Raw genomic sequence first — 48,072 nt, 5'->3', positions numbered from 1 at the left:
CGCTCGCCGTCGTGATCCTGGCGGCAGGCCAGGGCACCCGCATGAAGTCCCGCACCCCGAAGGTCCTGCACCGCCTCGCCGGGAGGCCGCCGCTCGGGCGGGCGACGGCGGCCCGGGAGGCCCCCGCCTCCCGGCCCGTCCGCCTCCCGGCGTCCCCCGAGCCGCCCAGCCGCCACAATGGACGGGTGAGTGCGAATGACGAGGTCGACGGGATCGTCGACGCCTGGGTCCGGGAGCGGCCCGATCTCGATTTCACGCCGCTCCAGGTCTTCTCGCGGATGCGCCGGCTGGCCAAGCAGCTCGAGCGCGCGCGCGGCAGCGCCTTCGGCCGGTCGGAGCTCGAGACGTGGGAGTTCGACGTGCTCTCGGCCCTGCGGCGCGCGGGCGCGCCCTACCGGATGAGCCCCAAGCAGCTCCTCCAGGCGACCATGGTCACCAGCGGCACCATGACCAACCGCATCGACCGGCTGGTCGAGCGCGACCTGGTCGAGCGCCTCGACGACCCGAACGACGGGCGCGGCGTGCTGGTGCAGATGACGCCGTCGGGGCTCGCCCGGGTCGACGCGGCGATCACCCGCCTGGTCGACGCGGAGCAGGAGCTGCTCGGCGCGCTCACCCACGCCCAGCAGGAGCGGCTGGCGCAGCTCCTCCGCAAGCTCTCCCTCGACTTCGGCTGAGCCGGTCGGCCCGGGCCCGGGACCGCGGCTCGCCTCCGCGGTACGGGACAGCTGCCGGTGCCGCGGAGGAGAGCGGCGTCAGCCCTCGAGCTGCTCCGAGAGCTCCAGCCAGCGCAGCTCGAGCTCTGCCGCCTCGTCCTCGTAGGCGCGGAGCGAGGCGTTGAGCGCCAGGATCCCGTCGTAGTCGTCCTGGTCGTGCGTCGCCATCTTCTCGTGCACGGTCTTCGTCAGCTGCGTGAGCTTGTGCAGGCGCCGGTCGATCGCCGACACCTCCTTCTCGGCGGTGCGGCGCTCGGCCCCCGCGAGCCCGCTCGACGCCGGCGCGGCGGAGGAGGAGCCCGACGAGGCCCCCGCGGGCGCGCCCTTCTCGAGCGCGCGGCGCAGGTCGAGGTACTGCTCGACTCCGCCGGGCAGGTGGCGGAACGCGCCGTCCATCACGGCGTACTGCTGGTCGGTGACGCGCTCGAGCAGGTACCGGTCGTGCGAGACGACGAGGAGGGTGCCCGGCCAGGAGTCGAGCAGGTCCTCGATCGCGGCGAGCATGTCGGTGTCGAGGTCGTTGGTCGGCTCGTCGAGGATCAGCACGTTGGGCTCGCTGAGCAGGATGAGCAGGAGCTGGAGCCTCCGGCGCTGACCGCCCGAGAGGTCCTTCACCGGCGTCGACAGCTGCGCGCTCGAGAAGCCGAGCCGCTCGAGCAGCTGGCCCGGGGTCATCTCCTTGCCGCCGATGGAGTAGCTGGTGCGCTGCTCCGCGATGATCTCGCGGACGGGCCGGTGCTGGACCCCGGTCAGCTCGCGCAGCTGCTGGTCGAGGATCGCGACGCGCACGGTGGTGCCGCGCTTCACCCGGCCGCTCGTCGGCTCCACGCTGCCCGCGACCAGGCCCAGGAGGGTCGACTTGCCGGCGCCGTTCACGCCGAGGATGCCGGTGCGCTCGCCGGGCGCGATCCGCCACTCGATGCGGTTGAGGACGGTCCGCTCGCCGTAGCGGACGGTGACGTCGAGCAGGTCGACGACGTCCTTGCCCAGGCGCGAGACGGCGAGCTGCGAGAGCGAGACCGAGTCGCGCACCGGGGGCTCGTCCTCGATCAGCTGGTTCGCGGCGTCGATCCGGAACTTGGGCTTCGCCGTGCGGGCGGGGGCGCCGCGCCGGAGCCAGGCGAGCTCCTTCTTCATCAGGTTCTGGCGCTTGGCCTCCATGGTCGACGCCATCCGGTCGCGCTCGACGCGCTGCAGGATGTACGCCGCGTACCCGCCCTCGAACGGCTCGACGAGGCGGTCGTGCACCTCCCAGGTGGCGGTGCAGATCTCGTCGAGGAACCACCGGTCGTGGGTGACGACCGCGAGCCCGCCCGACGACGCCGCCCAGCGGCGCTTGAGGTGCTCGGCGAGCCAGGCGATGCCCTCGACGTCGAGGTGGTTGGTGGGCTCGTCGAGGAAGACGACGTCCCAGTCGCCGACGAGCAGCTTCGCGAGGGCGACCCGGCGCCGCTGGCCGCCCGAGAGGGAGCCGACCACTCCGTCCCAGGGGACGTCGCGCAGCAGGCCCGCGATCACGTCTCGGGTGCGCGCGTCGCCCGCCCACTCGTGCTCCTTGAGCCCGCCGACGACGGCCTGGGCGACGGTGAGGTCCTCATCGACCGTGTCGGCCTGGTCGAGCATCCCGAGCGTGACGCCGCGGCGGTGCGTGACGCGGCCGCTGTCCGGCTCGATGCGCTGCGCGAGCAGGCGCAGGAGGGTCGACTTGCCGTCGCCGTTGCGTCCGACGATCCCGATGCGGTCGCCCTCCTCGATCCCCAGGGAGACGTCGTCGAAGATCACGCGTGTGGGGTACTCGAGTCGCAGCGCCTCGGCGCCCAGCAGATGTGCCATAGGGATCCAGCCTAGGCGGTGCCGCCTGAGCGGTCCGCCGCGGGTCGATCACAGTGCGGCCGGGTCGCGGCCCCCGGACCTCAGCCCGCGGGTGCCGGCTCCGAGACGGACACCGAGCGGCGGTGCAGTCCCGTGGCACCGTCGGGAGCGGGCGGGCGCTCGACCGTGGTCTGCACCGTGCCGTCCGCGTCGGTGGCGCGCACGGTCACGACGTGGTCGCCGACCGTCGCGTCCCACTCGAGGACCCACTGGATCCACGTGTCCGCGGTGACCTGCTCGGCGAGGCGCGCCTCCTGCCAGGCGCCGCCGTCGATCTGCACCTCCACCTTCGCGATGCCGGTGTGCGGCGCCCAGGCGACTCCCGCCACGGCGACCGTCCCCGCCTCGACGGGCTGGCCCTGGCGCGGCACATCGATCCGCGACTCGATCTTGATCGGACCGCGCTCGGTCCAGCCGCGCGTCGACCAGTACGCCAGGTCCTCCGCGAAGGTCGTGACCTTCAGCTCGACGACCCACTTCGTCGCCGAGACGTAGCCGTACAGGCCGGGGACGACCATCCGGACGGGGAAGCCGTGCTCGACCGGGAGCGGCTCGCCGTTCATCCCGACGGCGAGCAGGCTCGCGCGGTCCTCGTCCTGCAGCACGTCGAGCGGGCTGGAGGCGGTGAAGCCGTCGATGCTCCGCGAGAGCACCATGTCGGCGCCGGCGGTCGGCCGGGCCCGGGCCAGCAGCTCGCGGATCGGGTAGCCCAGCCAGAGGGCGGTGCCGATCAGGTCGCCCCCGACCTCGTTGGACACGCAGGACAGGGTGACCAGGTGCTCCTCGAGCGGCAGTGCGAGCAGCTCGTCCCAGGTGATCTCGATCTCCTCCTCCACCATTCCGGTGATCTTCAGCGACCAGTCGGCGGGCTCGACCGACGGCACCGAGAGCGCGGTGTCGATCCGGTAGAACGAGGCGTTGGGCGTGACGTAGGAGCTGATGCCGTCGATGTCGTCGAGCACGGCGCCGGCCGGGACGGGCGCGGCGGCCGAGGCGGGAGCCGGCAGGGACACGGCCTCGCGCACGGCGGTGACGGCGGCGGAGGCGGACGTGAGGAAGCGGGCGCCGATGCCGGCGGCGATCGCGGCGACTCCGGCGATCCCGACCAGGCGGAGGAACGACCGGCGGTCCGGGGAGTCGCTCTCGCGCTCCTCCTGCCAGCCGCGGAGGCGGACGGAGGCCGAGCGGAGCACCGCGGCACCGGCCACCATGCCCACGACGCTCGGCGCCGCGTCGATCCCGGACGCGCCCTCGCGGCTGACGGCGGCGAGCGCACCGGCGCCCGCGACGACGGCCAGCAGCAGCACGCCGAACGGCGGGCGGCGGTACTCGAGAACCCCGGCGCCGACGGCCAGCAGCGCGATCGCGAGGCCGATCGAGACCAGCAGCACGAGCTTGTCGCCGGTGCCGAAGAGCGCGATGACCGTGTCCTTCACGCCCGGGGGCACGATGTCGATGACGAAGCCGCCGACCGCGACCAGCGGACTGCCGCCCGCTCCGGTGAAGACCGCGACGACCTCGGCGGCCGCGAGGGCGACGACGGCGGCCACGATCCCGGAGAGGATCGCGAAGAGGGTGGCGCGGCGGGACATGAGCGGCACTCTAAGCCACGAGGTCGGAACTTCTCTGCGGACCGTCTGTGGAGGGCGCCGGGCGCGAGGCTCGCGCGCCCCGCTCCGGAGGCACCGCCCCCGCGACTAGGTCGACAGCAGGCGAGCCCCGTGTACCGGGCCGGACACCCGCACGGCACTCAGCCGCGCGGAGCTCAGCTCGCGCTGCAGGTCGGCCGCCGCATCGGCGTCCGGAGCGAGGAACGCCACGGTCGGGCCGGACCCCGAGACGAGGCCGCCGAGCGCTCCGCGGCCCTCGCCGAGCTCGAGGATGCGGGCGAGCCCGGGCTGCAGGTGCAGCGCCGGCGCCTGCAGGTCGTTGTGCATCGCGTCGGCGAGCATGGCGGCGTCGCCGGCGCGGAGGGCCTGCAGCACGTTGGGATCGATGGCGGGGGTCGCCGAGATCGGGCGGAAGTCGTGCAGGTGGCGCTCGCGGTGCCGGTCGAGCTCGCTGTAGACCTCGGGGGTCGACAGGCCCTCCTCCGAGAGGACCAGCACCCACTCGAAGCGGCCCTTGGCGAGCGCCGGGCTCAGCTCGTCGCCTCGGCCGACTCCGATCGCGGTGCCGCCGGTGAAGGAGAAGGGGACGTCGGCGCCGAGGCTCGCGGCGATGCCCAGCAGCTGCTCCCTCGTGCAGGCCGTGCCCCAGAGCGCGTCGCAGGCGAGGAGGGTCGCGGCAGCGTCGGCCGAGCCGCCGCCCATGCCGCCGGCGATGGGGACGTTCTTCTCGATCTCGAGGTGCACGCCGCCGCGGTAGCCGGTCGCCCGGGCGAGCGCCCGAGCCGCCTTGATCGCGAGGTTGGAGCCGTCGACGGCCAGGCGGGAGGTGTCGATCGATCCCGAGAAGGAGACCGAGAAGTCGGCCGCCTCCTCCGCGAACACGTCCTCGTAGAGGGAGAGCGACTGGAACGCGGTGGCCAGCTCGTGGTACCCGTCGTCGCGCACGGCGCCGACCTTGAGGAACACGTTGATCTTGCCGGGCGCCCGCGCGTGGACCCGGTTCGACGTCGCGCGGTGGGCCATGCATCCACGCTACAGGGTGGCGGAGGCGCCCTCGTCCGCACCCGGGGCGGGCTCCCCGTCGCCGTCCGCGTCGTCCCCGTCGGTCTCCGCCAGCGACCCGTCGGGCACCGCCGCCCCGCGCACGGGGACCCGCGCCGGATCGAGCTCGCGGCCCAGGCGGACGAAGGCGGCGACGTCCAGCTCCTCGCCGCGCGCGGTCTGCGGGACGCCGGCCCGCTCGAGCGCGACGATCGCCGCGGCGCTGTCGCCGAAGAGGGTCGCGAGCGACTGGCGGAGCATCTTCCTCCGCTGCGCGAACGCCGCATCGACGACCGCGAAGACGGCGCGGCGCAGGGTCTCGTCGCCCGGCTCCTCGCCGCGGTCGAACGCGACGAGCACGCTGTCGACGTTCGGCACCGGCCAGAAGATCTGACGCGAGACCGCGCCGCCCGTCGTCCAGGAGCCGAACCACGCCGCCTTGACGCTCGGGCCGCCGTAGACCTTGGAGCCGGGACCGGCGGCGAGCCGGTGCCCGACCTCGGACTGCACCATCACCACTCCGGACCGGATGCTGGCGAAGTGCTCGAGGAAGTGCAGGAGCACCGGCACCGAGATGTTGTACGGGAGGTTGGCGACGAGCCGGACCGGCTCCCCCGGCAGGTCGAGCACCTTCATCGCGTCGGCGTGCACGACCGCGAGATCGGCGCCCGGCGCCATCAGCTCGACGGTGCGCGGCAGCTGCTCGGCGAGGCGCCCGTCGATCTCGACGGCCACGACCTGCGCGCCCGCCTCGAGCAGGCCGAGGGTCAGCGATCCGAGGCCGGGGCCGATCTCGACGACGGTCTCCCCCGGGCGCACCCGAGCGAGCTTGACGATGCGGCGGACCGTGTTGGCGTCGTGCACGAAGTTCTGGCCGAGCTTCTTGGTCGGCGTGACGTCGAGGAGGCCGGCGAGGTCGCGGATCTCGGCCGGGCCCAGCAGGCGCGGGATCGCGGCGGCCGTCGGCTCGGCGGCGTGGCGGCCGCTCATGCGAGGGGTCCGACCGGCTCCGTCGGCTCGGAGCCGACCTCGCCGCCCCACTCGCCGTACACGGCCTCCGTGTTCGAGGCGATCGTCGCGGCCAGGTGGCCGACGTCGGTCTCGAGGGTCGCGGCCATCGAGCGCAGGGTGTGCGGGAGGAGGTAGGGCGCGTTCGGTCGGCCCCGGAAGGGCGACGGAGTGAGGTACGGCGCGTCGGTCTCGACCAGGATGAGGTGCCGCGGAGTCGCGACAAGCGCCTCCCGCAGCGGCTCGGCGTTCTTGAACGTCACGGTGCCGGCGAAGGAGAGGTACCAGCCCTCGTCCGTGCACATCCGCGCCATCTCCGCGTCCCCGGAGAAGCAGTGGAAGACGGTGCGCTCGGGGGCGCCGACGCGGCGCAGGGTCTCGATGACCTCGCGGTGCGCGTCGCGGTCGTGGATCTGCAGCGCGAGGTCGTGCTCCTTCGCGATGCGGATGTGCTCCTCGAAGGAGCGGAACTGCGCGGCGCGGCCGCTCTCGCCGGTGCGGAAGAAGTCGAGCCCGGTCTCGCCGATGGCGCGCACCCGCGGCTGCTCCGCCAGCTCGGCGATCACGGCGAGGGCGGCGTCGAGCTCGCCGCGCTGCTCCAGCTCGGGCGCCTCGTTGGGGTGGATCGCGACGGCGGCCAGCATGCGCGGCTCGCTCGCCGCCTGCTCGGCCGACCAGCGGCTCGTCTCGACGTCCGTGCCGACCTGGACGACGCCGCGGACCCCGACGGTGGAGGCCCGGTCGAGCTGCTCGCGGTGGTCGAGCGGCTCGAGGCCGTCGGCGATCTCGAGGTGCGTGTGGTTGTCGTAGACGGGGACGACGAGCGCCTCGGGCAGCGGCGGGTACGTCAGGTCGCGGCCGGACGAGGCCTCGCGGGAGCGGACGTGCTGGCTGTCGGTCATGCGCTCCAGGCTACCGGGAGGGCTCGCGTGGGCCGGAGTCCCGGGTGGACGAGGGCCGAGACGCGGCCGCTGAGGCGCGCTGAGCGGATCGGGTCAGCACCCGATCGGATCGGGACAGCCCGCCTCCCGCGCCGCCGGGAGGCTGGAGCCATGACAGACACCGAGCTCCTCGCCCCTTCCGCACCCGGCTCCCTCGCCGGGCGCCACGCCCTCGTCACCGGATCCTCGAGCGGGATCGGCGCAGCCATCGCCCGCCGGCTCGCCGGGGCCGGCGCTCACGTCCTCGTGCACGGACGCGACCCCGAGCGGGTCGGGTCCGTCGTCGGCGGCATCCGCGCCGACGGGGGCACCGCCTCCGCGCTCGTCGCCGACCTCGCGGGCACGCCGGAGGAGACCCGCGCCGTCGCCGCCCGGGCGCTGACCCTCCTCGACGGGCGGATCGACGTCCTCGTCAACAACGCCGGAGTGTTCCCGGTGGGGCCGACCGCCGACCTCAGCGACGCCGATGTCGAGTCCCTCCTCACCACGAACATCCGCGTGCCGCACCAGCTCGTCGCGGCGATCGCCCCGGCCATGGCCGAGCGCGGGAGCGGAGTGGTCGTCAACATCACCTCGTGGATGGGACGGGTGGGAACGCCCGGGACCGCGCTCTACCCCGCGACCAAGGCGGCGCTGGAGCACCTCACGCGGGCGTGGGCGGCCGAGTACGGCCCGAGCGGCGTGCGCGTGGTCGCCGTCGCGCCCGGCGCGACTCTCACGCCCGGCAACGAGCACGCCGCGGCGATCCTGGAGCAGATGACCGCGTCCGCCCCCGCCGGCCGGCCCGGACGTCCGGACGAGATCGCCCTGGCCGTGCGCTGGCTCGTCTCGGACGAGGCCTCGTACGTCCACGGCACGACGCTCGACGTCGACGGAGGCATCGTCGGCGCCCGCGTCTGACGCCGCGGCACGCGCCGCTCGGAGTCCCCGCGACAGCGCCCGCCGCTCAGTGGATCTGGACGAGCGGCCCGGGGTGGAGCGCGGCGTCGGCCGCGGGGGTCGTCTCGTAGGCGCGGCGGTAGTCGCGCCCGAAGTGCGACGCGCTCGCGTAGCCGACCGCGGCCGCGGCCTGCGCGGCGGTGTCGCCCCGGACCAGGAGCAGCCTCCTGGCCTCCCCGAGGCGGAGCCGCCGCAGGTAGCCCAGCGGCGACATCCCAGTCAGCTCGCGGAAGCGGCGGGTGAGTGTGGGCACGCTGGTGCCCGCCTCCGCGGCGAGCGCGCCGAGGGTCCATCCGCGCGACAGCGACGCGCTCATCGCCTCGACCGCGCGGGAGACGGCCTCCGAGCGGACGGTGCTGGACGCGGCCAGCAGCCGGGGCGCCTGGTCCGTCTGCAGCAGCCGCAGCACGAGCTCGCGCGTGATCGCGGGGGCCAGCACCGGGATGTCGGCGGGGGCGTCGAGCAGACGGAAGAGTCGGCGCAGCGAGTCGGCCATCTCCTCCGTGACCGTGCCGATCCGCGGGGCGGGAGCCCGCGGGGCCGTCCGGGGGGCGAGCGCCGCGATCTCGGCCACCACGAGCGGGTCGAGACGCCAGTTGGCCGACAGGAAGTCGCCGCGGTCGCCGGTCTCCACGACGGCCGCCACCACCGGCAGGTCGACGGGGGTGATCAGGAAGCGGCCGGCGCCCCACCGCTCGTCGGAGTCGCCGACCACCGAGCGCTTCCGGCCGGCCAGCACCAGGCTGAGGGTCGGCGGGAACCGGGTGTAGACGAGCTCGGTCGGAGCGGTCACCCGGTGCAGGCGCAGGGCGAGCGCGGCGGCGCGCTCGGGGTGCCCGACGTGGCGCCGGGTGAGCTCGGCCGCCTGCTCGAGAGCGTCGAGGACCTCGCGCGTCATCTGCGCCCCCACGGAGCGGCGGGCCGTTCGCACCCGGCCCCTCGCGTTCGGATCGCGGTCATCGTGGACCCCCTGCGGATCCTCCGCCGGCGACTCCGCACCGCTCGGCTGCTCGGTCCACAATTCGAGGCGCGGCCGTCAGGACGCGGGAGCCTCGATGCGCGGGAAGAGCGCGACGAGCGTGCCGACGGTGGTGCCGACGGGGAGGACCCCCCACCGGCCCGCCTCGCGGATCGGCTGCGCGGTGAGGGCGCCCAGCGACTCCGTCACGCCGAGCGCCTCCCAGAGGGACGCCGTCGCGCGCGGCACGACCGGCGAGAGCAGCACGGCCAGGGCGCGGAGTCCCTCCGACGCGGTGTAGAGCACCGTGCCGAGGCGCTCGCGCTCCTCGCGCTTGGCCAGTGCCCACGGCTCCTGCTCGGTGATGTAGCCGTTGAGCTCCTCGACGATGCTCCACACGGCGGTGATCGCGTCGTGGATCGCGAGCGCGTCGATGGACCGGTCGGCCGACGCGGCGGCCTCGGCGACGATGCGCTGCACGCGCTCCTCCGCCTCGGTCGGCTCGCCCGGCGCAGGCACGACGCCGTCGTAGTAGCGGTGCAGCATCGCGACGACCCGCGAGGCGAGGTTGCCGAAGCCGTTCGCGAGCTCGGACTGGTAGCGCGCCGACAGGTCCTCCCACGAGAACGAGCCGTCCTGGCCGAAGGTGATGGCCCGGAGGAAGTAGTAGCGGAAGGCGTCGGAGCCGAAGGTGTCGGTGATCTGCTCGGGCGCGATGCCGGTGAGCTTCGACTTCGACATCTTCTCGCCGCCGACCAGCAGCCAGCCGTGGCCGAACACCTGCCGGGGGACCTCGAGGCCCGCGGCCATGAGCATGGCGGGCCAGATCACCGCGTGGAAGCGCAGGATGTCCTTGCCGACGATGTGGGTCGCGGGCCAGCGGCGCTCGAACTCCGCCTCGTCCTGGCCGTAGCCGACCGCGGTGATGTAGTTGAGCAGCGCGTCGAACCAGACGTAGACCACGTGGGAGTCGTCCCACGGGACCTTCACGCCCCAGTCGAAGCTGGAGCGGGAGATCGACAGGTCGGCCAGGCCCTGGCGGACGAAGCTCACGACCTCGTTGCGCGCCGACTCGGGCTGGACGAAGTCGGGACGCTCCTCGTAGAGCGCGAGCAGCCGCTCGGTGTACTCGCTCATCTTGAAGAAGTAGTTCTTCTCCTTCAGCAGCTCGACCGGCTTCGAGTGGATCTTGCAGACGTACTGGCCGGCGTAGTCGCCGGTGCCCTCCTCGAGGTCGGACAGCTGCTTGTACTCCTCGCAGCCCACGCAGTAGTAGCCCTCGTACTCGCCGGTGTAGATCGCGTCCTCGTCGTACAGCTTCTGCAGGAACTTCTGGACGTTGACCTCGTGCCGCGCGTCCGTGGTGCGGATGAAGTCGTCGTTGGCGATGTCGATGGTCTCCAGCAGCGGCTGCCAGGCGGTCCTCACGAGGCGGTCGGCCCACTCCTGGGGGGTCGTGCCGTTGGCGGTGGCGGTGCGGAGGATCTTCTGGCCGTGCTCGTCCGTGCCGGTCAGCAGCCAGGTGTCGTCGCCCGCCTGGCGGTGCCAGCGGGTGAGCACGTCGGCGGCGACCTCGGTGTACGCGTGCCCGATGTGCGGGACGTCGTTCACGTAGAAGATCGGGGTCGTGAGGTAGAAGGAGGCGCCGTCGGACATGGCGACCATCCTATTCACCGCGCGGCACCGCTCCCGGCGTGTGACGGAGGCCGTGGACGACCGGCCGCGATCGCCGCCGGGGAGGGAGCCCTCAGCCGCGGCGGGAGGCGAGCGCCGCCTCGTAGAGAGCGCGGCGCGAGAGCCCCGTGATCTCGGCGACCTCGGCCGACGCCTCCTTGAGCCGCGATCCGGCCTCGACGCGGGCCAGCACGTCGGCCAGCGCGTCCTCCAGCGACGCCTCCCGCGCGGGGGCTCCCTCGACGACCAGGCAGATCTCGCCGCGCAGGCCGTCGGCCGCCCACTCGGCCAGCTCGGCCGCTGTGCCGCGCCGGACCTCCTCGAACATCTTGGTGAGCTCGCGGCAGACGACGACGCGCCGCTCCGGGCCCATCGCCTCGACCAGGTCGGCGAGCGCGTCGCCGATCCGGTGCGGGGACTCGAAGAAGACCATGGTGCGCCGCTCGTCGACGAGCGCCCGGAAGGTCGAGACCCGCTCGCCGTGCCGGCGGGGCAGGAACCCCTCGAAGCTGAAGCGGTCCGTCGGGAGCCCGGACACGGCGAGCGCCATGAGCACCGCCGAGGGACCGGGCAGCGCGGTGACCGCGACTCCCGCCGCCACCGCCGCCTCGACCAGGTGGTAGCCCGGGTCCGAGACCGTGGGCATGCCAGCATCGCTCAGCACGAGCAGGTCCTCCTCGCGGGCCAGCTCCACCAGCTCGGCGGCGCGCTCGCGCTCGTTGTGGTCGTGCAGGGCGTAGAGGGCGGGCCGATTCTCGACGCCCAGGGCGCGCATCAGCTGGATGGTCACGCGCGTGTCCTCGGCGGCGACGTGGCGGGCGGAGCCCAGCGCCTCCACGAGCCGGCGGGAGGCGTCGCCGAGGTTTCCGATGGGAGTGCCGGCGAGGATGATCATGCCGCCAGTCTCCCAGGCCGGGTCCGGGGCCTCCCGCCGCGGATCGCCGCCGTCCCGGGAGGAGGCGCCCCGTTAGCATGGCCGGGTGACGGACCGACCGCAGCGCGACTTCGACGACCTGCTCCTGGACGCGGCGGGATCGGCGCGCTCGGTCCCGGTGGAGCCCGCCGAGGCGTCCGCACCGCGCGAGCGCACCCCGCTCCCGGACGTGCCGCGCAGCTCCTGGTTCGACGACCTGCACACCCGGCTCGTCGCCTCCCCCGCGCGCCGCCGGCTGTACGAGCTCGGACTGCCGCTGCTGGTGGTCGCACTGGCCGCGGTGCTGCGGCTGTGGAACCTCGGCCACCCGCGCTCGCTCGTGTTCGACGAGACCTTCTACGTGAAGGACGCCTGGACCCTCTGGAACCTCGGGTTCGAGGGCGCCTGGCCCGAGAACCCGGACCCCGGCTTCGCGGCCGGCGACGTGGACACCTTCACGGGGGCGCCGTCCTTCGTGGTGCATCCGCCGCTGGGCAAGTGGATCATCGGGCTCGGGATGGGCGTGTTCGGCGCGGACGACAGCGTCGGCTGGCGCGTCGCGACCGCCGTCGTGGGGATCCTCGCCGTCGCGCTGGTGATCGTGATCGGCCGCCTCCTGTTCCGCTCCACCCTCCTCTCCTCCTTCGCGGGGCTGATGCTCGCGCTCGACGGCCACGCGATCGTGATGTCGCGGGTGTCGCTCCTGGACGGGATCCTGATGTTCGTCGCGCTCTGCGGGGTCGCGGCGGTGCTGCTGGACCGGCGCTGGGCCGAGCTGCAGCTGGCGCGGAAGGTGGCGGCGGGAGCGCTGCCGAGCTGGGGGCCGGTCCTGTGGTGGCGGCCCTGGCTGCTCGCGGCCGGCGTGCTCTTCGGCCTGGCCGCGGGCGTGAAGTGGACGGGCGTCTACTTCCTCGCGGCGTACGGCGTGTACGCGGTGGTCGTCGACGCGCTGATGCGGCGCCGCGCGGGCGTGCCGTTCTGGGGCAGCGGCGCGATCCTCAAGCAGGGTCCGGTCACCTTCCTCCTGGTCGTGCCGATCGCCCTGATCGCCTACCTCGTGACCTGGACGGGCTGGCTGCGCACCTCCGGCGGATGGGCCCGGCAGTGGGCGTCGGAGGCCCCCGGCAACGCCTGGACCGGGGCTCTGGCGTGGGTGCCGGACTGGGCGCAGAGCCTCTGGCACTACCACGTGCAGATGTACGACTACTCGATCAACCTGCGGGCCTCGCACCCCTACGAGGCGAACCCGCTCACTTGGCTGCTCATGCTCCGGCCGACCAGCATGTACTTCGTCGACCAGGCGACGGGCGTCGACGGCTGCACCGCCGCACGCTGCGACGAGGCGATCACCTCGGTCGCCAATCCGCTCATCTGGTACGCCGGAGTCCTGGCGCTGGTGTACCTCCTCTACCGGCTCGCGCGGTACCGGGAGTGGCGCGCCGGCTTCGTGCTGATGGGGATCGTGGCGGGCTACCTGCCGTGGCTGCTCTACCTCGACCGCACGGTGTTCCAGTTCTACTGCGTCGTCTTCGAGCCCTACATGATGCTGGCGCTGGCGCTGACGGCCGGGATCGTGATCGGGAGTCCGGGCGACGAGCGGAGGCGGCGCACCCGGGGCGTCCTCGTGGTGCTCGTCTTCGCGGTGGCGGCGGCGGCGCTGACGGCCTACTTCCTGCCGCTCTGGATCGGCGCGCAGACGTCCTTCGCCTTCTGGCAGGCCCACATGTGGCTGCCCTCGTGGGTCTGATCCGGCGGCTGGGCCCGGGAGTCGCGGCCTGCGCGGTCGCGGCGGTGATCGCGGCCCTGCTGCACGCGGCGGTGCCGGCAGTGCCGATGCTGACCGCGGCGGTCGCGCTCGGCATCCTCGTGGCGCAGCTGCCCGCGGCGCGCCCCCTGCTGAGCGGGGCGCTGGCGCCGGGCCTGAAGTTCTCGTCCCGCTCGCTGATGCGCGCCGGCATCGTCCTGCTCGGGCTGAAGCTCTCGCTGATCGACATCGCTGCGCTGGGCTGGGGCGCGATCCTGGTCGTCGTCGGGATCGTCCTGGCCACCTTCGGACTGACCTGGGCGCTGGGCCGGGCGCTCCGGCTGCCCGGGCAGGAGCCGCTGCTGCTCGCGGCCGGCTTCTCGATCTGCGGGGCCTCGGCGATCGGCGCGATGGCCGGAGCGACCCGGGCGAAGGAGCAGGAGCAGGCGACGCCGGTCGCGCTGGTGACGCTCTGCGGCACGCTCGCGATCGCGGTGCTCCCCGCCCTGCAGCAGCCGCTCGGGCTCTCCGACGTGCAGTTCGGGCACTGGGTCGGCGCCTCGGTGCACGACGTGGGCCAGGTCGTGGCGACGGCCCAGGTGGCGGGAGCGTCGGCGCTGGCCGTAGCGGTCGTGGTGAAGCTCACCCGAGTGGTCATGCTGGCGCCGATGGTCGCGGTGGCGGCGGCGGTCACGAGGCGCCGAGGCGGGACCGGCGGGACGCGCCCGGCGATCGTGCCGCTGTTCGTGGTCGGGTTCCTCGCCGCGGTGCTGCTGCGCACGCTCCTCCCCCTGCCGGAGGGACTGCTCGCCGCCGCCGACACCGCGCAGACCTGGCTCCTCGCCGCGGCCCTCTTCGCGCTCGGCAGCGCCGTCCGGGTGCGCGCGCTCGTGACGACGGGGTGGCGTGCTCTGCTCGTCGCCCTGGTGTCGTGGGCGGCGATCGCGGCGATGGGACTGGCCGCGGTGCAGCTGGCGCTCTGATCGGCGCTCCGATCCGCTCGACCGCTCTGTCGCGCACGGTCGCTCTGCACTGCGGGGCCGCTCTGTTACGCGATGCGTCGCTCCGGGGCGGCGGTGTCGGCGGCTCCCGCTAGCGTCGATCGCATGGCAGATCGTGAGTACGGCTTCAAGACGCGTGCGATCCACGCGGGCAACATCCCCGACGCGGTGACGGGCGCCCGCGCTCTGCCGATCTACCAGACCAGCGCCTTCGTCTTCGACGACACCTCCGACGCCGCGGCCCGCTTCGCGCTGCAGAAGTACGGCAACGTCTACTCGCGCCTGTCGAACCCCACGGTCGCCTCCTTCGAGGAGCGCGTCGCGAGCCTCGAGGGCGGCCTCGGCGCCGTCGCCACGGCCTCCGGGCTCTCGGCGCAGTTCATCACCTTCGCGGCGCTCGTCGGCGCGGGCGACCACGTGGTGTCCTCCGCCAACCTCTACGGCGGATCGATCACCCAGCTCGACGTCACGCTCCGCCGCTTCGGAGTGGACACCACCTTCGTCCGCTCGAGCGACCCGGCCGACTACGCGGCGGCGATCACCGAGAAGACCAAGGTGCTCTACGCCGAGACGATCGCGAACCCCTCCGGCGAGATCGCCGACATCGAGGGCCTCGCCGCGGTCGCGCACGCCGCCGGCATCCCGCTGATCATCGACTCCACGGTCGCCACGCCCTACCTCGTCCGCCCGATCGAGTGGGGCGCCGACATCGTCATCCACTCGGCCACCAAGTTCCTCGGCGGACACGGCACCACGCTCGGCGGCGTCGTCGTCGAGTCGGGGCGCTTCCACTACTCCCCCGAGAAGTTCCCGCTGCTGCACGACCCGGTCGCCTCCTACGGAGACCTGTCGTGGGACGGCAACTTCGGGGAGTACGGCTTCCTCACGCGCCTGCGCGCGGAGCAGCTGCGCGACATCGGGCCGGTCCTCGCTCCGCACTCCGCGTTCCTGCTCGCCCAGGGCGTCGAGACGCTGCCGTACCGGATCCAGGCGCACGTCGACAACGCGCGTCGCGTCGCCGAATGGCTCGACGCCGACCCCCGGATCGAGGCCGTCTACTGGGCCGGGCTCCCCGCGCACCCGCACCACGACCGCGCGCAGAAGTACCTGCCGAAGGGACCGGGCTCGGTCTTCAGCTTCGTGGTCAAGGGCGGCCGCGCCGTCGGCCAGACCTTCATCGAATCGGTCGACCTCGCCAGCCACCTCGCCAACATCGGCGACGCGAAGACGCTGGTGATCCACCCCGCCTCGACCACCCACGCCCAGCTCACCGAGGACCAGCTCCTCCACGCGGGCGTCCTCCCCGGACTCGTCCGCCTCTCCGTCGGCATCGAGGACGCGGACGACATCATCTACGATCTCGACCAGGCGCTCGCCCGCGCGGTCGAGGAGCACGGCACCCCCGACGCTCCGACCGAGCTCCCCGAGGACACGACCACCACCCTGCACACCCCGGCCGTGGAGGTCTGAGCATGAGCACCACCGACACCGCCGACACGGTCGTCCAGCTGTCCAACGGGCTGAGCTGCTCGGTCCCGGCGAACTCGCCGCTGGCGAAGATGCTGCGCTCGCAGCGCACCTGGGTGGGCCCCGACGCCCGCAGGCGACTCGACATCCTCCGCCGCGCGAAGACCGTGGCGATCGTCGGCGCCTCGCCGAACCCGGCCCGCTCCTCCTACTTCGTCGCCACCTACCTGCAGCAGTCGAGCGACTACGAGCTCTACTTCGTGAACCCGAACGCCACCGAGATCCTGGGGCAGCCGGTCTACCGCAGCCTCGCCGAGCTCCCGGTCGTGCCCGACATCGTCGACGTGTTCCGCAAGGCGAGCGACATCCCCGCCGTGATCGACGACGTCCTCGCCGTCGGCGCGCCCACGGTCTGGGTGCAGCTGGGGATCTGGAACCAGGAGGCGGCCGAGTACGGCGAGTCGAAGGGCCTGATCGTCGTGATGGACCGCTGCATCAAGGTCGAGCACGCCCGCTTCCACGGCGGCCTGCACCTGCTCGGCTTCGACACCGGCCAGATCTCGGCGCGCAAGACGCTGCGCTGATCCACCGCAGACCCTCGTCGACTCCGGATCTCCGTGGCTCCTCGACGCGGGCGCGGCTCGGGCGGCGCACACCACCGGCCCCGGCGTAGTCTCGGTGGATGAGCGCCTACGTCTCCGTCCTCGACCTGTTCAGCGTCGGGATCGGCCCGTCCAGCTCGCACACCGTCGGACCGATGCGCGCCGCCCTCGCCCTCGCCGAGCGGATCCGCGACGCCGGGCTCCTCGGCCGCGTGAGCCGGGTGGGCTGCACCCTCTACGGCTCGCTCGGCTCCACCGGGATCGGCCACGGCACCCCCGACGCGGTGGTCGCCGGTCTCGCCGGCCTGGACCCCGAGACGTGCGACCCGGCGCTGGTGCGCGGGGCCTGGCAGCGCCTCGACGCGGAGGGGACGATCCTCCTGGCCGGCGAGCAGCGCCTCGCGATGACGCGCGACGACGTCGTCTTCGAGCCGCGCACGAGGCTGCCGGAGCACCCGAACGCCCTCACCTTCAGCGTCTGGGTCGGAGACGACCCGCTGCCGGTGTGGGAGGAGACCTACTACTCGATCGGCGGCGGCTTCATCCGGCGCGCGGGCGAGCGCGCCGAGCTGGCTGCGCTGGCCCCGCACCCCTACCCCTTCGTCTCCGGGCTCGACCTGCTGGCGACCTGCGACCGGACCCGCTCCGGCATCGCCGAGATCGCCGCCGCGAACGAGCGCGCTCTGCACCCCGGGGTCGACATCGACGCCCGGCTCGACGCGATCTGGGACGCCATGGCCGCCTGCGTCGAGCACGGCCTGGCGACCGACGGCGTGCTGCCGGGCGGCCTGGGCGTCCGCCGCCGGGCCTCGGTGCTCCGCGAGCGGCTCGAGGCCTTCGAGGAGGATCCGCTCGACCGCGCCCGCGCGACCTCGGTGGAGTGGCTCCACGCCTTCGCCCTCGCGGTGAACGAGGAGAACGCCGCAGGCGGGCGCGTCGTGACGGCTCCGACGAACGGAGCGGCGGGCATCATCCCCGCCGTCGGGCACTACTACCTCCGCTTCGTCCCGGGCGCCGACCGCGCGGGGCTGCGCCGCTTCCTCCTCACCGCCACCGCGATCGGCTCGCTCTGCAAGACGAACGCCTCGATCTCCGGTGCGGAGGCGGGCTGCCAGGGCGAGGTCGGCTCGGCCTGCGCGATGGCCGCCGGAGCGCTCTGCGCGGTGCTCGGCGGCAGTCCGCGCCAGGTCGAGAACGCGGCCGAGATCGCGATGGAGCACCACCTCGGACTGACCTGCGACCCGGTCGGCGGCCTCGTGCAGATCCCGTGCATCGAGCGGAACGCGATCGCCTCCTCCACCGCGGTGAGCGCAGCCCGCCTCGCGCTGCACGGCGACGGCGACCACCGTGTCTCGCTCGACGCGGTCATCGAGACGATGCGCCAGACCGGCATCGACATGTCGTCGAAGTACAAGGAGACGAGCGAGGGCGGCCTCGCGGTCAACGTCATCGAGTGCTGAGCGCCCGGCGGCGTCCGTGACCGTGCGTGACGCACGGGGGCGCGCCTGTCGGCGGTCGCGCCTACCGTGGGGCGGGTGAGCACCTCCTCCGCCCCGTACCTCGCCCGGCCGATCGTCTCGACCCAGTGGCTCGCCGACCAGCTCGGCCGCGAGCACCTCGTCGTCGTCGACGCCAGCGTGCTGCTCGTGCCCGGCTTCGACGGGCGGCCCGGCTACCTCAGCGGCGACGAGCAGTACCTCCTCGAGGGGCATGTCCCCGGCGCCGTGTTCGGCGACCTGCTCGAGCAGCTGTCGGATCCGGCGGCTCCCCTGCCCTTCACCCGGCTCGACCCGGAGCGCTTCGCCGCCGCGACCGCCGCGCTCGGCATCGACGACGACTCGGTGGTCGTCGTGTACGACTCCGCGGTCGGCCAGTGGGCCTCGCGCGTGTGGTGGCTGCTGCGCTCGGCCGGGCACGACGCCGTCGCGGTGCTCGACGGCGGGCTCCCGGCCTGGCGGCGGGAGGAGCGCCCGATCGAGACGGGGCACGTCCAGCCCGCGGTGAGCGGAGGCATCAGCGTGCGCGAGGAGCGGCCGCTCTGGATCGACAAGGCCGGCGTCGAGAGCGTCGTGCGCGGCGAGGCTCCCGGGGCGCTGGTCTGCGCGGTCCCGCCGAAGGAGTTCACCGGGGAGGAGGGGCGCCGCCCCCGCCTCGGACACCTGCCGGGCTCGCGGAGCGTCCCCGCCGGGCGGCTCGTCGACCGCGCCGACAACACGCTCCTGCCGCCGGAGCGGCTGCGGTCGCTGTTCGGAGACGCTCTCCAGGCCGAGCGGATCGTCCTCTACTGCGGGGGCGGGATCGCCGCGACGGCCGATGCACTCGCACTGGCGGTGCTCGGAGTCCACACGGCGGTCGTCTACGACGGCTCGCTCAACGAGTGGGCCGCCGACCCCGCGGCGCCGCTGGTGGTCACGGCCGCGTGAGCAGCTCCTCCGGGAGGCGGGTCGTCGGCAGGGCGCAGACGAAGGCCTCGCAGGAGTAGGCGGTCGGCAGCCCCTCCCGCGAGATCCGCCCCTCGAACAGCTCGAAGCCCGCGTCCGCCCAGTCCCGGGCGCCCTCGTCGGACACGCCGACCAGCACGCCGATCCCGGCGGACCGCGCGCCCTGCACCGCCTCCGCCGCGCCGGGGCCCACGACGACCAGCTGCCGCACCGGGCGAGCCAGCCGCGAAGCGAGCCCGAGCACGGCGCCGAAGCCCATCGGCTGCCGGACCGCGCCCGGAGCGATCGAGGCGACGACCGCCTCGGCCGCCTCCCGGTAGCGCTGCGATCCGGTGAGCAGGTACAGCTCGTGCGCCGCGTCCGCCGTCGCCGACAGGCCGGAGGGGTAGGCGCCCTCGGAGGGGTCGGCCGCGAGCAGGAGTCCCCGCGCGGTCAGCGCCGGGTCTCCTCCCCCGGGCAGCGCGAACGGCAGCGGGCCGTCGGCCGCGTCGAGCGCGCCGTCGATCAGGGTGCGCGCCGCGACCGCGTAGCGCGGGCGGCCCTCCGCCAGGGCGAGCTCGAGGAGCCCGCCGGCCAGCATCCCGAGGTCCTCCAGCGCCGGGCGGGCCGCGGAGACGGCACCGTCGAGGGAGGCGCGCACCGCGACGCGGCCGTCGACGAGGTGCCGCTGCAGCACCGCGTCCGCCGCGCGCCGGGCGGCGTCGATCCACTCCTCCCGTCCGAGCACGCGTCCGGCGCGGGCGAGCGCGCGGATCGCCAGGCCGTTCCAGCCGGTGACGACCTTCTCGTCGAGAGCGGGAGGCGCGAGGCGGGACCGGTCCTCGGCGAGGTAGTAGCCGCCCTCCGAGCGCTGACCGTCGACGATGCTCTCCGAGTCCTGCGCCGACGCGAAGCCGCCGCCCGGCCGCTCGAGAGTGGTCAGGAGGAACGCGGCGACGCCCTCCGCGATCCCGGTCAGCTCCGCCATCCGGGCCCCGTCGTGCCCGAGCAGGACGGCAGCGACGTCGAGCAGCTGCGCGTTGTCGTACAGCATCCGCTCGTAGTGCGGATCGCTCCAGTCGGCCTGCGTCGCGTAGCGGAAGAAGCCTCCGTCGCGGTCGCGGAGAGGGGACGCGGCCAGCGCGAGCAGCGTGCGCTCGGCGAGCGCCGCTCCCGAGGGCCGCGAGGCCAGGAACCCGAGCACGGGGGCCACCGGGAACTTCGGGGCGCCGCCGAAGCCGCCGTGCACCCGGTCCTCCTCGTCCGCGAGTGCGCGGACGGCGCCGTCGAGCTCGGCGTCGCCGGGCAGCGCGGCATCGGCGGGCAGCGCCGCGGTCGCCTCGCGCAGGGCCGCGGCCAGGCCGCCCGCCGTCGCCTGCACCTCGTCGCGCCGCAGCCGCCACGCCTCCGAGACCGCGTCGAGGACGTCGGAGAAGGCGGGCACGCCGCCGATGGCGCGCGGCGGGAAGTAGGTGCCGGCGAAGAAGGTCTCGCCGGCGGGGGTGGCGAAGGCCGTCAGCGGCCAGCCGAGCTGTCGGGTGAACGCGCTCGCGGCCGTCAGGTAGGCCGTGTCGACGTCCGGATGCTCCTCGCGGTCGACCTTCACCGCGACGAAGTCCGCGTTCAGCCGAGCGGCGAGCACCGGATCCGAGAACGACTCCCGCGCCATCACGTGGCACCAGTGGCAGGTGGAGTAGCCGATCGACACCATCACCGGGACGTCGCGGCGCACCGCCTCGGCGAACGCCTCCTCGCCCCAGGGGAACCAGTCGACCGGATTGTCCGCGTGCGAGCGGAGGTAGGGGCTGACACTGGAGCGCAGACGATCGGCCATGCGCTCCACGCTAGACGCGGGCGGAGCCGCCGGTCAGGGGGTTGCCGCGGGACGGAGGGTCAGGAGGTCCGCGGGGCGCCGAGGTCCGCGGGTCTCCCCCGCCGCCGGCCCGCCCGGCCGCTCAGCGCTCGAAGAACCAGCCCGACGGCCGCTCCGTGCCGCGCACGACCGTGCCGCCTCCGCCGCTCCCGCCGCGACGGCCCACCGCCAGGTAGGCGAGGCTGCCGATGAACGGCGCGATCACGATGAACGCCACCCAGGAGACCTTCGCGACCTTCGAGAGCCTCGGGTTCGACAGCACGCCCCGGATCGCGAAGAGCAGCAGCACGATGTTCAGCACGACCAGCAGGGACTGCGGATTCATCGGGGTGCTCCACGGGATCGTGCGCCGCGGTCGACCGGCGCCGGAGCGCCCGACCGGGCAGGGTGGCCCGCGATGATTCACGAGACAGGGCATTGTCGCACGCGGCGTAGGATGGAGGGCTCATGTCAGACGTGCTCAGCATCCGCTACCCGCCCGAACTCCCCGTGTCGGCGCGGCGCGAGGACATCGCCGCCGCGATCCGCGACCACCAGGTGGTCATCGTCGCCGGCGCGACCGGATCGGGCAAGACGACCCAGCTGCCGAAGATCTGCCTGGAGCTCGGCCGCGAGAGCATCGCGCACACGCAGCCCCGGCGCATCGCCGCGCGCACCATCGCCGAGCGCATCGCGGAGGAGCTCGACGACGAGGTCGGCGGGCTGGTCGGCTACCAGGTCCGGTTCACCGACAAGGCGTCCGCCTCGACGCGGATCAAGCTGATGACCGACGGCATCCTGCTCAACGAGATGAACCACGACCGGATGCTCAGCCGGTACGACACGATCATCATCGACGAGGCTCACGAGCGCAGCCTCAACATCGACTTCCTCCTGGGCTACCTGCACCGCCTGCTGCCGCAGCGCCCCGACCTGAAGGTGATCATCACCTCGGCGACGATCGACCCGCAGAGCTTCGCGGCCCACTTCGCCGACGCCGCCGGCGAGCCCGCGCCGATCATCGAGGTCTCCGGCCGCACCTACCCGGTCGAGATCCGCTACCGCCCGCTGGTCGCCGAGGAGCCGGAGGAGGACGACGACACCGACGTCCCCGACGCGACGAGCGGCAGCCGCGACCTGATGACCGGCATCGCCGACGCCCTGGCCGAGCTGGCGCGCGAGGATCCGGGCGACGTCCTGGTGTTCCTCTCGGGCGAGAACGAGATCCGCGACGCCGAGGACGCCATCCGGGGCCGGAACCTGCCGGGCACCGAGGTGCTCCCCCTCTACGGGCGCCTGTCGGCGGCCGATCAGCACCGCGTCTTCGAGAAGGGGCGCACCCCCGGCGTCCGCCGCCGCGTCGTGCTCGCGACCAACGTGGCGGAGACGAGTCTCACCGTCCCCGGGATCCGCTACGTGATCGACGGCGGCACGGCCCGCATCTCGCGCTACAGCGCGCGCTCGAAGGTGCAGCGGCTGCCGATCGAGGCGGTGTCGCAGGCCTCCGCGAATCAGCGCTCCGGCCGCTCGGGCCGCACCAGCGCGGGCATCGCGATCCGCCTCTACTCCGAGGAGGACTACCTCCGCCGCCCCGAGTACACCGATCCCGAGATCCTCCGCACGGGCCTGGCCGCGGTCATCCTGCAGATGATCTCGCTCGGACTGGGCGACATCGCCTCGTTCCCGTTCCTCACTCCGCCCGACTCCCGCGGCATCAAGGACGGCCTCGACCTGCTCACGGAGCTCGGCGCCCTCCGCGTCCCCGGCTCCCCCTCCGCCGCCTCCGCTGCTCCACGAGACGCCGCTCCGGTACGCGGCACGCCGCCGAGCGCGCACTCGAGCGGCGTCCCGCGCAAGGGGCTGGAGGCCGCGCCGCAGCTCACGCGCATCGGGCGCGACCTCGCGCGGCTCCCCATCGATCCGCGCTTCGGCCGGATGGTGATCGAGTCGCGCCGCCACGGCGTCAGCCGCGAGGTGATGGCGATCGTCGCGGGCCTCACGATCCAGGACGTCCGCGAGCGCCCGCTCGAGCGCCGCGCGCAGGCCGACCAGCAGCACGCGCGGTTCGTCGATCCCACCAGCGACTTCCTCACCCTGCTGAACCTCTGGAACTACGTGGAGGAGAAGCAGGAGGAGCTCTCCTCGAGCGCCTTCCGGCGCCTGTGCAAGGCCGAGTACCTCAACTACCTGCGCGTGCGCGAGTGGCAGGACGTGTTCCGCCAGCTGCGCCAGCTCGCGCGCCCCCTCAAGCTCGAGCTGGGCGAGCCGAAGGTCGACCCCGACGGGATCCACCGGAGCCTCCTGGCCGGCCTGCTCTCGCACCTGGGCATCAAGGACACCACCTCGCAGCAGGCGCAGCGCGCGGCGAAGAGCCGCGAGCGCCAGAACGTGCAGTACATCGGCGCCCGCAACGCGAAGTTCTCGATCTTCCCCGGCAGCGCCCTGGCCAAGAAGCTCCCCGACGCGGTGATGAGCGCCGAGCTGGTCGAGACCAGCCGCCTCTTCGCCCGCTCGAACGCCGCGATCGATCCGGCCTGGGCCGAGGCGATCGCGGGCGACCTCGTGAAGCGGCAGTTCAGCGAGCCGCACTGGGAGAAGTCGCAGGGCGCGGCCGTGGCCTACGAGAAGGTCACGCTCTACGGCGTGCCGATCATCGCCCGCCGCCGCGTCCAGTTCTCGCGGATCGACGCCTCGTACGCCCGCGAGCTGTTCATCCGGCACGCCCTCGTCGAGGGCGAGTGGGAGTCGCGCCACGCCTTCGACCGCAAGAACCGGGCCCTGCGGGCCGAGCTCGAGCGGCTGGAGGAGCGCACGCGCCGCCGCGACCTGCTCGTCGACGACGAGGCCGTGTTCGACTTCTACGACCGCCGGCTCCCCCGCGACATCACCTCGGTGCGCTCGTTCGACTCCTGGTGGCGGACGACCCAGCACGACGAGCCCGACCTGCTGACGATGACGCAGGAGACGCTCCTCCCCGAGGACGCGGAGCAGATCGACGAGACCGCGTTCCCCACGCAGTGGCGCCAGGCCGACCAGCGCTTCCGCCTCTCGTACCGGTTCGAGCCGGGGACGGAGGAGGACGGAGTGACGGTGCACGTGCCGCTCGCCCTCCTGCCCCGCGTGACGCCCCTCGGCTTCGACTGGCTGGTGCCGGGGCTCCGGGCCGAGCTGGTCACCGCGATGATCAAGGCGCTGCCCAAGCACCTGCGCCGGAACGTGGTGCCCGCGAACGACTGGGCGCGCAAGCTCACCGCGTCCCTGCCGCACGACGTGCCGAACCCGCCTACGGAGTCGTTCGCGGCGACCCTGGCCGGAGCGATCCGCCGCGAGGCCGGCGTGGTGGTGCAGCCCGAGGACTTCGACCTCGAGCGCATCCCCTCGCACCTGCGGGTCACCTTCGCCGTCGCCGACGAGCGGGGGCGCACGGTCGCCGCCGGCAAGGAGCTCGCCCCGCTGGCCGAGCGGCTGCGCGGCCGGGTCCGCGACGAGGTCGCCCGCGTGGTCGAGGCCCGGGTCCCCGACGCGCTCGAGCGCCGGGGCCTGAGGACCTGGGACATGCCGGAGCTGCCCCGCGTCACCGACACCCGGCAGGGCGGGAACACCATCCGCGCCTACCCCGCCCTGATCGACGACGGCGACTCGGTCTCGATCCGCCTGCTCGCCACGGCCGAGGACCAGGCGCGCGAGCACCCGAGAGGCGTCCGCCGCCTCCTCCTGCTCGCGACGCCGAGCCCCGTCGCCTACGTGCAGCAGCACCTCACCTCGAACGAGAAGCTCGTGCTCGCGCAGAGCCCGTACCAGAACACGACCGCGCTTTTCACCGACTGCCTGCTCGCCTGCGTCGACGCGGTCCTCTGGCGGATGAAGCCCGACGGGATGCTCTTCCTCCGCGCCGAGTTCGACGCCGTGCGCGACCGGGTCTCGGCGAGCGTCATGGACGCGATGTTCGAGACCGTGAAGACGGTCACGACGATCCTCACCACCGCCCGGGGCGTCGAGAAGGCGCTCAAGGCCTCGACGAGCATGGCGCTCCTGCCCGCTCTCACGGATGCGCGGGAGCAGCTCTCGGGCCTGGTCTACCCGGGCTTCGTCTCGGCGACCGGAGTGGAGCGGCTGCGGCACCTCCCGCGCTACCTCGGCGGGATCACCGAGCGCTTCGGCAAGATCGCCGAGAACGTCGGGCGCGACCGCGTCTGGCTGAACGAGGTGCAGGCGGCCCAGGAGCTCTACCGCTCGGCAGGCGGCGTCGTGCCGCTGCCCGCGCACGCCCCGGAGCGGATCGCGCGCGCCCGCTGGATGATCGAGGAGCTGCGGGTGAGCTTCTTCGCGCAGTCGCTCGGCACCGCCGAGAGCGTGTCGCTGCAGCGGATCCGCAAGGTGCTGGCCGGCTGACGCGCCCCTCCGCCGAGGGAACCGCGACCCGTCGAGGGACCCTCGGGCAGCGGTCTCCCTCGACGAACCGGAGTCCCCTCCGGAGCGCTAGTGTCGTCCGGTGGGCAGCTACACCGATCTCCTGAAGACCCCCGGGGTGGGGCGCATCATCCTCGCGCAGCTGACCGCGCGCTTCCCGTTCGGGATGCTCTCGCTGGCGTTCCTCCTGCACGTGGAGCGGGTGCACCACTCCTACGCCGCCGCCGGCCTGGTGCTCGGCTCGATATCGATCGGGCAGGCCATCGCCGGGCCGCTGACCAGCCGCCTGATGGGGCGGCTCGGGATGCGCCGCGTGCTGACGATCACCCTCGTGGTCTGCGCGGGCGCGATCATCGCGATGGCCGTGCTCCCGCTCGAGGTGTGGCAGTTCGTCGTGATCGGGTTCGTCGCCGGCCTGAGCATGCCGCCGGTGCAGCCGGCCGTGCGGACCATCTACCCCAAGATGGTCACCAGCTCGCAGCTGACCCCGCTCTTCTCGCTCGACGCCTCCGCGCAGGAGATCATCTGGGTGCTCGGCCCGGTGCTGGCGACGCTCGTGTCGATCCAGGTGTCGACGGTCGCGGGCATCCTGACCGCCGCCGCGTTCCTGATCGGCGGCGGGATCTGGTTCATCGCCTCGCCCGAGGTGGGCCGCGTCCGCATCCCGCGCTCGAAGCGCCGCCTCGGCGTGGTGCTCACGAAGCCCCCGGTGCTGCTGGCCACGGTCGTCGGCTTCCTCCTGATCGGCGCCTGCTCGGCGGTCGAGGCGGGCGTGGTCGCGGTGTTCGGCGAGGGCGGAGTCGAGTCGGGCGTCGTGCTCGCCGTGTTCGCGGCGGGGTCCCTGGTCGGCGGCCTCGCCCTCGGCCACATCCCGATCAGCCGGTGGGCGACCGCGCGGCGGATGCTGATCGTCACGGTCGGCATGGGCCTGGCGGCGGTCTCGACCGACTTCTGGTGGCTGTGCGTCACGCTGTTCCTCGCCGGCATCGGCATCGCCCCCGCTCTCGCGGCGCTGTTCGCGATCACCGCCTCGAGCGTGCGCTTCTCGGACACGGCGGAGGCCTACGGCTGGGTCGGCACCGGTCAGCTGATCGGCGCGGCGCTGGGCTCCGCGATCGCCGGCGTGCAGATCGACCAGGCCGGGCCGACCGCCGCCATCGTCGTCGCCGCGGCCTTCGCCCTGGTCGGCTTCCTGGTGCCCCTGCTCGGCCGCCGGTACCACCCGGATCTCCGCGGGCGCGACGCCAGCCCGCTTCCCGACACCGAGCCGGTCACGCTGCCCTCCTAGGCCGCCACCCCGGTTGTCCGGCTCCTGTCGGGCACCCTAGGGTGAAGGCCCACGACGGCGAGGGGGCGGCATGGGACTGCGGGAGGACGCGGAGGAGCTGGTGCGCGAGCACCGGCGCGCCGCCGCCCGGACCGACCTCCTCGACCCCTGGTCCGATCCGGAGACCCCGGAGTGGTGCACCGAGCTCGCCGCCGCGCTCTGGCAGGGGTCCTTCCGCCCGAGTCCCGTCTACTTCCGCCGCGAGGAGTCCTCCCACGCCTGGCGCGGCCCGCACTCGACCCGCCTGCACCACCTCGGCTACGGGTGGCAGCTCACCGCGCACCGCGAGCAGCACGGGGTCGTCGCCTCCGAGACGGCGGTGGTCCTCGAGACGGGCTCCCTCTGGCGCGGACTCGGCATCGGCCGGCGCCCCGTGCGCGCACTCCGCGGCCGGCTCGGCGTCGAGGGCCTGCAGGCGGGCCACGACGTGCACTTCGCCGTGCGCGGCATCGACGAGCGCAGCGACGCGGAGCGCGCCGAGCGGCGCCTCCTCTTCGGGGTGGCCGGTCTCGCGGCGCTGATCGAGGACGACGTGCACGTGGGACCGCACGGCGAGCTCGACTGGAGCGTCTGAGGCGCATGCCAGCATGGGAGGCATGAGCGTCCCCCTGATCCCCCTCAACGACGGCCGCGCGATCCCCCAGCTCGGGCTCGGCGTCTACAAGATCGGCGACGAGGAGGCGGCCCGCACGGTCGCCGTCGCCCTGGAGGCCGGCTACCGGCACGTCGACACCGCCACCCTCTACGGCAACGAGCGCGGAGTCGGCGAGGGGATCCGCGCGAGCGGCCTCCCCCGCGAGCAGGTCTTCGTGACGACCAAGGTCTGGAACGACGACCACGGCTTCGACGAGACGCTCGCCGCCTTCGACCGGAGCCTCGAGCTGCTCGGCACCGACTACGTCGACCTCTACCTCGTGCACTGGCCGATCCCCTCGCGCGACCGCTACGTCGACACCTACCGTGCCCTCGAGCGCCTGCAGAGCGAGGGGCGGGCCCGCTCGATCGGCGTCTCGAACTTCGCCGAGGAGCACGTGCAGCGCCTGCTCGACGAGACGGGAGTGGTGCCCGCGATCAACCAGGTCGAGCTGCACCCGCGGCTGCCCCAGGAGGAGCTGCGCGCCTTCGACGCCGCCCACGGGATCGTCACCGAGGCGTGGTCGCCGCTGGCCCGCGGGCGCCTCCTCGACGAGCCGGCCCTGGCCCGCGTCGCCGCGAAGCACGGCGTCTCGCCGGCGCAGGCGGTGCTGCGCTGGCACGTGCAGCTCGGCGTCGTCGTGATCCCGAAGTCGGTGACGCCGGAGCGGATCCGCGAGAACCTGGACGTCTTCGGCTTCGCCCTGGACGACGAGGACCTCGCCGCGATCGCCGGGCTCGCGACCGGTGAGCGCACCGGCCGCGACCCGCGCTTCGACTGAGGCTCCGGCGATGACGGCGGGCAGGGTCCTGCTCCTGCACGGCCTGGGCGGCTCGGGCCGCACCTGGTGGCGGCTGAGCCGCGAGCTGACCGCGGCGGGCTGGAGCGTCTCCGCTCCCGACCTGCGCGGACACGGCGACGGGCCGCGCGGCGGCTCCGCCCGCCACGACGCCTACGCCGACGACGCCCTCGCGCGGGGACCGTTCGACCTCGTCGTCGGGCACTCGCTCGGCGGAGCGGTCGCGGTGCGCGCCGCCGCCCGCGAGTCCGGCTGGGCGGGGCGCCTGGCGCTGCTGGACCCGGTGCTCCGGCTCGCCCCGGAGCAGCGGGCCGCCGTCCGCGCGGGCGAGCTCGCCGGTCTCGCGGTCTCGGCCGAGGAGCTCGCTGTCGCGCAGCCGCTCTGGGACGAGCGGGACCGGGCCGAGAAGCTCGCCGCGGTGCGGGACGCCGACCCGTCCGCGGTGGCGGCGACGATCGACGACAACGATCCGTGGGACCTGCTGGCAGACCTGCCGGGCCTCCGCCCGCCGGTCCTCGTGCTGGCCGGCGATCCGCAGGTCGAGACGCTGCTCCCTCCCTCCCTCGCCGCCCTGGTGCTGCGCGCGAATCCGCGCATCCGGTACGCGGTCGTGGCCGGCGCAGGTCACAGCCCCCACCGCGACCGTCCGGAGGAGACGCTCGCGATGCTCCGCGAGTGGGCCGAGAGCCGGGCGACGGCCTGATCCGCTCGCCGACCCGGTCCGTGTTTCGTGCGGATGAAATCTGGCAGGGGGGACTGGGCCGCACCGTTTCCTGTGAATACCCTCGCAGAGGACGCGATCCCCTCCCAGTCTTCGGGAGGTGCGCGTCGGGGCCGCCGACGCGGCGGCCCGTTCTCGAGGAGAGGGAGCCCCAGTGGCGCGAACCACCACGAACACCCCGAGCGGCCGCCGACGCCGCTCGCTGATCGGCTCGAGCGCGATGATCGGAGCGGGCGCCCTCGTCGCCGGCTTCGCCTTCGCGCCGACGGCGAGCGCCGTCGAGCCGGTCGACTTCGCCGACACCGTCACCGTCGACGGCATCATGACCCACTTGGAGGCGCTCCAGTCGATCGCGGACGCCAACGGCGGCACCCGCGCTATCGGCACCCCGGGCTACGAGCTGAGCGGCGAGTACGTGGAGAAGGTCCTCGCGGACGCCGGCTACACGACGCAGCGCCAGGACTTCACCACCGCGACGCAGACGGTCGACGCGTTCACGCTGACCACCGGGACCGGCGCCGTCGGCACCCCGATGGAGTTCACCCCGTCGACGCCCGAGGGCGGCGTGACCGGCGAGCTCATCGCCCCCGTCGATCCGCTCGGCTGCACCACGGACGCCTGGACCGGTCTCGACGCCACCGGGAAGGTCGCGCTCGTCAGCCGCGGCTCCTGCAGCTTCCTCGAGAAGTCGGTCGCCGCCGGTGCCGCCGGCGCCGCCGCGATCATCATCTACGACAACGCGCCGAGCGACGCCCTCAACGGGACGTTCGGCGGACAGGACGAGGCCGCCGTCCCCGGCGTCGGCGTCACGCAGGCCGAGGGGCAGGCGCTGCTGGCGTCGCTCCCCGCGAGCGTCTCGGTCCTCATCGACCAGACGACGACCGAGGTGGAGACCTTCAACATCGTCACGGAGACTCCGGGCGGCGACCACGACAACGTGGTCATGCTCGGCGCGCACCTCGACAGCGTGCCCGCCGGCCCCGGCATCAACGACAACGGCTCCGGATCCGCGACGCTGCTCGAGACGGCCGTGCAGCTGGCCGCCGCGGGCGACACGACCAACGCGGTCCGCTTCGCCTGGTGGGGCGCCGAGGAGGTGGGCCTGGTCGGCTCCTACACCTACGTCGACTCCCTGACGGAGGAGGACGCCTCGAAGATCGCGACCTACATGAACTTCGACATGGTCGCCTCGCCGAACTACGTGATCTCCGTCTACGACGCGGACCAGTCCACCTACGAGGCCCCCGTGGACGTGCCCGCCGGCTCGATCGCGACCGAGAAGGCGTTCACCGACTACTTCGACTCGATCGACCAGCCCTGGATCGACACCGCGTTCGACGGACGCAGCGACTACGACGGCTTCATCTCGGTCGGCATCCCGTCCTCGGGCGTCTTCACCGGCGCCGACGACGTCAAGACGGAGGAGGAGGTCGCGCTGTTCGGCGGCACCGCCGGCATCACGCACGACCCGAACTACCACTCCGCCGCCGATGACATCGACAACATCAACCAGGAGGCGCTCGGCATCACGTCGAAGGCCATCGCCTTCGTGACCGCCTCGTTCGCCGCGGACACCTCCGCGATCGACGCCGAGAAGGACCCGACCACGCCGACTCCGACGCCGGAGCCCACCGTGGCCCCGACCGCCGAGCCGACCGTCGCTCCGACCGCGCAGCCGACCGTCGCCCCGACGACCGCGCCCACCACCGCACCGACGGCGGCTCCCACTCCGAGCAGCACGCCGACCGCCGTGGCGCCGCAGCCCGGCGGCCGCCCGCCCCTGGCCTCGACGGGCGCCGACATCGGCCTGCCGCTGGGCCTCGGCGGACTGCTGATCGCCGGCGGCGTCGGCGGGCTCCTGCTCGCCGCGCTGCGCCGCCGGAGCGCCGAGCGCGGCTAGCCGCCACCGCCCCGGAGCCGTCCGGCCGTCGCTCCGCGACGACCGGGCGGCTCCGTCGTTCCGCCCTGAGGGGACCCCGGACCGTCGAGCTGCGGCGGGTCCCTTCGACGGTCGGGGGCTCCCTCACGTCCGACAGGGCTTCCGGCGGCCGGGGGACACGGTGTTCACTGGGCGCATGCGAGCCATCTGGAAGGGCGCGATCACCTTCGGCCTGGTCAACGTGCCGGTGAAGATCTACAGCGCGACCGAGGACCACGACATCCCGCTGCACCAGGTCCACGACAAGGACGGCGGACGGATCCGGTATCAGCGCAAGTGCGAGATCTGCGGCGAGGTCGTCACCTTCGACCACATCGACAAGGCCTACGACGACGGCGAGCGCACCGTGGTCCTGTCCAAGGACGAGCTCAAGGCGCTGCCGGAGGAGCGCGACCGTGAGATCGACGTCGTGCAGTTCGTGCCCAGCGAGCAGGTCGACCCGATCATGTTCGACCGCGCCTACATCCTGGAGCCCGACTCCTCCTCCCCCAAGGCCTACGTCCTGCTGCGCCGCACCCTCGAGCAGACGGACCGCACCGCGATCGTCGAGTTCGCGCTGCGGCAGAAGACCCGCCTCGCCGCGCTGCGCGTGCGCGGCAAGCTCCTGATGCTGCAGACCCTGCTCTGGGCGGACGAGGTGCGGGAGGTCGAGTTCCCGTCGCTGGAGGGCAGCACCCGGATCGCGGCGCGCGAGCTCGAGATGTCGGCGCACCTGGTCGACTCCTACTCCGAGGACTTCGACGCCGCGAAGTTCCACGACGCGTACCAGGAGGAGCTGCGCACGCTGATCGACGCCAAGATCGAGCAGGGCGACGCCCTCGACACCGCCGCGACCTTCGGCGAGGCGCCGGAGGAGGAGGGCGGCGGCGAGGTGCTCGACCTGATGGAGGCGCTCAAGCGCTCGGTCGAGCGCAGCCGCGGGGCGAAGGGTGCGCCGGCGGAGGAGGCTCCCGCCGAGAAGAAGGCGGCGACGACGCCTGCCCCGAAGAAGGCGGCGAAGGCTCCGGCGACGACCGCCGCGAAGAAGAAGCCCGCGGCGAAGAGAGCCGACCCGGAGAAGGGCGCCGAAGCGCCTGCGAAGAAGCGGACCCCGAAGAAGACCGCGGCGGCGGAGAAGGCGGCGTCCTAGCCCCGCCGGATGCGGAGGGTCGGGGTCGGACGGAGCCTCAGGCCCGCTCGGCCGCCCGGTCGGGCTCGTCGGCCGCGTCCAGCTCGTCCACGTCGTCGAGGTCGACCGCGACCGAGCTGACCAGCGCGAGCAGCGCCTCCGCGTAGGCGTTCTCGGCCGCCGCGTCCTCGAAGGTCCGCGCCCGGCCGCCGAGCTCGACCTCGACGGCGAACCGCGTCTCCGGCTCGGCGAGGCGACGGAGGGAGCGGAAGGTCCCGCGGAGGAGCTCGCGCAGCTGGTCCTCCCGCGGCAGCCAGAGCGAGTCCTCCAGGGAGACGGAGTCGAGCGCCCATTCCGTGGTGCCGTTGAAGCCGAGGACGGTCCCGCTCGGGTACTCGTGCGCCTCGATGGTCATGTCGCTGACGGTGAAGACGTCGCCGTCGAAGCCCTCCCGCTCGATGCGGAAGCGGTCACCGGTGCGGGGCGTCCAGCGCACGCCCGCCGTGCGCAGGGCACGGGCCAGCTCGAAGGAGATCATCCGACGAGTGTGGCCCGCGAAGCCGCGAACGCGCCGCGAGCGGCACCCGCGCGCCCCGATGTCGGTGGATGAGTTTACGTTCATGAAACGTCCGGTTCACAGGCCGGGCACCCGCACTGCATAGCGTGACCATGCGTGCCCCTTCCGGGGGTGCGCCGGCCGCGCCGCGCGGCGACGACGCTGCGACCGCTCTTCCGAGCGGCGATCGAGAGGACCACCATGCCCGACTCTCCCACCCCGCCCGACCGCCGCCGGAGGCGCGGGCTCGGCCTGGCGGCCCTGACCGGACTGGCCCTGGCGGCCGCTCCGCTGGTCGCGACCTCCGCCGCGGCCGCGCCCTCGGGCGACGAGCTCGTCATCAGCGAGGTCTTCGCCCGCGGAGGCTCCGCCGGTGCCGCGTTCAGCAACCGCTACGTGGAGCTCTACAACCCCACCGCCGCCGAGATCGCCCTCGGCGGCCTCTCGATCCAGTACCGCTCGGCGACCGGCACCGCGAATCCCACCACGACCGTGCCGCTCACCGGCTCGGTGCCCGCCGGCGGCCACTTCCTGCTCGCCGGCGCCAGCAACGGCACCAACGGCGCGGCCCTGCCGACGCCCGACCAGAGCGCGAACGGCCTCAACATGGCCGCCGCGGGCGGCACCCTCTTCCTCGTCGACGGGACCTCGGCGCTCGTGGCGCCGCCCACCGGCGCCGCCGCCCAGCCGGACGCGGTGATCGACCTCGTCGGCTACGGCACCTCGAACACCTTCGAGTCGTCCGTCGCCACGGTCCCCTCGCTCACCCAGACGATCGCCCGCGCGGACACCGCCACCGGCGACACCGACGTCAACTCGGCCGACTTCGCGCTCGGCGCACCGACCCCGCAGGCCGCGGGCGGAGGATCCGAGCCCGAGCCCACGACGCCGCCGACGACCACCCCGCCGACCACTCCCCCGACCACCCCGCCGGCCGAGATCCCGGCCGTCTCCATCGCGGAGATCCAGGGCACCGGCGACGGGTCGCCGCTCGTCGGCAGCACCGTCACCACCTCCGGCGTCGTCACCGCGCGCTACCCGTCCGGCGGCTACAACGGCTACGTCATCCAGACCCCCGGCACCGGCGGCGAGAGCTCGCGCACGGCCTCCGACGCCGTCTTCGTCTTCTCCTCCGCCTCCGTCGGGTCGGTCGCGATCGGCGACCACCTGCGCATCACCGGCGAGGTGAGCGAGTACAACGGCCTGACCGAGCTCACCCCGACCTCGGCCGCGACCGTCGTGAAGCTCGACGACGCCGCCGCAGCGCCGGTCCCGGCCGCTGTCGCGCTCCCCCGCACCGCCGCCGAGCGCGAGGTGCTCGAGAGCATGCTGATCGCTCCGCAGGGCGCCTACACGGTCACCGACACCTTCGACCTGAACAGCTTCGGCTCGGTCGGCCTCGCCGCCGGCACGTCCCCGCTGCTCACGCCGACCGAGGTCGCCCGCCCCGGCTCGCCGGAGCTCGCGGCCGTCGTCGCCGACAACGCCGCCCGCGCGATCACCCTCGACGACGGCGCCTCGATCAACTTCCTCGGCGCCGCCGCGAACAAGGCGATCCCGCTGCCCTACCTCACCACCACCGCGCCGATCCGCGTGGGTGCTCCGGCGACCTTCACCCGCCCCGTCGTCCTCGACTACCGCAACGGCGGCTGGGCCTTCCAGCCCACCACGCAGCTGACCGTCGAGAACGCCAGCGACGTGCAGCCCGCGACCTTCGCGAACACCCGGACCGCGAAGCCCGAGGCCGTCGGCGGCGACCTGTCGATCGCGTCCTTCAACGTGCTCAACTACTTCTCCACCACCGGCGACTCGATCACCGGCTGCACCTTCTACACCGACCGCGACGGCGACCCCGTCACGGTCAACAGCGGCTGCGACGCCCGCGGAGCGGCGAACGCCGATGACCTCGAGCGCCAGCAGGCCAAGATCGTGACCGCGATCAACACCCTCGGCGCGGGCGTCGTCTCGCTCGAGGAGATCGAGAACTCGGCCAAGTTCGGCAAGCCGCGCGACGAGGCCCTCGCCACCCTGACCGCCGCGCTGAACTCGGCGGCCGGCTCCGAGGTCTGGGCCTACGTCCCCTCCCCCGCAGCGCTCCCCGCGCTCGCGGACGAGGACGTCATCCGCACCGCCTTCATCTACAAGAAGGCCGTCATCGAGCCGGTCGGCGAGTCCGTCGTGCTCAACGACACGGTGAACTTCTCGAACGCCCGCAAGCCCCTCGCCCAGGAGTTCCGCCTCCTCGGCGACAGCGCCAGCGAGTTCGTCGCGATCGTGAACCACTTCAAGTCGAAGGGCTCCGGATCCGGCGCCGACGCCGACCAGGGCGACGGCCAGGGCGCCTCGAACGCCTCGCGCGTGAAGCAGGCGACCGCCCTCGTCGCCTTCGCCGACCGCCTCCGCACCGAGAAGGCCACCGAGCTCGTCTACCTGCTGGGCGACTTCAACGCCTACTCGAAGGAGGACCCGGTGAAGGTGATCACCGACGCCGGCTACATCGACCAGGGTGCGAAGGACGGCAAGTACTCGTACTCGTTCGACGGCGCGGTCGGCTCGCTGGACCACGTCTTCGCCTCGCCCGCCGCCGACAGGACGGTCACCGGGGTCGACACCTGGAACATCAACAGCGGCGAGTCCGTGGCACTGGAGTACAGCCGCTACGACTACAACGCGACGATCTTCTACGACACCTCGGCGTACCGCTCCAGCGACCACGACCCGGTCGTCGTCGGCCTCGACCTGCCCGAGACCCGGACGGACCCGGAGCCCGAGCCCGTCACGGTCATCGACGTCGCGACCACCGCCTCCACCAAGCGCCTCGCCGTCGTGCGGACGCTGACGGTGTCGGCGGTGAACAACGGCGACGAGACGGTCTCGATCGAGATCACGACGGCGTACGGCAGCAAGACGAAGAAGACGGTCAAGCCCGGCCAGTCGTTCACGGTCAAGACCGTGACCGTCTTCAAGCCCATCAAGGCCGGCACGGCGACCATCGAGGTCACCGCGCCCGACGGCACCGAGCGCGTCTACAAGCAGGCGTACCGCGGCGCCTGATCCCGCGCGACCCCTGACCTCGACGAGCTCCGGCTCCTAGAGTTCGGGGATGCCCGAGGGAGACAGTGTGCACCGTCTCGCCGCCCGCCTCAGGCGGGCGGCGGACGGTCGCACCGTCCTCGAGGGCGAGCTGCGCTCCGGGGACGCGGCCGGCACCTCCCTCGCCGGGCTGAGGATCCTCGAGCACGACACCCACGGCAAGCACCTCCTCACCCGCTTCTCCGGCGGAACGACCCTGCACACCCACCTGCGGATGCAGGGCTCCTGGACCGTGACCGCTCCCGGCCGAGCGGTCCCCCGCTCGGTGCAGAAGGACGTCCGCGTCCGCCTCCGCCTCGACGACGACTCGACCGTGTGGGGCATCGACCTCCCGGTCGTCGAGCTAATCGCCACCCGCGACGAGCCGCGCGCCGTCGGGCACCTCGGGCCCGACCCTCTCCGCGCGGACTGGGACGCCGACGAGGCCGTCCGGCGCCTCTCCCGCCTCCCGGACCGGCCCGTCGTCGCCGCACTCCTCGACCAGCGCTGCCTCGCGGGTCTCGGCAACCTCTGGGCCAACGAGGTCTGCTTCCTCCGCGGGGTCTGGCCCTGGCGGCCGATCGGCTCCCTCGACGTCCGCGCCCTCGTGGCGACCGCGGCGAGAGGCCTCCGCGCCTCCGTCACGATCCCGGGGATGTTCCAGACCACCACCGGTGACACCCGCCGCGGCGAGCGGCACTGGGTCGCGGGGCGCGCCGGGCGCCCGTGCCTGCGCTGCGGCACGACGGTGCTCGTCCGCGACGAGGTCCGCGACGACCCCGAGCAGCGCCGCACCTGGTGGTGCCCGCACTGCCAGCCGGAGCAGGCGGCCGCCCCCCGAGCCCGCGTACCGCCGCCTGAAGCCCGCGTACCGCTGCCGACGGCCCGTGCGTAGGCTGGCCGCATGACGAACGAGTGGGGAACCCCGGATCCGTCCGCCCGGCGAGACCGGTCCGCGGAGGTCGTCCCGGCGGCCGCCACCGGCGAGGAGGTGGAGACCGCCCGCGTCGAGGACGCCGAGCGCGCGCTCGCTGTGCGCGAGGTCAAGCGGCGCCGCGACTTCCTGGGATCGGTCGGCGGATGGGCGAGCGTCTCGGCGATCACGACCGCCGTCTGGGTCGGCACAGGGGCCGACGGCTACTTCTGGCCGATCTGGCCGATGATCGGGATCGGGATCGGCGTCGTCGGCCAGGCCGCGTCGATCTGGGGTCCCGCCCGCAAGGAGATCACCGAGGCGGACATCGCCGCCGAGATGCAGCGCCGGGAGAAGCGCGGCCGCTGATCAGTCCAGCCGACCGACCGAGGTGACGCGGACGACGGCCGCACCCTGCTCGTCCGACTCGGCGAGGTCGACGGTCGCCGAGATCCCCCAGTCGTGGTCGCCGGCCGGATCGTCGAGGATCTGCCGCACGAGCCACTGCGTCGGCTCCTCCGTGACGAGCAGCATCTTCGGCCCCCGGGCGTCGGGCCCGATGCCGATGCTGTCGTGCTCGTCGTAGTAGTCGTCCAGCGCGGCACCCCACGCGTCGGCGTCGAAGCCGGCGGCGGCGTCGAGCTCGCCGAGCGCCTCGTGGTCGTCGAGGGCGGCGAGGGTCACCCGGCGGAACATCTCGTTGCGCACCAGCACGCGGAAGGCGCGGTGGTTCGCGGTGAGGCGGCGCGGAGCGGGCGGCACGATCGCCTGGTCCGCCGCGTGGAGCGCTGGATTGACCAGCTCCTCCCACTCGTCGACCAGCGAGGAGTCGACCTGGCGCACGAGCTCGCCCAGCCACTCGATCAGGTCGTGCAGCTCCTCGTTCTTCAGCTCGTCGGGGATGGTCTGCCGGGCCGCGCGGAACGCGTCGGACAGGTAGCGCAGCACCAGTCCCTCCGAGCGGGAGAGCTTGTAGAACGCGGTGTACTCGCCGAAGGACATCGCCCGCTCGTACATGTCGCGCACGACCGACTTCGGCGAGAGCTCGAAGTCCTTCACCCACGGCTGCGCGGCGGTGTAGGTCTCGAAGGTCGCCTCGAGGAGCTCCTCGAGCGGCTTGGGGTGCGTGACGGATTCGAGCAGCTCCATCCGCTCCTCGTACTCGATCCCCTCGGCCTTCATCGCGGCGACGGCCTCGCCGCGGGCCTGGAACTGCTGGGCCCCCAGGATCGGGCGCGGGTCGTCGAGGGTCGCCTCGAGCACCGAGATCACGTCGAGCGCGAAGCTCGGCGACTCCGGGTCGAGAACGTCGAACACGGCCAGCGCGAACGGCGAGAGCGGCTGGTTGAGCGCGAAGTTCGGCTGCAGGTCGACGGTCAGGCGGATGCGGGTCACGCCGTCGGCGCCGACGCTCTGCTCGACCACGCCCGCCTCCCGCAGCGTCCGGTAGATGCCGAGCGCCCGGCGGGCCAGCTGCAGCTGCCGCTTCCACGGCTCGTGGTTGTCGAAGATCAGGGCGTGCACGTTCGCGTAGGCGTCGCCGCCGCGGGCGATCACGTTCAGCAGCATCGCCGAGGTGATCGTCATGTGCGAGGTCAGCGTCTCGGGCTCCGCGTCGACGAGCTTGCGGAAGCTCGGCTCCCCCCAGCTGACGAAGCCCTGCGGCGCGCGCTTGGCGACCCACTTCCTCCGCTTCTTCGGGTCGTCGCCCATCTTGTCGAGAGCCTTCCGGTTCTCGGACTCGTGCTCGGGGGCCTGCACGACCACGGTCCCGGCGGTGTCGTACCCCGCGCGACCGGCGCGGCCGGCGATCTGGTGGAACTCGCGGGCCGAGAGCTGGCGGGTCCGGGTGCCGTCGTACTTGGTCAGCGCGGTGAGCAGCACGGTGCGGATCGGGACGTTGATGCCGACGCCGAGGGTGTCCGTGCCGCAGATCACGCGCAGCATGCCCTGCTGGGCGAGCTGCTCGACCAGGCGGCGGTACTTCGGCAGCATGCCCGCGTGGTGCACGCCGATCCCCAGCCGGAGCAGCCGGGAGAGGGTCTTGCCGAACGCGGTGGTGAAGCGGAAGCCGCCGATCACCTCGGCGATGCGGTCGCGGTGCTCGCGGGTGGCGATGTTCGCGCTGGTGAGCGCCTGCGCACGCTCGAGAGCGGCCGCCTGCGAGAAGTGCACGACGTAGACCGGCGACTGGTTCGTCGAGAGCAGCTCCTCGATGGAGTCGTGGATCGGCGCGATCTCGTAGAAGTAGTGCAGCGGCACCGGGCGCTCCACGCCGGTGACCCGGGCGGTCTCCCGGCCCGTACGGCGGCTGAGGTCGGCGGCGAGCGCCGTCACGTCGCCGAGGGTGGCCGACATCAGCACGAACTGCACGTGCGGGAGGGTGAGCAGCGGCACCTGCCACGCCCAGCCGCGCGCCGGGTCCGCGTAGAAGTGGAACTCGTCCATCACGACCTGGTCGACCGGGGTGTCCTCGCCGTGCCGGAGCGCGAGGTTCGCGAGGATCTCGGCCGTGCAGCAGATGATCGGCGCGTCGGCGTTCACCGAGGAGTCGCCGGTGACCATCCCGACGTTGGAGGCGCCGAAGACGTCGACCAGCGCGAAGAACTTCTCGGAGACGAGCGCCTTGATCGGCGCCGTGTAGAAGCTGCGGCGTCCGGAGGCGAGCGCCGCGGCGTGCGCGCCGATCGCGACGAGCGACTTCCCGGTGCCGGTGGGCGTCGAGAGGATCAGGTTGGAGCCGGAGGCGATCTCGAGCATGGACTCGTCCTGCGCCGGGTAGAGCGGGAGGCCGCGCGACTCCGCCCACTCGGTGAAGGCCAGGTAGACCGCGTCGTCGTCGACGCGCCCGTCCGCGTCGGGCGTCGGCATCCGGTCGAGCAGCGTCGAGGTCATCCCCCCATCCTCCCAGCCCGCGGCCCGTCGCTCAGGTGCGATCCGTCACGGACGGCCCGTGCGCCCCCGCCTCACGGGCCGCGGGTGACGGATCGGTCCGCCGGAGCGAGGGCCCCGTCGACGAGTCCGACGACGCGGTCGGCATCGGCCAGCACGGAGGGGTCGTGCGAGACGCAGACCACGGTCGCGCCGCGGTCCGCCTCCGCGCGCAGGACCGACCGGATCCGCTCCGCGCTCGCCGAGTCGAGGCCGGTGGTGGGCTCGTCCAGGAGCAGCAGGCCGGCCCCGCGGGCGAGCCCCTGGGCGAGGAGCGCCCGCTGCCGCTGACCGCCGGAGAGCACCGCGAAGGGCTCCCGGGCGAGCGCGGCGATCTCCATCCGCTCGAGCGCGGTGGCGATCGCGTCCGCCGCGCGCGCGTCGCTGCGGCGGAGGCGGCCGAGCCGACCCCAGGTGCCCACCGCGACCACGTCGCGCACCGTCACCGGGAGGCGGTCCGGGATCGACGCCCGCTGCGGCACGAAGGCGATCGCTCCGGTGACGTCCCGCGTGCCGGACGTCAGTGGACGCACTCCCGCGATCACCTCCAGGAGCGTCGACTTGCCGGCGCCGTTCGGCCCGGCGATCACGGTCAGCGAGCGCGCGGCGACGTCGAGATCGACCCCCGCGAGAGCGCGGCGGGAGCCGAAGTCGACGTGAGCGCCTCGGAGGCGGACCGGGGGCTCGGGCAGGGGTGAGACGTCCATCCCGACGAGCGTACAGGAGTGATAACTGTTCTCATTATCGTGTACGGTCGGGCACCATGCCCAGCCTCCTCGCCGGAATCCTCGAGCCGTTCGCTCTCGACTTCCTCCAGCGCGCCCTCCTCGGCGGCGTCCTCGTCGCGGTCCTCTGCGGCGTCGTCGGCACCTGGGTGGTCCTCCGCGGGATGGCCTTCCTCGGCGAGGCGCTCGCCCACGGGATGCTCCCCGGCGTCGCCCTCGCGACCGTGCTCGGCGCGCCCGTCCTCGTGGGCGGCGCAGCCAGCGCGGTGCTGATGAGCCTCGGCATCGCGGCCCTGCAGCGGCGCGGACGACTGTCCTACGACACCAGCATCGGCCTGCTCTTCGTCGCCATGCTGGCGCTGGGGGTCATCGTGATCTCGCACTCGGGCAGCTTCGCCACGGACGCGACCTCGATCCTCTTCGGCGACATCCTCGCGATCACTCCCGTCGACATCGGACTGCTCGCCGCCGCCGCCGGAGTCGGCCTCCTCGTCGCAGCGGCCTTCCACCGCCCGCTCGTCGCCCTGGCGCTGGATCCGCGCATTGCCGCGGTGCTCGGCCTCGGTCCGCGCTCGGCTCAGGCCGCGCTGGTCGGCCTGGTGACCCTCGCCGTCGTCGCCTCCTACCAGGCGGTCGGCTCGCTCCTCGTCGTCGGGCTCCTGCTGGCTCCCGCGGTGGCCGCCGGTCACTGGACCACGCGCATCCCGACCCGGATGCTGCTCGCGTCGATCCTCGGCGCGGCCTCCGTGCTCGTCGGCCTGCTCGTCTCCTGGCACGCGGCCACGGCCGCGGGCGCCTCGGTCGCCGGCACGGCCATCGCGGTCGCCGCGGTGTCCTGGGCGGTCCGCTCGGCCGCGTCGGCCCTCGCGTCCCGGTCGGGCCCTCAGCTGGTCGCCGCATGAGGCCCTGCCGGCACCGCTCCTCCCCCGCTCACCCTCGAAAGGACTCCGTGCACTCCCGAACCACCGCCTCCACCGTCCTCCTGGGCGCTCTCGCGCTGGGCCTGGCCGCCTGCTCGACCGATGCCTCCGCGCCGGCCGCGGACGACACGGGCTCCGGCCACGGCGCCGTCGCGAACGCCGCCGAGCTCGCCGAGCCGCGCCTGGGGCTGACGACGATCGACCCGTCGGGCGCCGTGTCGCACCTCGACCTCCTCGACGAGACGGTCACCGGCCTCGGCACCATCGGCGCACCGAGCGCGATGACGACCGACGGCCGCTACCTCTTCGCCCAGACCGATGCGGGCGTCGAGATCGTCGACAGCGGCGTGTGGACCTGGGACCACGTGGACCACTTCCACTACTACCGCGCGGACCCCCGCCTGATCGGCACGGTCGAGGGCTCCGGGACGGCCGTCGTCGCCACGACGAACCTCTCGACCACCGGCGGAACCGGACTCTTCTTCCCCGACTCCGGCGAGGCGGTCCTCCTCGACACCGAGGCGCTGTCGAAGGGCGCGATCGTCGAGCGGTTCCGGAAGGACGTCGAGCCCGGACCCGGGATGGTCGTGCCCGTCGGCTCGTCCGCACTGGTGACCGAGGGGTCCGGATCCGGAGCGGCCGTCGCCGGCTACGACTCGGACGGCGAGCCGACGGGTCTCCGCGAGGCCTGCCCCGACCCCGCCGGGACGATCACCACCCGCGTCGGCGCCGTCATCGGCTGCTCCGACGGCGCACTCCTGGCGTCGATCGAGGACGAGGAGCTCATCGTCGAGCGGATCCCCTACCCCGCCGGCACCACCGCGCCACCCGCCGCCTCCTTCGACAACCGCGAGGGCCGCCCCACGGTCGCCGGCCTCGCCGGGGACGCGGGCATCTGGCTCCTCGACACCCGGGAGCGCTCCTGGAGCCTCCTCCCCTCTCCCGCCTCGCTGGCGCAGGTCACCGCGGTGGACGACGCGGACGAGACCGTCCTCGCCCTCGCCGCCGACGGCCGCGTGCTGGTGCTCGACGGCTCCGACGGTGCGGTCCTCGCCGAGACCGCGCCCCTCGTCGCGGACACGACCGCGGACGGCTCGCGGCCCGTCCTGATCGCCGACCAGCAGCGGGCCTACCTCAGCGCGCCCGCCGAGCGGAAGCTGCACGAGATCGACTACGCGGACGGCGCGCGCCTCGCCCGCACCTTCGAGACCGCCACCGAGCCGGCCTTCACGGCGGAGACGGGCCGATGAGGCGCGGCTGGGCCCTCGCCTCCGCCGCGGCGGTCCTGCTCCTGTCGGGCTGCACGTCCGCGGAGGAGGACGAGAGGCCCCTCGTCATCGTCTCCACCAACATCCTCGGCGACGTCGTGGGCGAGCTCGTCGGCGACGAGGCGCAGGTCGTCACGCTGATGAAGCCCGACGCCGACCCGCACTCCTTCGAGATCTCGGCGCAGGAGGCGGCGCGCCTGCGCTCCGCCGACCTCGTCGTCTCGAACGGGCTCGGACTCGAGGAGGGCCTGCAGCAGCACCTCGACGAGGCCTCCGGTGAGGACGTCCCCGCGTTCGTCGCGGGCGACGCCGTCGACGTCCTCGACTACAGCGAGGGCGACGCGGAGGGGAGCCCGGACTCGCACTTCTGGACGGACCCCGGCCGGATGATCGACGTCGTCGACTCCCTCGGGCCCGTGCTCGCCGCGCTCGACGGCGTCGATCCGGCCGCCGTCCGGGACCGGACGGCCGGCTACCGCGCCGAGCTCGAGCGGCTCGACTCCGAGATGGCCGCGGCGTTCGCCGCGATCCCGGCCGAGCGCCGCGCCCTCGTCACCAACCATCACGTCTTCGGGTACCTCGCCGACCGCTTCGACTTCGACGTCGTCGGCGCCGTCATCCCGGGAGGCACGACCCTCGCGGCGCCGTCCGCCTCCGACCTCGCCGATCTCGTCGACGCGGTCGAGCAGACCGGCGTCCCCACGATCTTCGCGGAGTCCTCGTCTCCCGACCGCCTGGTCCAGGCGCTGGCGAGCGAGGCCGACATCCGCGTGGAGGTGGTCGAGCTGTTCACGGAGTCCCTGACGGGGCCCGAGGGCGGCGCTCCCGACTACCTCGCCATGATGCGCGTCAACACGCAGCGCATCGCCACCGGGCTCTCCCCGTGAGCCCTCCGATCCACCACCAGGAAGAAGAAGCACCCATGCAGAATCCCCACGTCCGGCGGGCGGGCCTCGGCCTGATCGCCGCCTGCTCGATCACGGTCCTCGCGGCCTGCTCGTCGAGCTCGAACCCGGCCGCCGAGTCCTCCGCGTCCACCGCGCCGGCCACCGAGGCCGCGGCGGCCGCCGGCGCCCGCGTCGCCGTCGCCTACGAGGGCGGCATCCTCGTCCTCGACGGCGAGACCCTCGAGACCGTCGCGGACCTGGACTCCGAGGAGTTCACCCGCCTCAACCCCGCCGGCGACGACCGCCACGTCATGGTCACCATGAGCGAGGGGTTCCAGCTCCTCGACACCGCCGCCGGCACCGGCGGCGAGCCTGAGCTGACGGACATCGTCTTCCCCGCGGACACCCCGGGCCACGTCGTCCGGCACGCCGGGAAGACCGTCCTCTACGCCGACGGCACGAGCGACACGACCGTCCTCGAGACCGCCGACCTGGCGTCCTCGGACGGGATGCCCGAGACCGAGACCATCCCGGGAGTCGAGGCGCACCACGGCGTCTCTATCGTCCTCGAGGACGGCACCTTCCTCACCACGGTCGGTGACGCCGACGGGCGCACCGGCATCGAGGTGCGCGACGCCTCCGGCGCCGTGACGGCCACGAACGACCAGTGCCCCGGTGTCCACGGAGAGGGCACGGCCGAGAACGAGGTCGTCGTCTTCGGCTGCGAGAACGGCGCCCTGGTCTACGACGGCGGCGAGATCACGAAGCTCGAGGCTCCAGACCAGCCGTACGGCCGCATGGGCAACGCCTGGGTCAGCGAGACCAGCCCGATCATCGTCGGCGACTACAAGGACGACCGCGACGCCGAGGGCTACCTCCTGCACCGCGTGGCGCTGATCGACACCGAGGCGAAGACCCTCGACGTCGTCGACCTGCCCGAGGGCGTCGAGTACACCTTCCGCGGCGTCGCCCGCGGCCCCGACGACCTGGCGTACATGATCGCCTCGGACGGCGCGATCCACGTCCTCGACCCCGGGACCGGCGAGCTGACCGCCTCCTACCCCGTCGTCGACGCCTGGGAGAGCCCGGTCGAGTGGCAGGACCCGCACCCCGCGATCACGGTCGCCGGGGACATCGCCTACGTGACCGACCCGGCCGCCGACAGCATCCACGCCGTCGACCTCACCACGGGAGAGGTCGTCGCCACGGGCGAGCTCGACGTCACGCCGAACGAGATCGCCGTCGCCGCGAGCTGACCATCGGCACGGAGGAGGGGCGCGGGGCCGTGGGCTCCGCGCCCCTCCTGTTCACCTGGAGGGGCCAGGATCTCCGCATGACGACCGACTTCGATCTCGACCAGGTGGTGCGCGACGTGACCGCGAACGTGCGCAAGAAGTTCCCCGACCACTCCGAGGAGCAGGTCGCGCCGCTCGTGCGCGAGGAGCTCGCGGACCTGCAGGACCGGCCCGTGCAGGACTACCTGACGGTGCTCACGGAGCGAGCGGTCAAGCGCCGCCTCAAGCGTGAGGCGCGCGGGGAGTAGACCGGGTCAGGCGAGCGCCCGCTCGATCGACGCCCGCAGCGCCGGAGCCGGCCGGAACGCGCCCGCCTCCTCCGCCTCGAGGAGCGCCTGCGCGTCCGCCGGGCTGTGCTCGCGGTACCAGCGGTCGACCGGGACGCCGTGCCCGGGCCGGCTCAGGACCTCGACGGCGTCGCCCGCCTCCACCGATCCGCGGTGCAGCACCCGCAGGTACGCGCCGGTGCGCCCCTCGTCGGCGAAGCGCTTCACCCACTGCGGCTCTCCGAGGGCCCGCTGGAACGTCGCGCACGGCGTCCGCGGCATCGTCACCTCGACCTCGACCGCCTCGCCGATCCGCCAGCGCTCGCCGATCACGGCTCCGCTCACGTCGAGGCCCGCGATCCGCAGGTTCTCGCCGAGCATCCCCGCGGCCACCGGCCGCCCCAGGCGCTCCGCCCACCAGAGCGCGTCCTCCTCGGAGTAGGCGTAGAGCGCCCTGTCGAGGCCGCCGTGGTGCGCGCGATCGGCCTGCACGTCGCCGTAGAGGCCCAGGTCGCGCACTCCGACGGGACCCTCGACCGGCCGCTTGTCGATCGCGGTCACGCCGACCGTGCCGGAGTCGGGCAGGAGGCGGGCGACGCGGCACACGGCGAGCAGGCGGGGCATGCCGCCATGGTGCCAGCACTAGGCTCGCCGCGTGCGCGACGCGACCGCTCCTCCCCGGCTCGACCCCCTCCTCCTCGACGGCCTCGCCGAGGGGTACGCCGGGGACACGGGCGCCCGGGAGCTCGCCGAAGGACTGCGCTTCGCCGGCACCGACCTCACCGGCGCCGATCTCACCGCGGCCTCCTTCAGCGAGTGCGTGCTGGAGGGAGTGGTCCTGGACGGCGCCCAGCTGCGGGCCGCGTCGATCGCGGAGTCGCGGCTCGAGCGGCTGGACGTCCCCGGGCTCTCGGCGCCGCGGAGCCGGCTCCGATCCGTCGAGCTGCTCGCCTCGCGGCTGGGCTCGGCCGAGCTCTACGAGAGCACCTGGGAGCAGGTGCGCGTGGCCGACTGCAAGCTCGGCTACCTGAACCTCCGCGGCGCCGCGGTGCGCGACGTGCTGCTCGAGCGCTGCACGATCGACGAGCTCGACCTGGCGGGTGCGACCGGCACGCGGCTGCGCCTGGTCGACTGCGACGTCCGCTCCCTCGATCTCTCCCGGGCCCGGATCGAGCACCTCGATCTGCGCGGCGCCGAGCTGCACGTGCTCACCGGGCTGGACGGCCTCCGCGGCGCCACCCTCTCCGAGCTGCAGCTCAGCCTGCTGCTGCCGCTGTTCGCGGAGCACTTCGGGGTGCGGGTGGGCTGAGCCGGCGGTCCGCCTAGCGCCGGCGGGCGATCAGCCGCGTCAGAGCGCGGCGGCCGAGGAGGAACACGGCCAGCACGACGGCCGTCACGATCACGAAGCTCCACTGCACGCCCTGCCCGGAGGCGATCCGCAGGAGCATCCCGCCCGCGACGGTCACCGCCCAGACGACGAGCCCGGCGGGCACGATCCGGTCCGGGGAGCGCCACGAGCGCGTGACGACCCAGCCGAGCAGGAGCGCCGCCAGGAACGGCCAGAGCGTGGTGAGCAGGCCGATCAGCGCCGACCCCTCGTCGTGGCTCCCGCGGCCGATCAGCACGAAGACCAGGACGAGCACGGCGTCGAGGGCGAGGCCGAGCCCCGCGTGCCGGGTCATGCGGGCTCCGTCACGAAGTCGATGAGCTGCTCGACCCGGCCCAGCAGCGCCGGCTCCAGGTCCTGGAAGGTCCGCACCCGGCCGAGGATGCGCTGCCAGGCGCGCGCGATGTCGGCCTGCTCCTCGTGCGGCCAGCCGAGCGCCTCGCAGATCCCGTGCTTCCACTCGGTGCCGCGCGGGATCTCGGGCCAGCGCTCCAGGCCGATCCGGCCGGGCTTCACGGCCTGCCAGACGTCGATGTAGGGGTGGCCGACGACGAGGATGTGGGCGCCGTGCGGACCGGCGGCGACCTGCTCGGCGATCCGCGACTCCTTCGAGCCGCGCACCAGGTGGTCGACGAGCACGCCGATGCGGCGCCCCGGACCGGGCCGGAACTCTCGCACCAGCTCGTCGAGGTTGTCGACGCCCTCGATGTACTCGACGACGACGCCCTCGACCCGCAGGTCGTGGCCCCAGACCTTCTCGACCAGCTCGGCGTCGTGCCGGCCCTCGACGTAGATGCGGCTGGGCAGGGCGACCCGCGCCTTCGCGTCGGCGACGTGGAAGGAGCCGGAGGCGGAGCGCGCGCGACCGAGGCCGGCGTCGCGCTTCAGCCCGGGCGCCTTCAGCGACACGGGCTTCCCCTCGAGGAGGAACCCGGGCCCCAGCGGGAACACGCGGACCTTGCCGAACCGGTCCTCCAGCCGCACCATCCGCAGCTCCACGCCGAGCACGGCACCCACGAAGCCGGAGGCGACCTCCTCGACCACCAGATCGCGCTCGGCCTCGACCACCGCCACCTCGACCCTGCCGCGGGCGCGCCAGTCGCCGGCGAGCACGTCCTGCCCGTACCTGTCCTCGTCCATCGCACCGAGGGTAGCCGGAGGCGCGCGGGGCGCCGCGCGGACACGGCGCATGCACCTCTGCTTACATGAGCAGATGACCGAGGACCTCGAACCCGCCGCCGAGCTCTTCAAGGTGCTGTCCTCCTCCTCCCGGCTGCGCCTGCTCCGGGCCCTCGCCGAGGAGACGTCGACGGTCGGGCGGCTGGCCGAGGTGACCGGGCTCTCGCAGCCGCTGGTCTCGCAGCACCTGCGGATGCTCCGCACCGCCGGGCTGGTCGCGGTCGAGCGCGTGGGCCGCGAGGCGCACTACTCCGTCGCCGACACCCACGTCACGCACATCGTCGACGACGCTGTCCGGCACGCCCTGGAGGGGTGACCTCCGTCCTTGTCGGGAACGATGATCGCTCTCGATTAGGCGCATCCATTGCAATGCGTTTATGGATCTGGTCGACTGGAGCCCGTCGCGTCCGCGGCCCCCGCATCCGGAAAGGCAGCACCATGAGCACCACCGATCTCCACGCCGAGCACCCCGTCACCGAGCACGAGCACGGCGAGGGCTGCGGCCACCCGGCCGTGCAGCACGAGGACCACGTCGACTACGTCCACGGCACGCACCACCACGCCCTGCACGGCGACCACTACGACGAGCACGAGTCGGAGGCCGAGCACTCGACCGCCGACCACGAGCACGGCGACGCCTGCGGCCACGAGACCGTGCAGCACGACGACCACGTGGACTTCGTCCACGACGGCCACAAGCACGCCGCTCACTCCGGCCACTACGACGAGCACTGAGGCCGTGCGCGACGGGAGGGCTCGCACCCTCCCGTCGGCGCTCAGCCCTGACGGGCCTTGAAGCGCGGGTTCAGCTTGTTGATCACGAAGACGCGGCCGCGGCGGCGGACGACCTGCGATCCGGGCTGCGCCTTCATCGACCTGAGGGAGTTGCGGACCTTCACGGATGCTCCTGTCGTTAATGAGAACTGTTATCGATAGAGTAGCGGTCCATGGAGCCCCACCACCCCGCACCCCCCGTC

The 48,072-nt window shown here is 73.3% G+C and carries 43 protein-coding genes; 26 read left to right on the top strand and 17 right to left on the bottom strand.

The annotated features are described in order from the left end of the window. The first annotated feature begins 185 nt into the window (after positions 1-185). On the top strand, positions 186-677 hold the full coding sequence (locus C5C10_RS13135) for a MarR family winged helix-turn-helix transcriptional regulator (protein ID WP_104222340.1): 492 nt from the start codon (positions 186-188) through the stop codon (positions 675-677). Positions 678-755: 78 nt separating this feature from the next. Here the strand turns inward: C5C10_RS13135 and C5C10_RS13130 are convergent, their stop codons facing one another. The 5 genes from C5C10_RS13130 to C5C10_RS13110 all read right to left on the bottom strand — a co-directional run bounded on the left by C5C10_RS13130 (position 756) and on the right by C5C10_RS13110 (position 7,149). Beyond that, complete coding sequence (locus C5C10_RS13130; RefSeq protein ID WP_104329446.1) at positions 756-2,549, bottom strand: ABC-F family ATP-binding cassette domain-containing protein; 1,794 nt, start codon at positions 2,547-2,549, stop codon at positions 756-758. Positions 2,550-2,629: 80 nt separating this feature from the next. Next, complete coding sequence (locus tag C5C10_RS13125) at positions 2,630-4,180, bottom strand: molybdopterin-dependent oxidoreductase (protein WP_104329445.1); 1,551 nt, start codon at positions 4,178-4,180, stop codon at positions 2,630-2,632. 105 nt (positions 4,181-4,285) lie between these two features. Then, positions 4,286-5,221, bottom strand: coding sequence for a 4-(cytidine 5'-diphospho)-2-C-methyl-D-erythritol kinase (locus C5C10_RS13120; RefSeq protein ID WP_104222334.1), 936 nt, complete (start codon positions 5,219-5,221; stop codon positions 4,286-4,288). A gap of 9 nt (positions 5,222-5,230) precedes the next feature. Continuing rightward, a complete protein-coding gene (rsmA, locus tag C5C10_RS13115) occupies positions 5,231-6,229 on the bottom strand; it encodes a 16S rRNA (adenine(1518)-N(6)/adenine(1519)-N(6))-dimethyltransferase RsmA (RefSeq protein WP_181073461.1) in 999 nt (332 codons plus the stop codon). Next, positions 6,226-7,149, bottom strand: coding sequence for a TatD family hydrolase (locus C5C10_RS13110; RefSeq protein WP_104222332.1), 924 nt, complete (start codon positions 7,147-7,149; stop codon positions 6,226-6,228). The genes rsmA and C5C10_RS13110 overlap by 4 nt, the downstream gene beginning before the upstream one ends. 150 nt (positions 7,150-7,299) lie before the next feature. Between C5C10_RS13110 and C5C10_RS13105 the strand changes: the two genes are divergently transcribed. Continuing rightward, positions 7,300-8,088 carry an SDR family NAD(P)-dependent oxidoreductase gene (locus tag C5C10_RS13105; RefSeq protein ID WP_104329444.1) on the top strand — a complete coding sequence of 263 codons (789 nt, stop codon included), beginning with the start codon at positions 7,300-7,302 and terminating at the stop codon, positions 8,086-8,088. 46 nt (positions 8,089-8,134) lie between these two features. Here the strand turns inward: C5C10_RS13105 and C5C10_RS13100 are convergent, their stop codons facing one another. From C5C10_RS13100 to rsmI, 3 genes are all read right to left on the bottom strand, one after another. Beyond that, positions 8,135-9,025, bottom strand: a complete 891-nt coding sequence (locus C5C10_RS13100; protein ID WP_104226935.1) for an AraC family transcriptional regulator — start codon at positions 9,023-9,025, stop codon at positions 8,135-8,137. Positions 9,026-9,163: 138 nt separating this feature from the next. After that, positions 9,164-10,741: a methionine--tRNA ligase gene (gene metG / locus C5C10_RS13095; RefSeq protein WP_104329443.1), complete on the bottom strand. Its 1,578-nt coding sequence runs from the start codon at positions 10,739-10,741 to the stop codon at positions 9,164-9,166. Positions 10,742-10,832: 91 nt separating this feature from the next. Continuing rightward, positions 10,833-11,654, bottom strand: a complete 822-nt coding sequence (rsmI, locus tag C5C10_RS13090) for a 16S rRNA (cytidine(1402)-2'-O)-methyltransferase (RefSeq protein ID WP_104226923.1) — start codon at positions 11,652-11,654, stop codon at positions 10,833-10,835. 85 nt (positions 11,655-11,739) lie between these two features. Between rsmI and C5C10_RS13085 the strand changes: the two genes are divergently transcribed. From C5C10_RS13085 to C5C10_RS13060, 6 genes are all read left to right on the top strand, one after another. After that, positions 11,740-13,419: a dolichyl-phosphate-mannose--protein mannosyltransferase gene (locus tag C5C10_RS13085; protein WP_258060576.1), complete on the top strand. Its 1,680-nt coding sequence runs from the start codon at positions 11,740-11,742 to the stop codon at positions 13,417-13,419. Then, positions 13,410-14,399, top strand: coding sequence for a YeiH family protein (locus tag C5C10_RS13080; protein ID WP_258060575.1), 990 nt, complete (start codon positions 13,410-13,412; stop codon positions 14,397-14,399). The genes C5C10_RS13085 and C5C10_RS13080 overlap by 10 nt, the downstream gene beginning before the upstream one ends. Positions 14,400-14,522: 123 nt before the next feature. After that, on the top strand, positions 14,523-15,887 hold the full coding sequence (locus C5C10_RS13075; RefSeq protein WP_104226921.1) for an O-acetylhomoserine aminocarboxypropyltransferase/cysteine synthase family protein: 1,365 nt from the start codon (positions 14,523-14,525) through the stop codon (positions 15,885-15,887). Positions 15,888-15,889: 2 nt separating this feature from the next. After that, positions 15,890-16,468 carry a CoA-binding protein gene (locus tag C5C10_RS13070; RefSeq protein ID WP_104329441.1) on the top strand — a complete coding sequence of 193 codons (579 nt, stop codon included), beginning with the start codon at positions 15,890-15,892 and terminating at the stop codon, positions 16,466-16,468. Positions 16,469-16,566: 98 nt separating this feature from the next. Beyond that, positions 16,567-17,946, top strand: coding sequence for an L-serine ammonia-lyase (locus C5C10_RS13065; RefSeq protein WP_104329440.1), 1,380 nt, complete (start codon positions 16,567-16,569; stop codon positions 17,944-17,946). Positions 17,947-18,021: 75 nt separating this feature from the next. After that, complete coding sequence (locus tag C5C10_RS13060) at positions 18,022-18,909, top strand: sulfurtransferase (protein WP_146082165.1); 888 nt, start codon at positions 18,022-18,024, stop codon at positions 18,907-18,909. On the opposite strand, the gene C5C10_RS13055 is transcribed toward C5C10_RS13060, so the two are convergent. Together C5C10_RS13055 and C5C10_RS13050 are read right to left on the bottom strand one after the other, a co-directional pair. Next, positions 18,896-20,740, bottom strand: coding sequence for a thioredoxin domain-containing protein (locus tag C5C10_RS13055; RefSeq protein WP_104329438.1), 1,845 nt, complete (start codon positions 20,738-20,740; stop codon positions 18,896-18,898). The genes C5C10_RS13060 and C5C10_RS13055 overlap by 14 nt on opposite strands. A 121-nt stretch (positions 20,741-20,861) precedes the next feature. Further along, positions 20,862-21,104, bottom strand: coding sequence for a PLDc N-terminal domain-containing protein (locus C5C10_RS13050; protein WP_160033960.1), 243 nt, complete (start codon positions 21,102-21,104; stop codon positions 20,862-20,864). A gap of 122 nt (positions 21,105-21,226) precedes the next feature. On the opposite strand from C5C10_RS13050, the gene hrpA reads away from it, so the two are divergent. The 7 genes from hrpA to C5C10_RS13015 all read left to right on the top strand — a co-directional run bounded on the left by hrpA (position 21,227) and on the right by C5C10_RS13015 (position 31,717). Then, the gene (gene hrpA, locus C5C10_RS13045) at positions 21,227-25,150 is read left to right on the top strand and encodes an ATP-dependent RNA helicase HrpA (protein ID WP_104329437.1); all 3,924 of its coding nucleotides are present in this window, start codon (positions 21,227-21,229) and stop codon (positions 25,148-25,150) included. A 100-nt stretch (positions 25,151-25,250) separates the two neighbouring features. After that, positions 25,251-26,456: an MFS transporter gene (locus C5C10_RS13040; protein ID WP_104329436.1), complete on the top strand. Its 1,206-nt coding sequence runs from the start codon at positions 25,251-25,253 to the stop codon at positions 26,454-26,456. 70 nt (positions 26,457-26,526) lie between these two features. Then, a complete protein-coding gene (locus C5C10_RS13035; protein ID WP_104226914.1) occupies positions 26,527-27,069 on the top strand; it encodes a hypothetical protein in 543 nt (180 codons plus the stop codon). A 22-nt stretch (positions 27,070-27,091) separates the two neighbouring features. Beyond that, positions 27,092-27,910: an aldo/keto reductase gene (locus C5C10_RS13030; protein WP_104222368.1), complete on the top strand. Its 819-nt coding sequence runs from the start codon at positions 27,092-27,094 to the stop codon at positions 27,908-27,910. 10 nt (positions 27,911-27,920) lie between these two features. Beyond that, on the top strand, positions 27,921-28,631 hold the full coding sequence (locus C5C10_RS13025; RefSeq protein ID WP_146082164.1) for an alpha/beta fold hydrolase: 711 nt from the start codon (positions 27,921-27,923) through the stop codon (positions 28,629-28,631). Positions 28,632-28,803: 172 nt separating this feature from the next. Continuing rightward, the gene (locus C5C10_RS13020) at positions 28,804-30,549 is read left to right on the top strand and encodes a M28 family metallopeptidase (protein WP_104329434.1); all 1,746 of its coding nucleotides are present in this window, start codon (positions 28,804-28,806) and stop codon (positions 30,547-30,549) included. Positions 30,550-30,724: 175 nt separating this feature from the next. Beyond that, entirely contained in the window at positions 30,725-31,717 is a 993-nt protein-coding gene (locus C5C10_RS13015; RefSeq protein ID WP_104329433.1) for a Ku protein, read from the top strand. A 37-nt stretch (positions 31,718-31,754) separates the two neighbouring features. Here C5C10_RS13015 and C5C10_RS13010 read toward each other — a convergent pair whose 3' ends face one another. After that, the gene (locus C5C10_RS13010; RefSeq protein WP_244229602.1) at positions 31,755-32,234 is read right to left on the bottom strand and encodes a pilus assembly protein CpaE; all 480 of its coding nucleotides are present in this window, start codon (positions 32,232-32,234) and stop codon (positions 31,755-31,757) included. Positions 32,235-32,453: 219 nt separating this feature from the next. On the opposite strand from C5C10_RS13010, the gene C5C10_RS13005 reads away from it, so the two are divergent. Genes C5C10_RS13005 through C5C10_RS12995 form a run of 3 tightly spaced genes read left to right on the top strand, consistent with a single transcriptional unit; the run spans position 32,454 to position 36,606 of the window. After that, the gene (locus tag C5C10_RS13005) at positions 32,454-35,306 is read left to right on the top strand and encodes an ExeM/NucH family extracellular endonuclease (protein WP_104329432.1); all 2,853 of its coding nucleotides are present in this window, start codon (positions 32,454-32,456) and stop codon (positions 35,304-35,306) included. A 49-nt stretch (positions 35,307-35,355) separates the two neighbouring features. After that, positions 35,356-36,219: a DNA-formamidopyrimidine glycosylase family protein gene (locus C5C10_RS13000; RefSeq protein ID WP_104329431.1), complete on the top strand. Its 864-nt coding sequence runs from the start codon at positions 35,356-35,358 to the stop codon at positions 36,217-36,219. 9 nt (positions 36,220-36,228) lie between these two features. Further along, entirely contained in the window at positions 36,229-36,606 is a 378-nt protein-coding gene (locus C5C10_RS12995; RefSeq protein ID WP_104329430.1) for a 2TM domain-containing protein, read from the top strand. On the opposite strand, the gene C5C10_RS12990 is transcribed toward C5C10_RS12995, so the two are convergent. Together C5C10_RS12990 and aztA are read right to left on the bottom strand one after the other, a co-directional pair. Continuing rightward, a complete protein-coding gene (locus C5C10_RS12990) occupies positions 36,607-39,132 on the bottom strand; it encodes an RNA helicase (RefSeq protein WP_104247346.1) in 2,526 nt (841 codons plus the stop codon). A gap of 71 nt (positions 39,133-39,203) precedes the next feature. Further along, positions 39,204-39,875: a zinc ABC transporter ATP-binding protein AztA gene (gene aztA / locus C5C10_RS12985; protein WP_104283875.1), complete on the bottom strand. Its 672-nt coding sequence runs from the start codon at positions 39,873-39,875 to the stop codon at positions 39,204-39,206. 56 nt (positions 39,876-39,931) lie between these two features. Between aztA and aztB the strand changes: the two genes are divergently transcribed. The 5 genes from aztB (at position 39,932) to C5C10_RS12960 (ending at position 44,511) form a co-directional block, all read left to right on the top strand. Beyond that, a complete protein-coding gene (aztB, locus tag C5C10_RS12980) occupies positions 39,932-40,795 on the top strand; it encodes a zinc ABC transporter permease AztB (protein WP_104329429.1) in 864 nt (287 codons plus the stop codon). A 47-nt stretch (positions 40,796-40,842) separates the two neighbouring features. Then, positions 40,843-42,063 carry an ABC transporter gene (locus C5C10_RS12975; RefSeq protein ID WP_104329428.1) on the top strand — a complete coding sequence of 407 codons (1,221 nt, stop codon included), beginning with the start codon at positions 40,843-40,845 and terminating at the stop codon, positions 42,061-42,063. Further along, positions 42,060-42,968 carry a zinc ABC transporter substrate-binding protein AztC gene (aztC, locus tag C5C10_RS12970; RefSeq protein WP_104222249.1) on the top strand — a complete coding sequence of 303 codons (909 nt, stop codon included), beginning with the start codon at positions 42,060-42,062 and terminating at the stop codon, positions 42,966-42,968. Before C5C10_RS12975 ends, aztC begins: the two co-directional genes overlap by 4 nt. A gap of 35 nt (positions 42,969-43,003) precedes the next feature. After that, a complete protein-coding gene (gene aztD, locus C5C10_RS12965) occupies positions 43,004-44,224 on the top strand; it encodes a zinc metallochaperone AztD (protein WP_104329427.1) in 1,221 nt (406 codons plus the stop codon). A gap of 77 nt (positions 44,225-44,301) precedes the next feature. Next, positions 44,302-44,511: a three-helix bundle dimerization domain-containing protein gene (locus tag C5C10_RS12960; protein ID WP_104262881.1), complete on the top strand. Its 210-nt coding sequence runs from the start codon at positions 44,302-44,304 to the stop codon at positions 44,509-44,511. A 6-nt stretch (positions 44,512-44,517) separates the two neighbouring features. On the opposite strand, the gene C5C10_RS12955 is transcribed toward C5C10_RS12960, so the two are convergent. Further along, positions 44,518-45,153 (bottom strand): MOSC domain-containing protein, encoded by a 636-nt coding sequence (locus C5C10_RS12955; RefSeq protein ID WP_104329426.1) that lies wholly within the window; start codon positions 45,151-45,153, stop codon positions 44,518-44,520. Positions 45,154-45,184: 31 nt separating this feature from the next. Between C5C10_RS12955 and C5C10_RS12950 the strand changes: the two genes are divergently transcribed. Then, complete coding sequence (locus C5C10_RS12950; protein ID WP_104329425.1) at positions 45,185-45,838, top strand: pentapeptide repeat-containing protein; 654 nt, start codon at positions 45,185-45,187, stop codon at positions 45,836-45,838. A gap of 13 nt (positions 45,839-45,851) precedes the next feature. Here C5C10_RS12950 and C5C10_RS12945 read toward each other — a convergent pair whose 3' ends face one another. Beyond that, positions 45,852-46,211 carry a DUF3054 domain-containing protein gene (locus C5C10_RS12945; RefSeq protein WP_104233715.1) on the bottom strand — a complete coding sequence of 120 codons (360 nt, stop codon included), beginning with the start codon at positions 46,209-46,211 and terminating at the stop codon, positions 45,852-45,854. Further along, positions 46,208-47,056: a DUF3097 domain-containing protein gene (locus tag C5C10_RS12940; RefSeq protein WP_104329424.1), complete on the bottom strand. Its 849-nt coding sequence runs from the start codon at positions 47,054-47,056 to the stop codon at positions 46,208-46,210. The genes C5C10_RS12945 and C5C10_RS12940 overlap by 4 nt, the downstream gene beginning before the upstream one ends. A 73-nt stretch (positions 47,057-47,129) precedes the next feature. Between C5C10_RS12940 and C5C10_RS12935 the strand changes: the two genes are divergently transcribed. Together C5C10_RS12935 and C5C10_RS18230 are read left to right on the top strand one after the other, a co-directional pair. Then, positions 47,130-47,411 carry a helix-turn-helix transcriptional regulator gene (locus C5C10_RS12935; RefSeq protein ID WP_104222235.1) on the top strand — a complete coding sequence of 94 codons (282 nt, stop codon included), beginning with the start codon at positions 47,130-47,132 and terminating at the stop codon, positions 47,409-47,411. A gap of 122 nt (positions 47,412-47,533) precedes the next feature. Further along, complete coding sequence (locus C5C10_RS18230; RefSeq protein ID WP_104257641.1) at positions 47,534-47,830, top strand: hypothetical protein; 297 nt, start codon at positions 47,534-47,536, stop codon at positions 47,828-47,830. Positions 47,831-47,871: 41 nt separating this feature from the next. On the opposite strand, the gene ykgO is transcribed toward C5C10_RS18230, so the two are convergent. Beyond that, the gene (ykgO, locus tag C5C10_RS12925) at positions 47,872-47,994 is read right to left on the bottom strand and encodes a type B 50S ribosomal protein L36 (protein ID WP_104226896.1); all 123 of its coding nucleotides are present in this window, start codon (positions 47,992-47,994) and stop codon (positions 47,872-47,874) included. Between the last annotated feature and the right edge of the window lie 78 nt (positions 47,995-48,072).

It is taken from the genome of Rathayibacter sp. AY1A3 (assembly GCF_002930975.1).
Lineage (GTDB): Bacteria > Actinomycetota > Actinomycetes > Actinomycetales > Microbacteriaceae > Rathayibacter.
This window is presented reverse-complemented; position numbering and strand designations above follow the sequence as displayed.

Coding starts and splice junctions, on each gene's coding strand:
- C5C10_RS18230 (WP_104257641.1), top strand. CDS start 47,534: ATGAGCACCACCGATCTCCACGCCGAGCACCCCGTCACCGAGCACGAG.
- hrpA (WP_104329437.1), top strand. CDS start 21,227: ATGTCAGACGTGCTCAGCATCCGCTACCCGCCCGAACTCCCCGTGTCG.
- C5C10_RS13010 (WP_244229602.1), bottom strand. CDS start 32,234: ATGATCTCCTTCGAGCTGGCCCGTGCCCTGCGCACGGCGGGCGTGCGC.
- rsmI (WP_104226923.1), bottom strand. CDS start 11,654: ATGATCATCCTCGCCGGCACTCCCATCGGAAACCTCGGCGACGCCTCC.
- C5C10_RS12935 (WP_104222235.1), top strand. CDS start 47,130: ATGACCGAGGACCTCGAACCCGCCGCCGAGCTCTTCAAGGTGCTGTCC.
- C5C10_RS13000 (WP_104329431.1), top strand. CDS start 35,356: ATGCCCGAGGGAGACAGTGTGCACCGTCTCGCCGCCCGCCTCAGGCGG.
- C5C10_RS13030 (WP_104222368.1), top strand. CDS start 27,092: ATGAGCGTCCCCCTGATCCCCCTCAACGACGGCCGCGCGATCCCCCAG.
- aztA (WP_104283875.1), bottom strand. CDS start 39,875: ATGGACGTCTCACCCCTGCCCGAGCCCCCGGTCCGCCTCCGAGGCGCT.
- C5C10_RS13120 (WP_104222334.1), bottom strand. CDS start 5,221: ATGGCCCACCGCGCGACGTCGAACCGGGTCCACGCGCGGGCGCCCGGC.
- aztD (WP_104329427.1), top strand. CDS start 43,004: ATGCAGAATCCCCACGTCCGGCGGGCGGGCCTCGGCCTGATCGCCGCC.
- C5C10_RS13065 (WP_104329440.1), top strand. CDS start 16,567: ATGAGCGCCTACGTCTCCGTCCTCGACCTGTTCAGCGTCGGGATCGGC.
- C5C10_RS13100 (WP_104226935.1), bottom strand. CDS start 9,025: ATGACGCGCGAGGTCCTCGACGCTCTCGAGCAGGCGGCCGAGCTCACC.
- aztB (WP_104329429.1), top strand. CDS start 39,932: ATGCCCAGCCTCCTCGCCGGAATCCTCGAGCCGTTCGCTCTCGACTTC.
- C5C10_RS13105 (WP_104329444.1), top strand. CDS start 7,300: ATGACAGACACCGAGCTCCTCGCCCCTTCCGCACCCGGCTCCCTCGCC.
- C5C10_RS13110 (WP_104222332.1), bottom strand. CDS start 7,149: ATGACCGACAGCCAGCACGTCCGCTCCCGCGAGGCCTCGTCCGGCCGC.
- C5C10_RS13035 (WP_104226914.1), top strand. CDS start 26,527: ATGGGACTGCGGGAGGACGCGGAGGAGCTGGTGCGCGAGCACCGGCGC.
- C5C10_RS12995 (WP_104329430.1), top strand. CDS start 36,229: ATGACGAACGAGTGGGGAACCCCGGATCCGTCCGCCCGGCGAGACCGG.
- C5C10_RS12960 (WP_104262881.1), top strand. CDS start 44,302: ATGACGACCGACTTCGATCTCGACCAGGTGGTGCGCGACGTGACCGCG.
- C5C10_RS12940 (WP_104329424.1), bottom strand. CDS start 47,056: ATGGACGAGGACAGGTACGGGCAGGACGTGCTCGCCGGCGACTGGCGC.
- C5C10_RS13055 (WP_104329438.1), bottom strand. CDS start 20,740: ATGGCCGATCGTCTGCGCTCCAGTGTCAGCCCCTACCTCCGCTCGCAC.
- metG (WP_104329443.1), bottom strand. CDS start 10,741: ATGTCCGACGGCGCCTCCTTCTACCTCACGACCCCGATCTTCTACGTG.
- aztC (WP_104222249.1), top strand. CDS start 42,060: ATGAGGCGCGGCTGGGCCCTCGCCTCCGCCGCGGCGGTCCTGCTCCTG.
- C5C10_RS13015 (WP_104329433.1), top strand. CDS start 30,725: ATGCGAGCCATCTGGAAGGGCGCGATCACCTTCGGCCTGGTCAACGTG.
- C5C10_RS13075 (WP_104226921.1), top strand. CDS start 14,523: ATGGCAGATCGTGAGTACGGCTTCAAGACGCGTGCGATCCACGCGGGC.
- C5C10_RS12945 (WP_104233715.1), bottom strand. CDS start 46,211: ATGACCCGGCACGCGGGGCTCGGCCTCGCCCTCGACGCCGTGCTCGTC.
- C5C10_RS13130 (WP_104329446.1), bottom strand. CDS start 2,549: ATGGCACATCTGCTGGGCGCCGAGGCGCTGCGACTCGAGTACCCCACA.
- C5C10_RS12955 (WP_104329426.1), bottom strand. CDS start 45,153: ATGCCCCGCCTGCTCGCCGTGTGCCGCGTCGCCCGCCTCCTGCCCGAC.
- C5C10_RS13050 (WP_160033960.1), bottom strand. CDS start 21,104: ATGAATCCGCAGTCCCTGCTGGTCGTGCTGAACATCGTGCTGCTGCTC.
- C5C10_RS13005 (WP_104329432.1), top strand. CDS start 32,454: ATGCCCGACTCTCCCACCCCGCCCGACCGCCGCCGGAGGCGCGGGCTC.
- C5C10_RS13025 (WP_146082164.1), top strand. CDS start 27,921: ATGACGGCGGGCAGGGTCCTGCTCCTGCACGGCCTGGGCGGCTCGGGC.
- rsmA (WP_181073461.1), bottom strand. CDS start 6,229: ATGAGCGGCCGCCACGCCGCCGAGCCGACGGCCGCCGCGATCCCGCGC.
- C5C10_RS12990 (WP_104247346.1), bottom strand. CDS start 39,132: ATGACCTCGACGCTGCTCGACCGGATGCCGACGCCCGACGCGGACGGG.
- C5C10_RS13070 (WP_104329441.1), top strand. CDS start 15,890: ATGAGCACCACCGACACCGCCGACACGGTCGTCCAGCTGTCCAACGGG.
- C5C10_RS13125 (WP_104329445.1), bottom strand. CDS start 4,180: ATGTCCCGCCGCGCCACCCTCTTCGCGATCCTCTCCGGGATCGTGGCC.